Annotated in this window: 36 protein-coding genes and 1 tRNA gene (1 of these 37 running past the window's edge); 18 read left to right on the plus strand and 19 right to left on the minus strand. The window is 68.0% G+C overall.

Annotated features, from left to right (window positions below; translation table 11 throughout):
- Both F3H57_RS19155 and xylA read left to right on the plus strand, forming a co-directional pair.
- Nucleotides 1–152: the end of an ABC transporter ATP-binding protein gene (locus F3H57_RS19155; RefSeq protein ID WP_149758049.1), read on the plus strand. 856 nt of this gene lie to the left of the window's left edge; only the last 152 of its 1,008 coding nucleotides appear in the window; its start codon lies beyond the left edge, outside the window; it ends in the stop codon at nt 150–152.
- Between the two features lie 44 nt (nt 153–196).
- Entirely contained in the window at nt 197–1,498 is a 1,302-nt protein-coding gene (xylA, locus tag F3H57_RS19160) for a xylose isomerase (RefSeq protein ID WP_149758051.1), read from the plus strand.
- Between the two features lie 348 nt (nt 1,499–1,846).
- Here xylA and F3H57_RS19165 read toward each other — a convergent pair whose 3' ends face one another.
- Nucleotides 1,847–5,473: a hydantoinase B/oxoprolinase family protein gene (locus F3H57_RS19165; protein WP_149758053.1), complete on the minus strand. Its 3,627-nt coding sequence runs from the start codon at nt 5,471–5,473 to the stop codon at nt 1,847–1,849.
- A 135-nt stretch (nt 5,474–5,608) separates the two neighbouring features.
- On the opposite strand from F3H57_RS19165, the gene F3H57_RS19170 reads away from it, so the two are divergent.
- The 5 genes from F3H57_RS19170 to F3H57_RS19190 are packed head-to-tail and all read left to right on the plus strand — an operon-like array spanning nt 5,609 to nt 9,941.
- Nucleotides 5,609–6,589, plus strand: coding sequence for a TRAP transporter substrate-binding protein (locus F3H57_RS19170; RefSeq protein WP_223163153.1), 981 nt, complete (start codon nt 5,609–5,611; stop codon nt 6,587–6,589).
- Nucleotides 6,590–6,647: 58 nt separating this feature from the next.
- Complete coding sequence (locus F3H57_RS19175; RefSeq protein ID WP_149758055.1) at nt 6,648–7,199, plus strand: TRAP transporter small permease; 552 nt, start codon at nt 6,648–6,650, stop codon at nt 7,197–7,199.
- Entirely contained in the window at nt 7,199–8,503 is a 1,305-nt protein-coding gene (locus F3H57_RS19180) for a TRAP transporter large permease (RefSeq protein ID WP_149758057.1), read from the plus strand. The genes F3H57_RS19175 and F3H57_RS19180 overlap by 1 nt, the downstream gene beginning before the upstream one ends.
- The gene (locus tag F3H57_RS19185; protein WP_149758059.1) at nt 8,500–9,021 is read left to right on the plus strand and encodes a winged helix DNA-binding protein; all 522 of its coding nucleotides are present in this window, start codon (nt 8,500–8,502) and stop codon (nt 9,019–9,021) included. The genes F3H57_RS19180 and F3H57_RS19185 overlap by 4 nt, the downstream gene beginning before the upstream one ends.
- A complete protein-coding gene (locus F3H57_RS19190; RefSeq protein WP_149758061.1) occupies nt 9,018–9,941 on the plus strand; it encodes a hypothetical protein in 924 nt (307 codons plus the stop codon). Before F3H57_RS19185 ends, F3H57_RS19190 begins: the two co-directional genes overlap by 4 nt.
- On the opposite strand, the gene F3H57_RS19195 is transcribed toward F3H57_RS19190, so the two are convergent.
- The 12 genes from F3H57_RS19195 to F3H57_RS19245 all read right to left on the minus strand — a co-directional run bounded on the left by F3H57_RS19195 (nt 9,938) and on the right by F3H57_RS19245 (nt 25,138).
- A complete protein-coding gene (locus F3H57_RS19195; RefSeq protein WP_149758063.1) occupies nt 9,938–11,041 on the minus strand; it encodes an NAD(P)/FAD-dependent oxidoreductase in 1,104 nt (367 codons plus the stop codon). The genes F3H57_RS19190 and F3H57_RS19195 overlap by 4 nt on opposite strands.
- Nucleotides 11,038–11,886 (minus strand): SMP-30/gluconolactonase/LRE family protein, encoded by an 849-nt coding sequence (locus F3H57_RS19200; protein WP_149758065.1) that lies wholly within the window; start codon nt 11,884–11,886, stop codon nt 11,038–11,040. The genes F3H57_RS19195 and F3H57_RS19200 overlap by 4 nt, the downstream gene beginning before the upstream one ends.
- A gap of 73 nt (nt 11,887–11,959) precedes the next feature.
- Nucleotides 11,960–12,841 (minus strand): transglutaminase family protein, encoded by an 882-nt coding sequence (locus tag F3H57_RS19205; protein ID WP_149758067.1) that lies wholly within the window; start codon nt 12,839–12,841, stop codon nt 11,960–11,962.
- Nucleotides 12,842–12,845: 4 nt separating this feature from the next.
- Nucleotides 12,846–15,242 carry a circularly permuted type 2 ATP-grasp protein gene (locus tag F3H57_RS19210; RefSeq protein WP_149758069.1) on the minus strand — a complete coding sequence of 799 codons (2,397 nt, stop codon included), beginning with the start codon at nt 15,240–15,242 and terminating at the stop codon, nt 12,846–12,848.
- Nucleotides 15,243–15,300: 58 nt separating this feature from the next.
- The gene (locus F3H57_RS19215; RefSeq protein WP_149758071.1) at nt 15,301–18,636 is read right to left on the minus strand and encodes a transglutaminase family protein; all 3,336 of its coding nucleotides are present in this window, start codon (nt 18,634–18,636) and stop codon (nt 15,301–15,303) included.
- A gap of 137 nt (nt 18,637–18,773) precedes the next feature.
- On the minus strand, nt 18,774–18,941 hold the full coding sequence (locus F3H57_RS22350) for a hypothetical protein (protein WP_188129752.1): 168 nt from the start codon (nt 18,939–18,941) through the stop codon (nt 18,774–18,776).
- A gap of 123 nt (nt 18,942–19,064) precedes the next feature.
- Nucleotides 19,065–19,982: a methylenetetrahydrofolate reductase gene (locus F3H57_RS19220; RefSeq protein ID WP_149758073.1), complete on the minus strand. Its 918-nt coding sequence runs from the start codon at nt 19,980–19,982 to the stop codon at nt 19,065–19,067.
- Nucleotides 19,983–20,029: 47 nt separating this feature from the next.
- The gene (locus tag F3H57_RS19225; RefSeq protein WP_149758075.1) at nt 20,030–21,334 is read right to left on the minus strand and encodes a TRAP transporter large permease; all 1,305 of its coding nucleotides are present in this window, start codon (nt 21,332–21,334) and stop codon (nt 20,030–20,032) included.
- On the minus strand, nt 21,331–21,861 hold the full coding sequence (locus F3H57_RS19230; protein ID WP_149758077.1) for a TRAP transporter small permease: 531 nt from the start codon (nt 21,859–21,861) through the stop codon (nt 21,331–21,333). Before F3H57_RS19230 ends, F3H57_RS19225 begins: the two co-directional genes overlap by 4 nt.
- 1 nt (nt 21,862) lies before the next feature.
- Entirely contained in the window at nt 21,863–22,852 is a 990-nt protein-coding gene (locus F3H57_RS19235) for a TRAP transporter substrate-binding protein (RefSeq protein ID WP_149758079.1), read from the minus strand.
- Nucleotides 22,853–22,977: 125 nt separating this feature from the next.
- Complete coding sequence (gene ligM, locus F3H57_RS19240; protein WP_149758081.1) at nt 22,978–24,384, minus strand: vanillate/3-O-methylgallate O-demethylase; 1,407 nt, start codon at nt 24,382–24,384, stop codon at nt 22,978–22,980.
- Nucleotides 24,385–24,409: 25 nt separating this feature from the next.
- Nucleotides 24,410–25,138, minus strand: coding sequence for a GntR family transcriptional regulator (locus F3H57_RS19245; protein WP_149758083.1), 729 nt, complete (start codon nt 25,136–25,138; stop codon nt 24,410–24,412).
- Nucleotides 25,139–25,361: 223 nt separating this feature from the next.
- Between F3H57_RS19245 and F3H57_RS19250 the strand changes: the two genes are divergently transcribed.
- Nucleotides 25,362–25,435, plus strand: a tRNA-Gly gene (locus tag F3H57_RS19250).
- Between the two features lie 17 nt (nt 25,436–25,452).
- Here F3H57_RS19250 and F3H57_RS19255 read toward each other — a convergent pair.
- Nucleotides 25,453–26,550, minus strand: a complete 1,098-nt coding sequence (locus F3H57_RS19255; protein ID WP_149758085.1) for an acetoin utilization protein AcuC — start codon at nt 26,548–26,550, stop codon at nt 25,453–25,455.
- 214 nt (nt 26,551–26,764) lie between these two features.
- Between F3H57_RS19255 and F3H57_RS19260 the strand changes: the two genes are divergently transcribed.
- Nucleotides 26,765–27,844, plus strand: coding sequence for an AbrB family transcriptional regulator (locus F3H57_RS19260; protein ID WP_149758087.1), 1,080 nt, complete (start codon nt 26,765–26,767; stop codon nt 27,842–27,844).
- A 3-nt stretch (nt 27,845–27,847) separates the two neighbouring features.
- Here F3H57_RS19260 and lipA read toward each other — a convergent pair whose 3' ends face one another.
- Together lipA and F3H57_RS19270 are read right to left on the minus strand one after the other, a co-directional pair.
- Nucleotides 27,848–28,798, minus strand: a complete 951-nt coding sequence (gene lipA / locus F3H57_RS19265; RefSeq protein WP_149758089.1) for a lipoyl synthase — start codon at nt 28,796–28,798, stop codon at nt 27,848–27,850.
- A gap of 137 nt (nt 28,799–28,935) precedes the next feature.
- Nucleotides 28,936–29,865, minus strand: coding sequence for a hydrogen peroxide-inducible genes activator (locus F3H57_RS19270; protein WP_149758091.1), 930 nt, complete (start codon nt 29,863–29,865; stop codon nt 28,936–28,938).
- Nucleotides 29,866–29,965: 100 nt separating this feature from the next.
- On the opposite strand from F3H57_RS19270, the gene F3H57_RS19275 reads away from it, so the two are divergent.
- The gene (locus F3H57_RS19275; protein WP_149758092.1) at nt 29,966–31,456 is read left to right on the plus strand and encodes a catalase; all 1,491 of its coding nucleotides are present in this window, start codon (nt 29,966–29,968) and stop codon (nt 31,454–31,456) included.
- Between the two features lie 59 nt (nt 31,457–31,515).
- Here F3H57_RS19275 and F3H57_RS19280 read toward each other — a convergent pair whose 3' ends face one another.
- On the minus strand, nt 31,516–32,613 hold the full coding sequence (locus tag F3H57_RS19280) for a DUF6456 domain-containing protein (RefSeq protein ID WP_149758094.1): 1,098 nt from the start codon (nt 32,611–32,613) through the stop codon (nt 31,516–31,518).
- 232 nt (nt 32,614–32,845) lie between these two features.
- Between F3H57_RS19280 and F3H57_RS19285 the strand changes: the two genes are divergently transcribed.
- A complete protein-coding gene (locus tag F3H57_RS19285) occupies nt 32,846–33,250 on the plus strand; it encodes a DUF6477 family protein (RefSeq protein ID WP_188129753.1) in 405 nt (134 codons plus the stop codon).
- Here F3H57_RS19285 and F3H57_RS19290 read toward each other — a convergent pair.
- Complete coding sequence (locus tag F3H57_RS19290) at nt 33,157–34,704, minus strand: trimethylamine methyltransferase family protein (protein ID WP_149758096.1); 1,548 nt, start codon at nt 34,702–34,704, stop codon at nt 33,157–33,159. The genes F3H57_RS19285 and F3H57_RS19290 overlap by 94 nt on opposite strands.
- Nucleotides 34,705–34,880: 176 nt before the next feature.
- Between F3H57_RS19290 and F3H57_RS19295 the strand changes: the two genes are divergently transcribed.
- From F3H57_RS19295 to F3H57_RS19315, 5 genes are all read left to right on the plus strand, one after another.
- Nucleotides 34,881–35,663: a delta-class carbonic anhydrase gene (locus tag F3H57_RS19295; protein ID WP_149758097.1), complete on the plus strand. Its 783-nt coding sequence runs from the start codon at nt 34,881–34,883 to the stop codon at nt 35,661–35,663.
- Between the two features lie 47 nt (nt 35,664–35,710).
- A complete protein-coding gene (locus F3H57_RS19300; protein WP_394349846.1) occupies nt 35,711–36,418 on the plus strand; it encodes a DUF2270 domain-containing protein in 708 nt (235 codons plus the stop codon).
- 47 nt (nt 36,419–36,465) lie between these two features.
- Entirely contained in the window at nt 36,466–38,028 is a 1,563-nt protein-coding gene (gene guaA / locus F3H57_RS19305) for a glutamine-hydrolyzing GMP synthase (RefSeq protein WP_149758099.1), read from the plus strand.
- A gap of 149 nt (nt 38,029–38,177) precedes the next feature.
- The gene (locus F3H57_RS19310; protein ID WP_149758101.1) at nt 38,178–39,074 is read left to right on the plus strand and encodes a DMT family transporter; all 897 of its coding nucleotides are present in this window, start codon (nt 38,178–38,180) and stop codon (nt 39,072–39,074) included.
- A 109-nt stretch (nt 39,075–39,183) separates the two neighbouring features.
- Nucleotides 39,184–40,497, plus strand: coding sequence for an outer membrane protein transport protein (locus F3H57_RS19315; protein ID WP_188129754.1), 1,314 nt, complete (start codon nt 39,184–39,186; stop codon nt 40,495–40,497).
- A 464-nt stretch (nt 40,498–40,961) separates the two neighbouring features.
- Here F3H57_RS19315 and F3H57_RS19320 read toward each other — a convergent pair whose 3' ends face one another.
- Entirely contained in the window at nt 40,962–41,519 is a 558-nt protein-coding gene (locus F3H57_RS19320; protein WP_149758120.1) for a TetR/AcrR family transcriptional regulator, read from the minus strand.
- A gap of 208 nt (nt 41,520–41,727) precedes the next feature.
- Here F3H57_RS19320 and F3H57_RS19325 point away from each other — a divergent pair, with 208 nt between their 5' ends.
- Both F3H57_RS19325 and F3H57_RS19330 read left to right on the plus strand, forming a co-directional pair.
- The gene (locus tag F3H57_RS19325; RefSeq protein WP_149758105.1) at nt 41,728–42,804 is read left to right on the plus strand and encodes an efflux RND transporter periplasmic adaptor subunit; all 1,077 of its coding nucleotides are present in this window, start codon (nt 41,728–41,730) and stop codon (nt 42,802–42,804) included.
- Between the two features lie 2 nt (nt 42,805–42,806).
- The gene (locus tag F3H57_RS19330) at nt 42,807–45,863 is read left to right on the plus strand and encodes an efflux RND transporter permease subunit (RefSeq protein WP_149758107.1); all 3,057 of its coding nucleotides are present in this window, start codon (nt 42,807–42,809) and stop codon (nt 45,861–45,863) included.
- Nucleotides 45,864–46,162 lie beyond the last annotated feature (299 nt).

Genomic DNA, 46,162 nt, shown 5'->3' on the forward strand with positions numbered 1-46,162 from the left:
TCCTCTACGCCAAGGCGGAACGCATCGGCGACGTGACCGTGCGCCTGCCGGGGCACATGCGCCTTTCTGCGGGGGAGCCGCTGTTCCTGACGCCCGATCCCGACTACCTGCACCTTTTCGACGAAGGCGGACGGCGCGTGAACGCTGCCTGACCCGCCTGCCGGCCCTTCCAACCAAAAAAGACAGAGACACAGACATGACCGACTTCTTCCGCGACATCCCGACGATCGAGTACCGCGGCCCGGGCGCGGACACCGAATTCGCCTACCGCCACTACGATCCGGACGAGACGGTGATGGGCAAGCGGCTGGAGGATCACCTGCGGTTCGCCGTGGCGTACTGGCACAGCTTTGCCTGGGAAGGTGGCGATCCGTTTGGCGGGCAGACCTTCGACCGGCCGTGGTTCGGCGGCACGATGGAAGACGCCAAGCTCAAGGCCGACGCCGCCTTCGAGCTGTTCGCTTTGCTCGGCCAGCCGTTCTTCTGCTTCCACGACGCCGACGTGCGCCCCGAAGGGGACAGCTTTGCCGAAAGCCGCCGCAACCTCGAAGAGATCACCGACTATTTCGGCACCAAGATGGAGGAGACGGGCACCCGGCTCCTCTGGGGCACCGCCAACATGTTCTCGCACCGCCGGTTCATGTCGGGTGCGGCGACGAACCCCGATCCTGAGGTCTTTGCCTGGTCGGCGGCCTCGGTGAAGGCATGCATGGACGCGACCCAGAAGCTTGGCGGCGCGAACTACGTGCTCTGGGGCGGGCGCGAAGGCTACGAGACGCTGCTCAACACCGACATGGGGCGCGAGCGCCAGCAGGCCGGCCGGTTCCTGACCATGGTCGTTGACTACGCCAAGAAGATCGGCTTCGACGGCACCATCCTGATCGAGCCCAAGCCACAGGAGCCGACGAAGCATCAATACGATTACGACGTCGCGACGATCTACGGCTTCCTCAAGGATTTCGGGCTGGAGAACGAGGTCAAGCTGAACATCGAACAGGGCCACGCGATCCTCGCCGGACACAGCTTCGAGCACGAGCTGGCACTGGCGCGCGAGCTGGGGATCCTCGGTTCCATCGACATGAACCGCAACGATTACCAGTCCGGCTGGGACACCGACCAGTTTCCCAACAACGTGCCCGAGGTCGCGCTGGCCTATTACGAGGTGCTGCGCGCGGGCGGCTTCGGCACCGGCGGGACGAACTTCGACGCGAAGCTGCGGCGCCAGTCGCTCGACCCCGAGGATCTGGTGCTGGCGCATGTCGGCGCCATGGACATCTGCGCGCGCGGGCTCAAGGCCGCGGCGGCGATGCTGGAGGATGGCGGGCTCGAAGCCGCGCGGGCCGAACGCTATGCCGGCTGGGACCGGCCCGAGAACGCGGCGATGCTGACCTCGGACCTGTCCACCATCGCCGCGCGTGTGGAATCGGACGCACTGAATCCCGAGCCGCGCTCGGGCAAGCAGGAGCGTCTGGAGAACTGGGTCAGCCGGTTCGTGTGATCCCGAGGATCGGGCGCGCGACGGCGCGCCCGATCACGCCCGCAAATTCCCGGTGGTCGGAGCAACCGCAGGTGACGGGCGCGCGCTGGACCGGGGTCTGGCGCCGCGCCCTCCGAAGTCTGCGCTTTATGCCGGTCACGCTCCTCCGCAATACGAGCGGACCGCGCGCGCGTCACCTGCGGTGCTATTCGGGCGGGTGGTGCGTGGCCAGACCGTAGCGGGACCAATGCGAGACGGAACTACACGCGACGACAGGCCGAACCGCGTTTGTCACGGCGCAGCGCCTCACTGGACCGGTGCAAATCATCTTCCTGAGCATCGAGGCTCATGCGGCAAAGGCCTTCGCCGCTACCCCTCCCCGTATCCTCCCGCCGTCGGCGTCACCACGACCACCGAGTCGCCGGCCTTCAGGCTCTGCTGATCAGCGGCCCGCAGTTCCTCGACCGTGCCGCCCGCGCGGTGGATCTCCGTCCGGCCGACGCGGCCCGCGCCGCCGCCGGAAAGGCCCTGCGGCGGGCGCTCGCGATGCGACGAGAGGATCGCCATGTCCATGTCTTCGAGGAACCGCATCCGCCGGGTCGTGCCGTCGCCGGCCGAATACCGCCCGGCCCCGCCCGACCCCTCGTCGATGCGGAAATCTTCCAGCAGCACCGGGTAGCGCAGCTCCAGCACCTCGGGATCGGTCAGGCGAGAGTTGGTCATGTGGACATGCACCCCGCTCGTCCCCGCAAATCCGGAGCCGTCGTTGCGCACGCCCGCCGGGCTGCCGGAGCACAGCGTCTCGTAATACTGGTGCCGGTCGTTGCCGAAGGTGAGGTTGTTCATCGTCCCCTGACTGTTGGCCATCGCCCCCAGCGCGCCAAAGAGCGCGTTGGTGACGTGCTGGCTCGTCTCCACATTGCCGGCGACCACCGCCGCGGGATAGCGCGGCGACAGCATGGAGCCTTCGGGGATCACGATTTTCACCGGCCGAAGACAGCCGGCGTTCATCGGGATGGGCGATTCGACCATCACCCGGAAGACGTAGAGGACGGCTGCCCGCGTCACCGGCTCCGGCGCGTTGAAGTTGTTCTTCGCTGCTTCCGAGGTGCCGGTGAAATCGACCGTCGCGGTGCCCGCGTCGCGGTCCACCGTCACCTTCACGCGGATCGTCTGGCCGGTATCGGTGGGGTATTCGTATTCCCCGTCCGAAAGGCGCCCGATGACGCGCGCGACCTCTGCCGCGGCGTTGTCCTGCACGTGGTCCATGTAGGCCTGCACGACCTCGAGCCCGAACTGATCGATCATCGACCGAAGCTCTGCCGCGCCGCGGGCGTTGGCGGCAACCTGCGCCTTGAGATCGGCGATGTTCTGGTCCGGGTTGCGCGCCGGATAGGCGTGATCGGTCAGCACCTTGCGGATCTCCGCGTCGCGGAATCGCCCGCCGGCCACCAGCCGGAAGTTGTCGATCAGCACACCCTCTTCGTCCACCGAGGTGGCAAGCGGCGTCATCGAGCCCGGCGCGACGCCGCCGACATCCGCGTGGTGCCCGCGCGAGGCGACCCAGAACAGGATCTGCCGCTCGGCATCGTCGAAGACGGGCGTGACCACGGTGATGTCCGGCAGATGCGTGCCGCCGTTATAGGGCGCGTTCAGCGCGAAGACGTCGCCTGGGCGCACGTCGCCTTCGTTCAGGCGGATGATCGTCTCGACCGAGCGGTCCATGGAGCCGAGGTGCACCGGCATGTGCGGCGCGTTCGCCACCAGCGCACCGGACGCGTCGAAGACCGCGCAGGAAAAATCGAGCCGTTCCTTGATGTTCACCGAGCGCGAGGTCTTCTGCAGCGCCACGCCCATCTGCTCGGCGATGTTCATGAAGAGGTTGTTGAAGACCTCCAGAAGGACCGGATCGGCCTGTGTCCCGATCGCGCCCGCGCGCTCGGCCTTCTGCCGGCGGGTCATCATCACGTGGTCGCGCGCGGTGACCTCCGCGCGCCAGCCAGGCTCGACGACGATGGTCTGGTTCGGCTCGATGATGAGCGCGGGGCCGTCGACATGGCGGCCGGGTGTTAGCGCCTCGCGGCGGACGACGTTCGCATCGTGCGCGGCGCCGCCGGAATGGATGGCCACGGTCGCCTCGATGCCGGCCGCGCCGGGCGCGGGCGCTTCGTGCGGCTCGGGGTCGGCGGCGGGTTCGGCCGCCTGGCCCTCGATCTCCGCGGCCTCGACCACGAGCGCGGCGTCCGGATCGATAAACCCGAACTCGGTCTCGTGCGCCGTCTCGAACGCGGCGCGGGCGCTGGCGATGTCGCCTTCCCAGACCACCGGGATCGCGGTGTCGGTGCCGGCATAACGCAGGTGCAGGCGCGGGATCAGCGTGGTCCCGTCCTCGGGTACGCCCTGTGCCGCCAGCTCTGTGCGCACCTCGCCCGAAAGCGACTCCAGGGTCGTGTCGATCTCTGCGCGCTCGTCGTCCGTCAGCTCCGTCTCCAACGCGCGCTGGCGCGATTCTGTCACGCGGGCAAGGCCGATGCCGTAGGCCGACAGAAGCCCCGAGAGCGGATGCACCAGCACCTTGGTCATCCCCAGCGCGTCCGCGACAAGGCAGGCGTGCTGCCCGCCGGCGCCGCCGAAGGCGTTCAGAAGATAGCCGGTCACGTCGTAGCCGCGCTGCACGCTGATCTTCTTGATCGCGTTTGCCATGTTTTCCACGGCAATGCGCAGGAAGCCCTCGGCCACGTCCTCGGGGGCCTTGCCCTCCGCCTTCGCGATGTCCGCGAATTTCGCGGCGACGACTTCGCGGTCAAGCGGCTGGTCCTGGCCGTCCCCGAAGATCGCCGGGAAATAGTCGGGGTTGAGCTTGCCGAGCATGACGTTCGCGTCCGTCACGGTCAGCGGCCCGCCCCGGCGATAGCAGGCCGGGCCGGGATCGGCGCCGGCGCTGTCCGGCCCGACGCGGAAGCGGCCGGGATCGGCGTGCAGGATCGACCCGCCTCCCGCGGCGACGGTGTGGACCCGCAGCATCGGCGCGCGCATCCTGACGCCCGCCACCTGCGTCTCGAACGCGCGCTCGAACGACCCGTCGAAATGCGCGACGTCGGTGGAGGTGCCCCCCATGTCGAAGCCGATCACCCGGTCCTCGCCGGCGATCTGCCCGGTGCGCGCCATGCCGACGACACCGCCCGCCGGGCCCGAGAGGATCGCGTCGCGCCCCTTGAAGCGGTCCGCGGCGGTCAGCCCGCCCGAGGACATCATGAATTGCAACGTCGGGCCGTCCCGGTCGGGCGGCGTCGCGCCGAGCGCGTTCGCCACCTTCTCCACGTAGCGCGACAGGATCGGCGTGAGGTAGGCGTCGACCACCGTCGTGTCGCCGCGCCCCACCAGCTTGATGAGGGGGGAGACCTCGTGGCTCACCGACACCTGGCCGAAGCCGGCGTCGCGCGCGGCCTTCGCAAGTTCGGCCTCGTGTTCGGGCGCCATCCAGGCGTGCATGAGCGCGATGGCCACGGCATCGATGCCGTCCGCCTTGGCCTCTTCCAAAGCCGCTTTCGCCGCATCGATGTCGAGCTTGCGCTCTATCGCCCCGTCCGCACGCACCCGTTCGTCCACCTCGACGACGCGGTCGTAGAGCATTTCGGGCAGCACGATTTCCTTGGCGAAGATGTCGGGGCGGTCCTGGTAACCTATGCGCAGCGCGTCGCGGAAGCCGCGGGTGATGAGCAGCAGCGTCCGGTCGCCCTTGCGTTCCAGCAGGGCGTTGGTCGCGACCGTCGTGCCCATGCGCACGGTGCCGATGCGCTCCGGCGGGATGGCGCCGGGCGCGACGTCGAGGAACCGGCGGATCCCTTCGATCGCGGCGTCGTCGTAGGCGCCGGGGTTCTCCGACAGCAGCTTCAGCGCCGACAGCTCGCCCGAGGGCGCACGCCCGATCACGTCGGTGAAGGTGCCGCCGCGGTCGATCCAGAAATCCCACCTGGATTGTTCGTTCTTAGCCATCGCCGCACCCTTCCCTGACTTTTCGCTTACAAATCGTTGACAAATTGTCGACGTCTGGTCAAGCTTTCCCTGTCCGGGGCGACGGCGGCCGGCCCGGACGGTCGGAAAAACGCCGTCGAGACAGGGATATTCGCCATGACCATGACTTCGTTCCGCGGTCTTTCCGCGGCCCTCGCCGCTGCCATGTTCGCGCTGCCCGCCGCGGCGGCAAGCTGGGACATGCCCACGCCCTACGGCGACAGCGTCTTTCACACGCAGAACATCCAGACCTTCGCGGAAGACGTGGCATCGGCCACTGACGGCGAGGTCGAGATCACCGTGCATTCGGCCGGCTCGCTCTTTGCGCATCCCGAGATCAAGGATTCCGTGCGCCGCGGCCTCGCGCCCATCGGCGAGGTGCTGATGTCGCGCCTCGCGAACGAGGATCCGGTCTTCGCGATCGATTCGATCCCCTTCCTCGCGTCGAGCTACGAAGAGGCCCAGGCCCTTTGGGAGGCCTCCCGCCCGGTCGTGGAGGAACGGCTCGCCGAACAGGGGCTGACGCTCCTCTTCGCGGTGCCGTGGCCGGGCCAGAGCCTTTATACACAGGCCGAGGTGGCGCAAGCCTCTGACCTCGAAGGCGCGTCCTTCCGCGCCTACAACGCCGCGACCGAGCGACTCGCGCAGTTGATGGGCGCGGTGCCGACGCAGATCGAGACCGGCGACATTCCCACCGCCTTCGCAACCGGAAGGGTCGATGCGATGATCACCTCGCCCTCGACAGGCGTGTCGAGCCAGGCTTGGGACTTCACCTCGCACTACACCGACACGCAGGCTTGGCTTCCCAAGAACATGGTGATCGTGAACACCCAGGCCTTCGAGGGGCTGCCCGAAGAGCAGCGGACCGCCATCATGGACGCCGCCGCAGAGGCCGAGACCCGCGGCTGGGAGATGTCCCGCGAAGAGACCGAAAGCGGCATCGCGACGCTGGAAGAGAACGGCATGGCGATCAATGAGCCCTCCGAGGCGCTGTCGCAGGAAATGGCCGAGATCGGTGAGACCATGACCGAGGAATGGCTCGAAGAGGCCGGCGAGGCCGGCCAGGAGATCGTCGACACCTATCAGGGCGCCGAGTGATCCAATCGGGCGGGGCGCGCCGCGCGCCCTGCCCCCCTTCCACGTCCGGAGGTGCGGCATGCGCCGTTTTCTCGACCGTCTCTACGACACCGCGCTGTGGCTGTCGGCGATCACCTTCGGGCTGATCGCGGTGCTGGTGCTCTTGCAGATCCTGGGGCGGCTGGCCGACCGGATCGCGCGTCTAATGTCGCTGCCGCCTCCGGGGCTGACGATCCCGTCGCTGGCCGAATTCGGAGGGTTCCTCTTCGCTGGCGCGGTCTTTCTTGGCCTCGCCGGTACGCTGCAAGCCGGCGGGCATGTGCGGGTCAAGCTGGTCACGCGGTCCCTGCCCGACGGCGCGGCACGGTGGCTCGGCGTATTCGTGGCGCTCGCCGCCGCGGCGCTGGCCGGTTTCGCGACGTGGTCGAGCGGACTTCAAATGGCCGACAGCCTGCGCTTCGGCGCGGTGAGCTACGGCGTCGTCCCGATCCCGCTGGCGATCCCGCAGGGGGCAATGACGCTGGGCCTCGCGCTCATGTGCGTCGCGCTCCTCGACGCGGCCGCGACTGCGGCCCGCGGCGGCACGCCCGCCCACGACGCCGCCGAGGCGCGCACCGGAGGACCGGACTGATGGAGATCGCAACGCTTGCCCCGCTTCTTGTCGTCGTGCTCTTCGGCGCGCTGGCGCTCGGCCTCTGGGTCGGGTTCGCGCTGATCGCGGTGGGCATGGTGGCGATGTTCGCCGCCGCGTCCGCGCCGCCGAGCCTCGTCTTCGCCACCAAGGTCTGGGGGTCGATGACGGTCTGGGACCTCACCGCGCTGCCGATGTTCATCTGGATGGGCGAGATCCTCGTCCGCTCGCGCCTGTCCTCGGACATGTTTTCGGGCCTCGCGCCGTTCACCGCGCGGCTGCCGGGGCGCCTTCTGCACGTCAACGTCATGGGCTGCGCGCTCTTCGCCGCGGTCTCGGGCTCCTCCGCGGCGACGACGGCGACCATCGGGCGGATGTCCCTGCCCGAGCTGAAATCCCGCGGCTACGACGAGCGCATGGCCATCGGCACGCTCGCAGGATCGGGCACGTTCGGCTTCCTGATCCCGCCGTCGATCATCCTCATCGTCTACGGCGCGGCGACGGAGCAATCCATCGCGCGGCTGTTCCTCGCCGGCGTGGTGCCGGGCTTCATGCTGGCGGCGCTCTTCGGCGGCTACATCATGCTGTGGTCGCTCACGCACCGCGACCGCACGCCGCCGCCGGAACCGCCGGTGGACCGGTCCGAAACGCTGCGCGCGGCCGCACGCCTTCTGCCGGTGATCGGCCTGATCGTGGCGGTGATCGGGTCCATCTACCTCGGTCTCGCCAGCCCGACAGAGGCCGCCGTGATCGGCGTCGCCGGCGCGCTGATTCTCGCTGCCGCGACCGGCGCACTCAGCCGCGCGGGCGCACTCGACTCGCTGAAGGCCGCGACGATCACCACCTGCATGATCGCCTTCATCCTCGCCGGCGCATCGTTCCTGACCGTCGCCATGGGCTATACCGGCATCCCGCGCGAACTCGCCCGGCTGATCGGAGAGATGGGGCTGTCGCCCTACGCGCTTCTTGCGATGCTGACGGTGTTCTTCATTGTCATGGGCATGTTCCTCGACGGCATTTCCATCGTCGTTCTGACCGTGTCGATCATCCTGCCGATGGTCACGGCGGCGGGGATCGACCCGATCTGGTTCGGCATCTTCCTCGTCCTCGTGGTGGAGATGAGCCAGATCACCCCGCCGGTCGGCTTCAACCTCTTCGTGATCCAGACGATCACCGGGCGCGACATCTTCTGGGTCGCCCGCGCCGCGCTGCCGTTCTTCGGCCTGCTGGTCCTCGCGGTGGCGCTCCTGTCGCTGTTTCCCGGCCTCGCCCTCTGGCTGCCCGGCACGATGCTGTCGCGATGAGTGACGGTAACGCCCGCATCGGCCCGGTCGTCAGTTCGGCGCATCTCGCGGCCTCCGCCCTGCCCGAACTGTCAGAGCTGGAATACGCGCTGACCATGGCCAACCATGCCTTCCAGCGCTGGATCGTGCGCTGCATGGACGCTGCCGGCGCGCCGGGCATGTCGCCGCTCGAGGTGTTGATCGTGCATCTCGTCAACCACCGTGACCGCGCCAAGACGCAGAGCGACATCCGCCTCGTCCTGCATGTCGAGGACGCGCACCTCGTCACCTACGCGGTGCGCAAGCTGTCTGAACGCGGGCTGGTGACGACCGCGCGCAAGGGCAAGGACAAGACCGTGGAGATCACCGAGGAGGGCACGGCGGTGTGCACCCGCTACCGCGAGGTGCGCGAGAGCCTGCTGATCGAGCTGGCACGCGAGACCGGCTGGAAACCCGAGGAGATGTCGCGCCTCGCCGCGCTGCTGCGGGCGATGTCGGGCAATTACGACCACGCCGCGCGGGCGGCCACGACGCTGTGAGGCCTCTGGCTGCCTGCGCGCGGCACGGGCGCTGGCTGCTGGTCGCGGGGCTCTTGGCCGGCATCGCGGTGCCGGGGCTCGCGGACGCGATGGCGCCGTGGATCGTGCCGATGCTGGGCGCGATGCTCTGCCTTGCCGTCCTGCGCGAGGGTCCCTCGGCGCTGCGCCCACGGGGGCCGGAGGCACGCACCGCCCTGGTCGCCGCGCTGGCGCTGCAACTGGCGCTGCCGCTCTGCCTCGGCGGGGCGCTCTGGGCCGCGGGGCTGCTTGCCCATCCGCTCGCGGCGGCATTGGTGCTGGCCTCGGCAGCGGCGCCGATCACCGGCCTGCCCGGCCTCGCGGCGATGTCGGGCGCGGATGTGAGCGTGGCGCTGCGGCAGGTGACGCTGGGCACCGCGCTTCTGCCGCTGACGGCGCTGCCGGCCTTCGCGCTGGTGCCCGCCTTCGCCGATCTCGGCGCGGTGAGCGGCGGGGCGCTGCGGCTTCTCGCGCTCATCGCGCTCGCCGCCCTGACGGCTTTGCTGCTGCGCCGGATCTTTCCGACGCTCGCGCGGCCCGAGGCGCGTCCGGCCTATGACGGGGCGATGGCGCTGGCCATGGCGCTCGTGGTCGTGGGGCTGATGTCCGCCATCGCCCCGGCGGCGCGCGAGGCGCCGGGCGCGCTCGCCATCGCCTTCGTCCTGGCCTGCACGCTCTATGCCGCGCAGATCACGGGGGCATGGCGGGTGGCGAAGCACGCGGTCCCGCGGCACGCCGCACTCAGCCTCGCCATCGCCGCGGGCAACCGCAATCTCGCGCTGTTCCTCGCCGCGCTGCCGCCCGAGACGGCCGCACCGCTGATGGTCTTCGTCGGCTGCTATCAGGTGCCGATGTACCTTACGCCGGTGCTGCTGCCCCGGCTGACCTGCGGGCGGGCCTAAGCGCGCAGCCGCTCGGGCGCGAGCGCCGCGACAACAGCCTCCGGCAATTCCGGCGCCCGCCCCGTCAAGAGCGCACTGGCGTGCCGCGACAGGGCCGGCGAGGTCTGGATGCCGTAGCCGCCCTGCCCGGCGAGCCAGAAGAACCCCTCGGCGCTGGGATCGAAGCCGACGACCGGCGTGCGGTCGGGCGCAAAGGTGCGCATCCCGGCCCAGCTGCGTTCCACCCGCGTCACCGGCTCCGTCACCGCGCGGGCGTAGCGGTCGAGCCCCTCGGCCAGCACCATGTCCTCGGGCCAGACATCGTGCGGCGTCACAGGGTCTTGGTCGGCGGGCGAGACCATCAGCTTGCCCGCGTCGGGCTTGGCGTACCACGTCTCGGTCACCGTGCCGAAGAGCGGCCAGCGCGACACGTCGTGCCCGCCCGGCGCCGGCAGGAGCGCGGCCGAGCGGCGGTGCGGCACGAGGCCGAGCGGTGCCACGCCCGCGAGCCCCGCCAGTTCATCCGCCCAGCCGCCGGCGGCATCGACGATCACCGGCGCCTCGTAGACCGCCTTCTGCGTCTCGATCCGCCAGACACCGCCTTCGCGCGCGATCGCGGTCACGCGCGCACCTGCATCGACGCGACCGCCGCGCGCCTTCAGCCGCCGTTGGAAGCCCTGCAGCAGCCGGTCGACATCGATGTCCTGCGCGTCCGGTTCGTGCAGCGCGGCGGCGATGCGCTCGGGCCGCAGGATCGGCACGATCTTCGCCGCCTCAGCCCCGGTCATGCGCGTGAGCCCCGCCGCGCCGTCCGCATAGGCGTCGAGCGCCGCCAGCTCGTCCTCTCCGGCGATCTGCAGGACGCCGCGCGGGCCGAGGACCGGGCCGTCGCAGAACTCCGCCGCCGCCTCGAAGATCGGCGCGGAGGCGGCGTTGAGCGCGCGCAACGTGGCGTTGCCGTAATTGCGGATGAAGAGCGCGGCGGAGCGGCCCGTGGCGTGCATGCCGGCGCGCGGCTCGCTCTCCAGCACGATCACGCTTGCGTCGGCCGCGGCCTCCGACCCCGCTCCGATGCCGGCGATGCCGGCGCCGACGATGAGGATATCCGCCGTCTCGGTCACAGCTTGACCTGGTGCTCGCGCTGGCCGGTGAAGCCCATGGGCACGCAGAACGTCACGCCGCCCAGCGGATCGTCTGGCCCCGCGCCGTCCGCTGCCGACGTGGCGAAGAGCGTCGAGTAATCGGCGCCTCCAAAGGCCGGGCAGGTGATCTGTCCGGCGGCGAGGCCCGCGGCGGTCATGAACTTGCCCTCGGGATTGTAGCAAGCCACCCGCCCGGCGCCGTATTGCGCGTTCCACAGGTTGCCTTGCGTGTCGACGACGGCGCCGTCGGGGCGCTTGCGCTCCTGGCTGAGGTCGATGAACACGGACGGATCGCCCGCCGGCCAGCCCTCGTCGTCGAGCGGCACGCGCTTGATCTGGAAGGTATCGGTGTCGCCGAAATATCCGTAGGCCCCGCCCGGCGCGAAGCAGATCGCGTTCGAGATGGTGATCCGGTCGTAAAGCTGGCGCAGCTCGCCCTTGTAGTAACGGTAGATCGCGCCGGCCTCTTGCTCCTTCGCCTTGCCCATGGTGCCGATCCAGAAGCCGCCCCAGGGGTCGGCCCGGCCGTCGTTGGAGCGCGTGACCGGGTTGTCGGCCTCGAGCGGCACCACGCTCTCTTCGCTTTCGGCCTCGGTGTCGAAGACGAAGAGGTCGGTCTCGGAGGCGACCAGCAACTTGCCCTTGTCGATCCAGCCGCCGGCGGAGACGTGGCGATCGAACTGCCAGTGCCGCTCGCCGTACGCGTCGCGGCGGTAGAGCCGCTTGCCGAGGATGTCGAACCAGTAGAGCGCCTCTTCCCACGGATGCCAGAGCGGGCCCTCGCCCAGCTCGCACACAGTATCGCTGTAGATGAGATGTGACATCGCGCGCTCCCATTCGCTTTCGGCGCCACTCTGTCGCATCGCGGGTGGCTTGGCCAGAGCGCGGCTGTCTGGCTCAGGCGCCGAGCGGCACCAGGTCGACGCTGTGGCGCGAGGCCTGACGTCCGGCCGTCCGCACTGTGCCCTTGATCGGCGCGACGTCCGAATAGTCGCGCCCGACGGCGACGACGATGTGATCACTACCCACCATGACATCGTTGGTCGGATCGTATTCGATCCAGCCGATCTCCGCCCCGCACCAGGCGCGCAGCCAGGCATGCATCGCGTCCGCCCCGGCCAGCCGCTTTCGGCCCGGCGGCGGATCGGTGCGCAGAAAGCCCGAGACGTAGCCGGCCGGAATGCCGACCGAGCGCAGGCCCGCGATCATCACGTGGGTAAAGTCCTGGCAGACGCCGTGGCGTGCGGCGAAGGCCGCGCCGGGCGGCGTGTTCACGTCCGTCGCCTTGGCGTCGAAGGTCATGTGACCGTGCAGTGCCCGGCCCACAGCCCGGACCGCCGCCAGCACCGTCATGCCGGGATCGAGGCACTGGCGCGCGAATTCGGTGATCAGCATGTCCGGCGCCACGCGCGGCGAGGGCGACAGGAAATGGTGCGGCTGCTCCGGCGACAGCGCCCGGCGGGCCGCGATCTCCGCCCCGAGCCGGGGCAGCGGAGGCGAGAGGTCCAGAAGCTCCGGCCGGGTCAGCCGCTCGAGCTGTGCACGTACCTGCATCTCGAGCCGCGTGACGGGCGCATGAAAGCCCATCTCGGTCACCGGGTTTCCCCAGAAATCGGCGCGGTGCGCAATCTCTCCTGGCTCGGGGTCGACCCTGAGCCGGACATCCTCGACGATCTGCTCCTCGGCGATCTGCCTTGGCATGATCCGCATGACGTGCCGGGCGGTCGGCGCCGGCCCGCCGTAATCGTAGACAATGCGCAGGGTCAGATCGTAGCGCATCACGTCACACCAGGTAGGCGGCGGTGATCCGCTCGCCGAGATCGGTCAGATCGCGCGCAAGGCTGCGCAGGGCGGCCGCATCCATGTCCGTGGGCTCCGCTGTGGCGAGGCGGGTGTCGATGCGCATCGCCGCGCGCATCACGTCCGACAGGGTGCCGCTCACCTCCGCGCCCGGCAGTTCGGCGGCGAGCGCATGGATCCGCGCCACCTGGAACCGGACGGAGCGCGGATTGCGGTGATCAAGCGCCAGAAGGTCGATGACCGAGGTGCGGCTGCTGTCAATCTGGTAGCGGCGGCGATGGGTCATCACGCTGTCGCCGACCTCGATGGCGATGTCGAAGGCGCCATCGGGCGCGTCCTCCGCGGCGAAATCCGAGAGCGTCGACACCATGTTCTGCGCCCGTTCCAGCGCCCGGCCGATGGACAGGAAGCGCCATCCGACAAAGCGGTACATGTTGTCGTGGACGAGCCCGGCGAAACCGGCCGTGCCGCGCAGGAACTGCCCCAGCGCACGCGCCGCCTCGTCGCCCGGCTGGACGTGCCGCATATGATCGGCGACCTCGTCCTTCAGCGTCTGAAGCGCCACCCAGCCGTCGACCGAGAACCGGTCGCGCACCTTGGAGGCGGAGCGGATCGCGGCCTCGAGCGCGGCGGTCACGGCCCCCGGTTCGGCGGCCTCGCGCGGCACGCCGAGCGCGCGCAGATGCGCGGCAAGGCGGGCGACACGCGGGTCGTCCTCGCGTCCGGTCTCGGCCAGACGCAGGTGGTAGGCGCGCAAGAGGCGCACCATCGTCTCGGCCCGCTCGACGTAGCGACCGAGCCACATAAGGTTGTCGGCGGCGCGCGACGGCAGCAGGCTGTCGGCGGCGCGCTGGAACGGTGCGCCGGCGTCGTGCATCGTCTCGGGCGCAACGTCGCGGTCCGACACGACCCAGACATCGGCCACCCGGCCCCCGCGCCGCAGCGCCAGCGCGGTGGCATCCGCCGACCCGCCGATCCGGGCATAGCCCCCCGGCATCACCTTCCAGCCCGACGCCGTACGGGCGGCGAAGACCCGCAGCATCACCGGCCGCGCCTGCAGGGCGCCGTCCTCGTAGACCGGAGTGGTCGACAGGCTCACCGCCTCCTGCCCAACCAGCGCGCCTTTCTGCGCGCGCACCCAGGCCGCCGGATCGGCATCGCGTCCGTCCTGGAAACGCCCGGCTATAAGCTGCGCGCCGTCCGCCTCGAACGGCAGATCCTGGCTGAGCGCGTCTCCCACCATCATCCGGCCGAGATTCGCAGCGACGTATTCGCGCTCCCGCTCCTGCCCGCACCACCAGGTCGCGAGGTTGGGCAGCTTGAGCCGCTCGCCGGTCAGGTATTCGGCCATGCGCGGCAGGAAGGCGAGGAAGGCGCGGCTCTGCACCAGCCCGGCGCCGAGCGCGTTGGCCATGCAGACATTGCCCTCGCGCAGCGCCCTGACCAGCCCCGGCGTGCCGAGCGCGGAGCGGTCGTCAAGCTCCAACGGATCGGCAAACGCGGAATCGAGCCGCCGCCAGAGCACCGAGATCGGCTTCAGCCCGGCGACGGTGCGCACCATGACCCGGCCGCCCACCACGGTCAGGTCCTCGCCCTCCAGCAGCATCAGGCCGAGATATCGGGCGATGTAGGCGTGTTCGAAATAGGTTTCCGTCCCCAGCCCCGGCGTCAGGATCGCCATGCGCCCGTCCAGCGTCTCGGCCGAGCGTTGCAGCGCGCTGCGGAACGCCCGGAAGAACCCGGCGAGGCGGTGGATCGTACCATGCTCGAACGGGTCCGAGAAAGCGCGCATGGTCGCCACCCGGTTTTCCAGCGCGAAGCCCGCGCCCGAGGGCGCCTCGGTCCGGTCGCCGAGGACGAACCACGACCCGTCGGGCGCGCGGCCCAGTTCGAACGCGACGAAGTGCAGGTAGTGGCCCGAAGGCGGCCGCAGGCCGACCATCGGTCGCAGCCATGCGGGGTTGCCGGCGACAAGCTCGGGCGGCAGCACACCCTCGCGCACCAGCCAGCCGGCGCCGTAGAGGTCTGCCAGAACGCTTTCGAGCACCTCGGCGCGTTGTGCCACGCCGTCCGCGATCTTCAGCCACTCGGCTTCTTCCAGCAGCATCGGCACGTGGCTGAGCGGCCAGTCCCGTTCGGCCGGCCCGTCCCCGGTGGACTGGCGGAAGAACACGCCGGCATCCCGCAGGTATTGCTCGCCGCGGGCGAAGCGGCGCGAGACGTCCTCGGCCGAGAGGTGGGCGAAACGCTCCAGGAAGGGTCGCCAGACCGGGCGCACATGCCCGTCCGGTCCGAACATCTCGTCCGCCACGCCCTCCGGCACCCGATAGTCGCCGATCAGAGACGCCAGGGCGTGCCCCGCCTGCGCGTTCTGGTCCATCCGTCGTCCTTCCGCCTGATCCGCCGCCAAGCCGCAACGGGGGAATCAGAGGGGTGTATCACACCGCGGCGGGGCGGCGCAGATCCAGCGTGAAGGGAAATTCCGGGTGCGGCACCTCTGCCGCCGCGACGTATGGCCCCGGCGTATGACCCAAGGGTTCGAACCGGGCGAGCCGGCGCGCCTCCGCCTCGTTGCCGTTCACCGGGAAGGTGTCGTAGTTGCGCCCGCCCGGATGCGCGACGTGGTATGTGCAGCCGCCGAGCGCCCGTCCCGTCCAGGTGTCGTAGACATCGAAGGTCAGCGGCGCGTGCACCGGCACCGTCGGGTGCAGCGCCTCGGCCGGCTGCCACGCTTTGAAGCGCACGCCGGCGACGGACATGCCCGACGTCACCGTCCTCGTCAGCGGCACCCGCCGGCCGTTGCAGGTCACCGCGTAGCGGTCTGGATTGGCGGTGGTCAGCTGCACCTGCAGGCGCTCGACCGAGCTGTCGGTGTAGCGCACCGTCCCGCCGATGGCGCCGCGTTCGCCAAGGACGTGCCAGGGCTCCAGCGCCTGCCGGATCTCCAGATGCGTGCCCTCGTAGTCCACCTGCCCGCAGAACGGGAAGCGGAACTCGGCCTGCGCCTCGAACCACGCGGGGTCGAGCGCGAAGCCGTGGTCGCCAAGGTCGCGCAGAAGGTCGAGGAAATCCTGCCAGAGGAAATAGGGCAGCATGAAGCGGTCGTGCAGCTCCGTCCCCCAGCGCACCGGCCGGCCCGAGATCGGCGCCTGCCAGCAGCGCGCGATGATCGCCCGCAGAAGCACCTGCTGGGCCAGGCTCATCTTCGGGTCGGGCGGCATCTCGAAGCCGCGGAATTCCACGAGGCCGAGCCGGCCGGTCGGCCCGTCGGGCGAGAACAACTTGTCGATGCAGATCTCGGCGCGGTGGGTGTTGCCGGTCACATCGATCAGGATGTTCCGCAGGAGCCGGTCCACGAGCCATGGCGGCGTGCCGCCCCAGTCGGGTGACGGAATGTTCGCCAGCGCGATCTCCAGCTCGTAGAGCGAATCGTGCCGCGCCTCGTCGATCCGGGGTGCCTGCGAGGTTGGTCCGATGAAGAGACCCGAGAACAGATAGCTCAGCGACGGGTGCCGCTGCCACGTGAGGATCAGCGATTTCAGAAGGTCGGGCCGGCGCAGGAACGGCGAGTCGTTCGGCGTCGCGCCCCCCACGACGACATGGTTGCCGCCCCCGGTGCCGGTGTGGCGCCCGTCGATCATGAACTTGTCGGCGCCGAGCCGGCATTGCCGGGCCTCCTCGTAGATCGCTTCCGTCGTCGCGACGCACTCGTCCCAGCTATGGGCGGGGTGGATGTTCACCTCGATCACGCCGGGATCGGGCGCAACGCGGATCACGTTCATGCGCGGGTCGTGCGGCGGCGCATAGCCCTCGATATGGACCGGCATGCCGAGACGCCGCGCCGCCCGCTCTGCCGCCGCGACGAGATCGAGGTAATCCTCCAGGCTCTCCACCGGCGGCATGAAGACGCAAAGCTTGCCGGCTCGCGGCTCCACCGACAGCGCGGTGCGCACCGCGCCCTCGACCGGGGAGAGCTGCTGCTCGATCACGGCCTGAACCTCGGCCTGCGGCGCGGGGGCGGAGACGGGCTGCGCCCGGTCGCCCTCAACGTCCGGCCCATGGTCGTAATCGGGCAGATCGCCACGCGGCACGGTCGGATCGGTGATGTAGGTGTAGGGGTATTGCGCCGGCGGCACGTAGGGCAGCGCGCCCAGCGGGATGCGGTAGCCAACGGGGCTGTCGCCCGGCACCAGGAACACCTTGCCGCGCCGCAGTTTCCACTTCTCCGACCGCCACTTGCGCCCCGCCGCCTTCGACTGCCACGCTTGGATCGGCAGCACGTAGCCGGTGGGCTGCGTCAGCCCGCGCTCGAACACCTTCGCCATGCGGTGACGTTCCTCGGCGTCCTTGAGGCGGTTGTTCTCGGGCGTGACGTTCTCGGGCAGGTTCGCTTCCTTCAGGAGCCATTCCGCCGGGTCCTCGTAGGCCGGAACGACATAATCGGGCGTCACCGCCAGCTCCTCGGCCATGGTCGCAAGGAAGCTGCCTGCCGCCTCGGGATCGGCGGCGCCGCCCGCGCTTTCGGAGGCGACGAGGGACGCATCCTCCCAGATCGGCTTGCCGTCGCGGCGCCAGTAAAGCGAGAAGGTCCAGCGCGGCAGCGTCTCGCCGGGATACCACTTGCCCTGCCCGTAATGCAGAAAGCCCCCGGGCGCGAAGCGGGTGCGCAGACGGCGGATCAGCGTGTCGGCGAGGCCGCGCTTCATCGGGCCGACGGCGGCGGTGTTCCACTCGGCGCTCTCGTAGTCGTCGATCGACACGAAAGTCGGCTCGCCGCCCATGGTCAGGCGCACGTCACCAGCCTCCAGCGCCGCGTCGACCTTGTGGCCGAGCGCGTTCAGCGCCTGCCAGGCGTCGTCCGAGAACGGCTTGGTGATGCGCGGATGTTCCGCCACGCGCGCCACGGTCATGTCGAAATGAAAATCGGTCTTCACCTGCCCGATTGCCTGGAAACCGCCGGCGATCGGCGCGGCGTTGGCGAAATGCGGCGTCGCGGCGAGCGGGATGTGGCTTTCCCCGGCAAAAAGCCCGCTGGTCGGATCGAGCCCGATCCAGCCCGCGCCCGGCAGGAACACCTCTACCCAGGCGTGCAGGTCGGTGAAGTCGTGGTCGGTGCCCGACGGACCGTCGAGCGCCTCCAGATCCGGCTTGAGCTGGATGAGGTAACCCGACACGAAGCGCGCCGCGAAACCCAGATGCCGCAGGAGGTTCACCAGCAGCCAGGAGCTGTCCCGGCAGGAGCCCGAGCCGCGCTCCAGCGTCTCCTCCGGGGTCTGCACGCCCGGCTCCATGCGGATGAGGTACTCCACGTCGCCCGACAGCTTGGCATTGAGACCGACCAGCATGTCGACGGTGCGCGCCTCCTCACGTGGAATGCTGGCGAGGTAGTCGGCGAAACGCGGCCCCGTCGCCACAGGCTTGCGGTAGATCGACAGATCCTCGGTCAGCTCGGCCGGGTACTCGAAGGGCCATGTCTCGGCCGCTTCCTCCACGAAGAAGTCGAACGGATTGTAGACCGACATGTCCGCGACGAGGTCGACCTCGATCCGGAACTCGCGCACCGGTTCGGGGAAGACGAAGCGCGCCAGCCAGTTGCCGTAGGGGTCCTGCTGGTGGTTCACGAAATGCGGTGTCGGACCGACCTTCAGCGAATGCGAGATGACCCGCGTGCGCGAATGCGGCGCCGGGCGCAGCCGCACGATCTGCGGGCCGAGCGTGACGTTGCGATCATAGGTGTAATGGGTGAGGTGGTGGATGCTTGCGTAAATCGCCATGAGGGTCCGGGCCTGGGAAATCGTGTCGCAGTCAGCTTCTCAGGCCCCGGCGCCCTTTGCACGCCTCAATCGTGTTCGGACCGCCCGGTCCGGCGGCGAACTGCCCGCCAATTGGGCAACGGACGCGCTGCCGTGGCTCAGACGCTGCGCGATGACCCGCAATCGAACATGGTCTTGAGCGAAAAAGCGGTCTCGGACATCTCGCCGCGCGCCTCGAGGGCGAGCGACAGGTGCCCGATCCCGATGAGCGCGGCCAGCAGCACCGCCTTGCAGAGCGTGAAATCGCGAACGGTATGAGAGCGCATAATGTGTCCTCCGGCATATCTGAACCGAACGGTTCAATCATGCCCGAGACGCGTGTTTCAGTCCACTCACAAGCAGGTCACGTTCGGTGCGCTGGCGCGCACCCATCGGTGCGCCACGGCCGATCAGTCGCTTTCGGCGGCCGGACGCGAGCGCGACATCCTGTTGGCGTAGTCCGTCGCCGCATGTAGCCCGCCGAGCGGAAAGATATGCGCGCCCGCGATCTGCGTCTCGGGGTTGTCGGCGCAGTAATCTGCGAGGTCCGACAGCACCTCGGTCGGCTCGAACGGTTTGACCAGCCGGGTGACGTCCTTCGCGCGTTTCTGCAGCACCGACAGCGACGGGCCGACACCGCAGGCGATGGCGTATTTCAGCAGCGTCTGCAGCTTCGCCGGGCCGGCGACGCCGACATGGATCGGCAACGTCACGCCGCTCTGCCGCATCCGTTCGGCCCAGTCTATCACCGGCTCGGCGGCAAAGACGAACTGCGTGACCAGCCCCATCTCGGCCTCCGTGCGCTCCGAGAAGTCCTGCTTCCAGCGCGCCGCCGCGTCGATACCGCTTGTGCCGCCGTCCGGGTCGATGTCGCGGTTGCCCTCGGGATGGCCTGCGACGTGCAGCCGGTTGAAGCCGTGCTTGTCGAACAGCCCGGTCTCGAGCATCGCCATGGAACTCTCGAAGGCGCCGCCCTCGTGCAGCCGGTCGCCCGACAGGACCAGCGCCTGGCGCGCGCCCGCCTCTTCGGCGTAGCGCCGCAGCCGGGTCTCGAGCGCCTCGCGGCTGTCCAGCGTGGCGGCGGGCACGTGCGGCATCGGGGTGAAACCCTCGTCGGTCAGGCGCCGCGCGCAGGCCACCATGTCGTCCTCGGGCGTGCCCTTGATGTGGGTGATGTAGACCCGGGTGCCGGCGGGCAGGATCGTGCGCAGATCGTCGATCTCGGCGGCCGTCTTCGGCATCACCTCGATCGAGTAGCCGGACAGGAACGCCGGGACCGCGGCGCTGCGGCGGGCCGCGGCCGACTTGAAGAAATTCAGGATCGTCATGGTGTCTCCTCCTCACCACCGCACCGCTGCGGCACGGGGCCTTGCGCTCATCCGAACATGGTGTCGGGCAGGATCAGCGAAATCTGCGGCACCGCGATCAATATGGCCAGCGTGACAAGCATCGCCAACCAGAACGGCAGCACGCCGCGGAAGATCTGGCCCAGCGGCACGTCGGGTGCAACCGACTTGACGATGAACACGTTGATTCCGACCGGCGGCGAGATAAGCCCCATCTCCAAAGTCAGCACCACCAGAACGCCGAACCAGATCGGGTCTATGCCAAGCTCCGTCACCACCGGAAAGAAGATCGGCAATGTCAGCACCAGCATCGCGAAACCTTCGAGAAAGCAGCCGAGGACGAGATAGACCAGCAGGATCGCCGCAAGGGTGCCGAGGGTGCCGAGCTCCAGCGCGCTGAGGCCCGCGCCGACCGCAGACGGAATGTGGCTGAGCGCCAGGAACGGGTTGATCAGGTGCGCTGCGATCAGGATCAGCATGACCGTGGCCGTGGTCACGATGCTTTCGCGCGCCGCCTGCCAGAGCGTCGCGGGGCCGAGCGCGCGGGTGACGACACCGTAGAGGATCACCAGCGCGGCCCCCACACCCGCCGCCTCCACCGGGGAGAACATGCCGGTATAGATGCCGCCGATGGTCATCAGGATCACCCCGAGGATCGGCAGCGCCCCGCGCATTGCCCGCGCCTTTTCCGATGCGGTGGTCGACGGGCCGGCGGGCCCCATGTCCGCCCGCCACCAGCACATCAGGGCGATGGTCGTCAGGAACGCGGTCAACAGCAGGATCCCCGGCAGCACACCCGCCAGGAAGAGTCGCCCGATCGATTGCTCGGTCAGGATCGCGTAGATCACGAAGCCGGTGGAGGGAGGGATGAGGATGCCCAGCGTGCCGCCCGCCGCGACGACGCCGGTCGCCAGCCTGGGGTCGTAGTCGAACCGCTCCATTTGCGCGAGCGACACCTTGCCCATGGTGAGCGCCGAGGCGACGGACGATCCCGAGAGCGCCGCGAAGCCGCCGCAGCCGATCACCGTGGCCGACGCGAGCCCGCCACGGACCTGCCCGATGCTGGCATAGGCGGCATCGTAGAGTTGCCTGCTCATCCCCGTCGCGGTGGCCACGTTGCCCATCAGGATGAACAGCGGGATGATCACCAGTTCGGGATTGGAGGCGAGCGTGAACGTCTCGGAGGCCAGAAGCCCCGTCGCCGCGCTCCAGCCGTTGAGCATCCAGATTCCGATGAAGCCGACAAGGAACATCGCGAAGGCCACCGGGATCCGCAGGATCAACAGGACCAGCAGGACGACGATGCCGATCGTGCCGAGCGCCGCACCACTCATGCGGCCTCCTGCGCGACGTCGCTGGCGCGGCGCTCGCGGGTCACGTCGCGCCCCGACAGCGCCAGTTCCGTGGCGCGCAAGAGCATCCCCAGCGCGGTGATGACCGACAATGCGCACAGCGCGTACTGGAACCACGCTTTCGGCAGGCCGAGGAGGTTCGTGGACAGGTTCAGCATACGGCTGAGGCCCGCGCTTTCGACCACGGCCCCGGCGATGAAGGCAAAGATCACCGCGCCAAGCAGGGCCGAGACGATGTTGATCCAGCGGTTCATCGCGGGCGGATAGCTCTTTTCCAGCACGTCGACAGAGATGTGGCCGCCCACCCGGTCGCAGGCCGCCATGCCGCCGAAGACCACGATCACCAGCGTCATGGTGATGAGATCCTGGCTGCCGAAGAGCGGGGCGCCGAAGGCGCGGCCGATCACGTCGATGACGATGACCCCGACCTCGATCAGCGCCCCCACGGCGCCGAGAAAGGCGGACAGACCGATCAGCCCGTCCGCCGCCCTGCGCAGGTGCAGCAGCACGTCAGCTGCCCTCGCCGCCCGCGTTCTGCATCGCGTCGTAGGCCGCCTGGCCGCCGACCCGCTCGACATAGGCCTCGGTCACCTCGGCCACGGCGTCGTTGAAGGCCTGCGCCTCGTCTTCGGAGAGCTCCACGATGGTGTTGTCGCCCGCCTCGCGCGCCGCCTGCAGGGCCGCGTCGGCAGTGGCGTTCCACGCATCCTCCGCCGATTGCGACAACGGCATGCCCGAGGCCTCCTCGATCGCGGCCCGATGCTCTTCGGGCAGGTTGTCGAAGGTCGACTGCGTCATCACCGTGTAGAACACCAGCCGCCCGAGGTTGGCGCCCAGCGTATAGCTGTTGGCGACCTCGTCGAGCTTGAAGTCCGACAGCGTCGAGGCGCCGGTGATCACGCCGTCGATCAGCCCGGTCTGCATGGCGTTGTAGACCTGGTTGATCGGCATCTGCACCGGCGTCGCGCCGAGCGCTTCGGCCACGTCGGCCGAAGTCGAGCCGGCGACGCGGACCTTGAGTCCCGAAAGGTCTTCGGGCGTGCGGATCTCGTGGTCCTTCATGATGAAGATGTTCGGCTCGGAGGTCCAAAGCGCCAGCGGCTTGGTGCGCGGAAACTCCGATTCCAGTTCGGAGTAAGCGTTCCACAGCGCCTCGTAGCCGGGCTGATCCAGCGTCAGGGTCGTCGGCAGTTCCGCGATCATGGTCTTGGGAAACTGCGAGGAGGTGTAGCCCGGCAGACCCCAGGCCATGTCGGCGACGCCCTGCACGACGCGCACGTACTGCTCGGCCGGGCCGGCGCCGAGCTCGCCGCCGTGATAGCCGCGCACGGTCAGCTCCCCGCCCGTGGCAGAGGACACGGCCTCGTTCAGCGTCTCGATGACGCTGGCATTGATCGTGTGGAACGGCGGCGTGAAATTGGCGAACTTGAGCTCCGCCGCCTGCGCCGACATCGCCGTAACGGCGAGCGCGGTCCCGGTCAGAAAACGCTTCAGCAACATGTCTCTCTCCTCCCAGAGTGGTGAGCCGCGACGGAGCGCGGCGTCCCGCGGAACCATACCCCCTATGATCCCGCGGGCTGCATTCTTTCTGACCATGGCGCCATAAGATCGGGCGCCCGGCCGGATCACTCGGCCGCCTGTGCGCGCCACCCGCCGCCGTAATTCTCGCGCGCATCGCGACTGTAGGGCGTGGGCGACACGCGCACGCGGATGTCGGCCTGCCTGTGCTTCTCGGCCGAAGTCTTCTGCGTGTCGTCTGGCTCGCCCCATTTCAGCGTCAGCAAGTCGCCGACATTCACGCTCTGGTCGACGACGCCGAGCGACAGCACGCAGCGTTCGTTGAAGCTGTAGCCGTTGAACATCGACATGCCGACCATCTTGTCGCCGTTCATCACCGTGTCGGCCGAGGACGAGGCGTAGTTCGGCTGCGGGAAGTCGATCCACTTGTACGGCACGCCGTCCTCGAACCCCGAGGCCAGCACTTTCAGCACGTCGTCCTTGTTCCACTCGAAGGTGACCTTCTTGCGGTTGCCAGGCGCGTCCTTGAGCTTCTCCAGCGCCGCCTTGCCGACGAAATCGTCCTTCTTCCAGCCGATGTAGAAGCCGTAGCCCAGTTCGAACGGATTGACGTAGTAATCCTCGATGTCATCCGACACGAAGCTGCCGCCGATGGTGCCGTTCGCCTCGTAGCTGTCCGCGCCGAGCCAGTCGCGGTATTCCGCCAGCATTCCGTCACCTGTGTAGATCCCCGGCAGCGGCGATGGAATCCAGCCCGATTCCAGCGTGTTGGTGGAATAGGCGCGGCTGCCGACCTGGTGCAGATCGACCCCGAGGTCGCGGGCCGCCTGCAGGATCGTCGACTCGATGTAATGCTTGTCGGCATAAGGCCCCCAGATCTCCAGCCCCGGGGCGCCGGCCATGCCGTGACGCAGCGCCGGCACGCGGCGCGAGCCGACATTGATCTCGCCGACATGGAAGAACTTCACTTCCGGCACCGGGCCGCCGTTGATCTTCTCGAAGATCTTCGGCGCGTCCGGCCCCTGGATCTGGTAGCGGTAATGGGTCCTCAGAACCCGCTCCCCGTCCGGGCGCGAGGGCGAGCGCGGGTCGTGGTGCAGGCGCACCTTCCACTTGCCGATCGCGGCCTGGAACTTGGTCCAGTTGGCGGTGGGCGCGCGGCCCACCAGGATGAACTTGTCGTCACGCTCGCGGAAGATGATCATGTCGCCGACGACATGTCCGTTCGGAGTGACTGGAACGAAATGCTTGGCGCGGTTGGTGTCGAAGTTATGGAAGGCGTTGACCCCGACATGCGCGAGGAACGCCTCCGCATCCGGGCCCTCGACGATCAGCTCGTCCATGTGGTGCGACTGGTCGTAGAGCACCGCGCTTTCGCGCCACGCGCGCTGTTCGTCGCGCCAGTTGGTGAACTCCGGTGCCACCACCGGGTAGACGTAGATTCCCATGCGCGAATTGCGCAGCATCTCGACCGTGTTGGGATGTTTTTTCATTACGTCGCTGAGGCTTGCCATCTGTCGTCTCCTCCGTTGACAGCGTTCATTCGGCGACAAGCGCGAGTCCGGGGACGCGCTCGGCCAGGTTGGGATGTTCGGTCATCACGTATTCGAGGTTGGTCCGCGCCAGCCGCGCATGTTCGCGCGCCAGCGCTTCGGCACGCGCGCCCTCCCGCGCCATGATCGCCTCGAAGATGCGACGATGCTGGTGCTGCGCCCGCCCCAGGCTGACCCGAAAATCCGGGATCAGCTCCTGCCCCTGCATGAAGGCCACTGGCGAGGCGGCGGGCAGCCGGGCCGACCGCGCGACTTCCCGCGCCACGAGGTCCGAACCGGCCAGGCGCGCGAGGAGGTCGTGGAACTCCTCGTTGTGGGTGACATAGGCGCGGAAATCGAACCGGTCCGGATCGACCGCACGGTCGAGGGCCTCCAGCGTCGTCTTCATGGCCTCGCCCAGCTCGGGCACCACGCCGCGTTCGGCGGCCAGGCGCGCGGCCGTGCCTTCCAGCACTCCGCGCAGCTCGATCGCGTCGATCAGGTCATCCATCTGGAACCGCGCCACCCGGCAGCCGCCGGTGTCGATGCGCTCCAACAGGCCTTCGTCCACGAGCCGGTCCATCGCCTGCCGCAGCGGCGTGCGCGACAGATCGAGGCGCGCCGCCATGGCGGTCTCGGTCAACCGCTCGCCCGCGGGCAGCGCCCCGTGAATGATGAGCGAGCGCAACTCGATCAGGGCTCGGTTGAACTGTGCCTTGCGATCCCTCCGGGTCATGGCGAGCAGCCCTCCTCCTCTTTGTAGGAGAGCCTAGCTGTATACAAGAATCTTTCAAGAGGGCGATATCGGCGATCACTTTCAGGAGTTTTGACCAGTTCTGTATACGGGGAGATCCCCGCACGCAGATCGTGAAACGAAATCTACAGCGCGCCGCATCCCGGCGCGCGGATCCACCTTCTTGACGGCGGAGCGCGCATCCCCTAGCTAGATCGTCGACCATGCGGGTATGGTGAAAAGGTATCACACGAGCTTCCCAAGCTCTTGTTACGGGTTCGATTCCCGTTACCCGCTCCAGACTTCCCTCTACCTCATCACGCCACGCGCGCCCGTCGGGCAAGGTCGCGCACCTCGTCGCGCACGGGCCCCTCGCGCGGCGCATCGGCCAGCGTGCAGAGCAGCGCTTCCGTCGGCCGCCCGTTGCGGCTCCAGCGCAACCCGCGCAGCACCGAGGCTCCGGCGTCTGGCAACCGGTCCGGTATCTCCTCTCCCGCCAACGTGGCCCAGACCCCTGTCCATAGCCGCGCCACGCTCCACGGATTGTAGCCGCCGCCGCCCGACACGATCAGCCGCGGCGCCAGCGCGCGCAGTGCGGTCACCGTGCGCCAATGGCAAAGGTTCGACAGCGCCAGGCGCGACAGCGGATCCTCCGCCACGGCGTCCGCACCGCATTGCAGGAAGATCGCGTCGGGCCGGAAGGTCGCAACCGCGGGCAGGATCACGTCTTCCAGCAGCAGCGCGTATTCGCTGTCGTTGAAGTCGCGCGGCACCGGGAGATTCAGCGCCGCGCCGCCCGCGTCGTCCCCGGCAGCGCCGGTGAAGGGCCAGCGCCCGGCCTCGTGGACGGAGATCATGCACACCTGCTCCGACCCGCGGAACGCGTCCGCAACGCCGTCGCAGTGATGCGCGTCGATATCCACGTAGGCCACGCGCGTCAGCCCCAGGTCGAGCAGCCTCCGGATCGTCAGCACCGGCTCGTTGACGTAGCAAAAGCCCGCCGCGCGGTCGGGAAAGCCATGATGCGTACCGCCGCCGGGATTGTAGACGGCGCCGCCTCGCGCCACCAGTTCGGCCGCCAGGAGCCCGCCGCCGGCCGCGGTTGCAGGCCGGCGGTACATCTCCGGAAAGACCGGATTCGACAGCGTGCCGAGGCCGTGCCGCTCCCGCACCTCCGGCGACACCACCTGCGCGGCCTCGGCCGCCTGCAACGCGGCGACGTAATCGGCGGTGTGAAACGCCCTCAGGGCGGCCGGCTTGGCGCGCGGCGAGGTCCGGTACCGCTCCCCCGGCAGCCACCCCAGCGACCTGGCAAGATCGATCACCGCCGGCACCCGCTCGATCGACAAGGGATGCAGCCGCCCGTAGCGCGAGCCGCGATAGATGGTCGATCCGATGAAAAGCGGCCCGCTCATGACGCCGCCACCTAGGCGCTCCCGCCTGCGGAACAAGCCGCCGCGAACGCGCCCGCCCCGTCTTGACCGAGACCCTCCCGTGCGCGTGACCCTGGCTTTCATCTGCCCACAAATATCCCGGGGAGTGCGAGGGGCTGGCCCCTCGCTCCCGTCCTGGACACCATCCGGACGGCCGGCCATTGCCCCCCGGGCGCCGCCGGCCTAAACCCCCACCATGACCACACTTTTCCGACGGATCGACCTGACTGCGCTGATGCTTGCCATCGGCGGGGCCGGCGGAGCGCTGGCGCATCTCGCCGGGGCGCCGATGCCCTGGATGCTGGGGTCGCTGGCGGCGACGGCGCTGGCCGTTTCGGTGCTCGAGACGCCGCTGCTCGGGGACTACGCCTTTCCGATGTCGCTGCGCACCGCCTTCGTCGCGCTCATCGGCGTGATGATCGGCACGCAGGTCGATTCCGCGCTTTTCGACGAGCTGGTGGCGTTGCCATACCTGCTGGCGGGCCTCGTCTGCTTCGTGCTCCTCGCGCATGGCGGCAACACGCTGATCTTCCGGCGCATCGGCGGGATGGACCGGGCCACCGCTTTCTATTCCGGCACGCCCGGCGGGCTGATGGAATCGATCGCCATGGGCGAAGGCGCCGGCGCGGACATCCGGGTGCTGACCATGCAGCAATTCCTGCGCATCATCCTCGTGGTGACGCTGGTGCCGACGGCGCTGTCGATCTGGACGGGCGGGCCGGTGGGCAGCGCGGCGGGCGTCGCGCCGGGTGGCGGGGCCGATCCGGTGGGGCCTGTCGACCTCGTCATGATCGCGGCCGCGGCAGCCGTCGGGCTCGGCCTCGCCAACTTCATCCATCTGCCCGCGGCGCAGATCGTCGGGCCGCTACTGCTGTCGGCGGCGCTGACGCTCTCGGGCGGGGTCGATCTGCATCTGCCGTTCTGGCTGATCGCGTTGGCGCAGGCGGTTGTCGGTGTCGGACTCGGCATGCGCTTTCGCGGCGTGACCGGCCGGCTGATCCGCCGCTCGCTCGGGTTGTCGTTGCTGTCGGTGGCCTACATGCTGGCGATCGGCGGCGTTCTGGCGCTGGTACTGAACCGCCTGACCGGCCTTGACGTGCTGCAGCTGCTGCTCAGCTTCGCGCCGGGCGGCGTTACCGAGATGTCGCTGATCGCGCTCAGCCTCTCGGTCAATCCCGCGCTGGTGAGCGTCATGCACGTCATTCGCATCCTGATGACGGTGATCGCCCTGATCGGCGCGGCACGGCTCTTCGACCTGCGCGGTCCGGCGCCCTGACCGTCAGGCGGTGGCGAGCCGGGCCTCACGCGCATCCCGCAGCCGCGCGAAATCGTCGCCCGCATGATAGGACGACCGCGTCAGCGGCGTGGCAGAGACCATCAGGAAGCCCTTGCCGTAGGCCGATTTCTCGTATCCTGCGAACTCCTCGGGCGTGACGAACTTGCGCACCGCGTGGTGCTTGGGTGTCGGCTGCAGGTACTGGCCTATGGTCATGAAATCCACGTCGGCGGCGCGCAGATCGTCCATCACCTGAAGCACCTGGGGGCGCTCCTCGCCGAGGCCGACCATGATGCCGGACTTGGTGAAGACCGACGGGTCGATCTCCTTCACGCGCTGCAGAAGGCGCAGGGAATGGAAGTAACGCGCGCCGGGCCGCACCTCGGTGTAAAGGCCGGGCACGGTTTCGAGGTTGTGGTTGAACACGTCCGGTTTCGCGGCGACCACTGTCTCGAGCACGGAAGGGTCGCATTTCAGGAAATCCGGCGTCAGGATCTCGATCGTCGTGCCGGGGGCGCGGTGGCGCACGGCGCGGATGGTCTGGGCGAAATGCTCCGCCCCGCCATCCTCGAGGTCGTCGCGATCGACCGAGGTGATCACGACATGGTTGAGCCCCAGCTTTTGCACAGCGTCAGCCACGCGGCCCGGCTCGAACACGTCGAGCGTGTCGGGCCGGCCGGTGGCGACGTTGCAGAAGGTGCAGCCGCGCGTGCAGACCTCGCCCATGATCATCATCGTGGCATGGCCCGCGCTCCAGCATTCACCGACATTGGGGCAGCCGGCCTCTTCGCACACCGTGGTCAGGTTGTGCTCTCGCATGATCTTGCGGGTGTCGGCATAGCCCTTGCCGCCGGGCGCGCGCACGCGGATCCAGTCGGGTTTCTTCGGCTGGGCATTGTCGGGGCGGTGCGCCTTCTCGGGATGACGCTCGCCGGGGATCTTGAGATCGCGCATGAGATAGGCCCCTGAATCTTAAGAGTTGACGACAATACTAAGGCGTCGCGGAAGGGTCTGCCAGTCCTGTGATCCGGCGCATGGCAGACATGCACGGGAAACGGGGTGTACCCCAGTGGCAGATCCTTCCGCACCCGTCACGGGCAGATGCGCCGCGCCTCTGCCAGGAGCGGCTCCGCCGCCTCGCGAAAGAGTGCGGCGAGGTCGGCCATCCAGCCGTCATCGGTGGACGATGCGCGCCGCACCAGCGCAAGACGCCGCGACGGCTCTGGCGCGGCAAAGCGCATCAGCGACAGCTGGTCCGACGCCGCCGTCTCCAACCGCAGCGCAAGCTCGGGCAAGAGCGTCAGCCCGAAGCCCTCGCTCACCAGGCCCGCCAGCGTCGACAGCGACGAGGCCCCGAGATCCACCTGCCCGCGTCCCGACAGCCCGCAAACCTCGAGCGCCTGATCGGCAAGGCAATGCCCCTCTTCCAGCAACAGCAGCTGGTCGGCCTCCAGCGCGGTCGGCCGCAGCCGTTCCACGTCCGCCGCCCAGGCCTGCAGGCGCCGCGCGGAGCCGGCGAGCACGAAGCGATCCTCGAAAAGCGCGTCGACCACGACACCGTCGCCCGGCACCGGCAGCGCCACCAGCGCCGCATCGAGCTGCCCGGCGCGCAACGACTCGAGCAGCGGTTCGGTCTGCGCCTCGCGGACCCGCAGCTCCAGCGTGAGGTCGCGCGCGCGGATTCGCGTCAGCGCGGCGGGCAGAAGATAGGGCGCCACCGTCGGTATGACGCCGAGATGCAGCCGCCCCGACAGCCCCTCGCGCCAACGGATCGCCTGGGCGAGGTCGTCGACCTCGGCGAGGATCCGCCGCGCCCGCGCCAGCACCTCGTGCCCGGCCCGCGTGAGCCGGATCTCGCGCGGCAGCCGCTCCACCAGCGTCACGCCGAGCTGCGCCTCGAACTCCTTGATCTGGAGAGACAAAGCGGGCTGCGAGACATGCGCCCGCGCCGCGGCCCGGCCGAAATGGCCCGCCTCCGCCAGCGCGATGAAGTAGCTCAATTGGCGCAGCGTGACATTCATTAGGATGACTTATCAGCGCGCGCAGAAATTTCAATCTATGCCAATTGGATCGTCCTGCCCGGCTGCGCGTTGCTTCGATATCTGCGAGAGAGGATACGGCATGGCCAAGACACTCACGACGACGGCAGGCGCGCCTTACGCCAGCAACGAGACCTCCAAGACCGCCGGCCCGCGTGGCCCGGTGCTGCTGGAGGATTACCAGCTGATCGAGAAGCTGGCCCACCAGAACCGCGAACGCATTCCCGAGCGCGTTGTCCACGCCAAAGGCTGGGGTGCTCAGGGCACCTTCACCGTGACGCAGGACATCACAAAATACACCCGCGCCAAGCTCTTCGGCGAGGTCGGCAAGAAAACCGAGGTGCTCGCCCGCTGGTCGACGGTGGCCGGCGAGCAGGGCGCGGCCGACACAGAACGCGACGTTCGGGGCTTTTCGCTGAAGTTCTACACCGAGGAAGGCAACTGGGACATGGTGGGCAACAACACGCCCATCTTCTTTGTCCGCGACGCCTACAAGTTCCCCGACTTCATTCGCACGCAGAAGCGTCACCCCAAGACCAATCTACGGTCGCCCGAGGCGATGTTCGACTTCTGGGCCGGGCAACCGGAATCGGTGCACCAGGTGACGATCCTGATGTCCGACCGCGGCATCCCGAAATCGCCCTTCCACCAGAACGGCTATGGCAGCCACACGTTCTCGCTCTGGAATGATGCCGGCGAACGGTTCTGGGTGAAGTTCCACTTCCGCACGCACCAGGGTCACGAGACCTATTCGAACGAGGAAGCCGAGAGGATCATCGGCTCCACGCGCGAGCAATACCAGGAGTACCTGTACAACGAGCTCGAGGCCGGTCGCTCGGCCAAGTGGACGATGTTCATCCAGGTGATGAACGAGGAGGACGCGGCCAAGCAGCCGTTCAATCCGTTCGATCTCACGAAAGTATGGCCACACGCGGACTTTCCGCTGATCGAGGTGGGCGAGCTGGAGATCGACCGCAACGTCGAGAACTACTTCCAGATGGTCGAAAACGTCGCCTTCGCGCCGTCGAACGTGGTGCCGGGGATCGGGTTCTCGCCCGACAAGATGCTGCAGGCACGTGTGTGGTCCTATGCCGACGCGCACCGTTACCGGCTGGGCACGCATTACGAGATGCTGCCGCCGAACGCGGCGAAGAATTCGGACGTCCGGCACTACCACAAGGACGGCTCGATGCGCTTCTTCAGCAACGATTTCGGCAATCCGGACGCCTATTACGAGCCCAACCAGTGGGACGGGCCGGTGGCCGATCCGTCGACCATGGAGCCGCCGCTGAAGATCGACCCCGAGGCCTACCGCTATCCGCAGGAGGTCACGGACGACGATTTCGTGCAGCCCCGCAAGCTCTACGCCGAGGTGCTGTCGGATGAGGAACGTCAGCGGCTGCACCAGAACATGGCCGGAGCCATGGCACCGTGCTCGGACAGCGTGAAGGAACGCTGGCTGGCGGTGCTGGAACGCGTTCACCCCGACTACGCCAAGGGTGTGCGCGAAGCTGCGCCCAGCCAGCCGGCGATACCGGTCACCGACAACACGCCGGTGCAGGCGGCGGAATGACCGCGACCTGACATCAGGCGGCGCCTGCCCCGACCCTGGCGGGCGCCGCTTCGCGCGGATCAGCCGATGAGACCGCGTCCCGACCGGCCCAGGCGTTCGTAGTGCCGGGCCAGCCGCTGCAGGGCGATCCGCAGGACGATCTTGCCCGAGCGCGCGGACCAGCCAAGGTTCTGCTCGGCCGTCTCCAGGCCCTCCAGCCGGCAGCAGCAACGCATCGCCATGTCGCCGAGACCGGGGCCGAGTTCTCTCAGCGCGGCGGCAAGCCTTCGCCGTGCTTCTGCCGGGCGATCCGTCGCAGACGACGCTGCCGCGGCCTCCCCCCGCATCATCGCGTCGATGTCCGGCTCGCCGCCCTCGCCCAGCCGCGCGATCTCGTAATCCTCGCGAAGGCGCTCCGCGGCATCGAGCGCTGCGCGGTCGAGAAACGGCACACCTGCCTTGTCGCGCCGCCGGGCGAGCGCTGCCACCGGAGACTCGATCTGCAGCGTGCGAACCTGCGGCGGTCTGCGCCTTGGATCTGGCGGCATGTCGAATCCGGCCTGCGCCTCGGCGAAGCCGGCATGGGCCACGCGGTCGGCCTCGGCCACCATGCGCTGGTAGACGCCCCGGCCCGCTGCGGTGATCCGGTAGCGCGACACCCGTCCCGGATTGTCGCAGGCGATCCAGCCCTTGAGGGCCATGGCTTGCGCGATTGCGGCGTCGATCACCAACTGGCGCGCTGCGGCGCCACCCCCGCCGTCGTCGTCCTTGACCACCACCGCCTTGTCCATGTCCTGCGCCACCGCGAGCAGCGTGCCTGGCCGCCCCATCAGACGCAGGACGCGCGCAGCTTCGCGCTTCAGGGTTTCTCCGTCAATCGGTTCGGGGGCGGTTCTCTGGCTCGACACATCGACCTCCTTGGCTGCCGCAAGCGTGTCCCCCCTGTGGCCGGCGACGCCGGCGACCTCCGCACCGAGCCGCTTGAGCGCGGCGTCGACCAGTGGATCCTCTCTCCGGATCTCGATTCTTCTGACCTGGCGCATGACGGTCGAGGCATGACAGCCCGACGCTTTCGCCAGCGCCCTGAGTGACCGGCCGCTTTCGGTGTGTTCGAGATAGCGCCGCGCATCGTCCGGAACCCAGTCCGGAAGCGCGGAATCGCCGTCTGTCGTCTTCATCCTCAGCATTGTCGTGTCCCAATCTGTCCCGGACTTGTCCCCAGCATTTTCCACAAGCCCGGCGACAAGCTTTCGCCGCTATCGTTACCCATTGATTAACAAAGCGCGCACATTTTGAATTTTGTGGGGATTATGGCCACAATCCATAACTGAGCGTTCGCCTGCAGTTTCACCGCCGCAACACACGCAAAAGCTGTGGAATTATCCCGTCACACACGACGGAGATGCGATCATGCACGACCTTGCCGACACACTTCTGCAGCTGCGCCGCCCACGTCTTCTTGTCCGGGCGGCGCGGATCGGTGCGCAGGACTACCGGCGCGACCGGCATCTGGCGCGTCTCGTGGGCGGCGGCAGCGCTGGCGACGCCACGGCCCGCCCGCTGGAGCGGCTGATGGCCGCCGAGGCGCCGCTCGACCTGGCGCGGCGCGAGGGGACCGCGGGCTATTCACCCGCGCGTCACGTGGCGCTGCTCTCGGCGATCATCGCAGAACAGCGGCTTGCCCGTCTGGCATTTCAGGGCCCCGAACGGACCTGCACGCGTCAGGAAAATGCGTCCGGCTCTGAAGCGCGCTTCCCGGCGATGTACGCGCCGAGCGCCTCCGAAATCGCCGGGTCGATCGCCGGCGGCACGTAGGTGTCGAGCAGCCGCCGCGCCCGGATCTGCGCCAGCGTCGCGGTGTCGCGCGCGCCCTCTTCCGACCAGGTCTCGTAGGGCTTGTAGTCGAAGACTTCCGAGCGCCAGAACGCGGTCTTGAAGTGTTCCTGGGTGTGCGCGCAGCCAAGGTAGTGGCCGCCCGGCCCGACCTCGCGGATCGCGTCCATCGCCTGCGCCGCCTCGCCGCTATCGACGCCGGCCGCCATCCGGTGCAGCGCGCCGAGCTGGTCGGCGTCCATCACGAACTTTTCGTAGGATGCAACCAGCCCGCCCTCGAGCCAGCCGCAGGCGTGCAGCATGAAGTTGACGCCGGACAACAGCCCCATGTTGAGCGTGTTCGCGGTTTCGTAGGCGGCCTGCGCATCCGGCAGCTTGGAGCCGCAGAACGACCCTGCCGAGCGGAACGGCAGACCCAGCCGCCGCGCAAGCTGCCCCGCGCCGTAGGTGACCTGCGACGCCTCGGGCGTGCCGAAGGTCGGCGCCCCCGAATTCATGTCGATGGAGGTCACGAAGGCGCCCATGATCACCGGGGCGCCGGGCCGGATGAGCTGCGAATAGGCCACGCCCGCCATCGTCTCGGCCAGAACCTGCGTCAGCGTGCCCGCGACCGACACCGGCGCCATCGCCCCGCCGACGATGAAGGGCGAGATGATGCAGGCCTGCCCGGCGGCGGCATAGACCTCGAGCGCGCCCATCATCGTGTCGTCGAAGGTCAGCGGCGAGTTGATGTTGATCAGCGAGGTCAGCACGCAATTGTCGGCCACGAAGTCCTTGCCGAAGACGATCTCGCACATCTCCACGCTGTCGCGGGCGCGGCTGGGTTCGGTCACGGCCCCCATGAACGGCTTGTCGGTCAGCGTCACGTGCGCCTCGATCATGTCGAGGTGGCGCTTGTTGACCGGCACGTCCGTCGGCTCGCAGACCGTGCCGCCGGAATGGTGCAGCCACTTCGACATGTGGCCGAGCTTCACGAAGTTGCGGAAATCGTCGATGGTGGCATAGCGTCGCCCGCCCGTCAGATCGCGCACGAACGGAGGCCCGTAGACCGGGGCGAGCACGAGGTTGCGCCCGCCGATCGTCACCGACTTCTCCGGGTTGCGCGCATGCTGCACGAAGGAGCCCGGCGCCGTTTGGATGAGCTTGCGCGCCAGGCCGCGCGGCAGGCGCACCCGCTCTCCGGAGACGTCGGCGCCGGCGTCGCGCCAGCGCTGCAAGGCGGCGGGATTGTTGACGAAGTTGACGCCGACCTCTTCCAGCACGGTTTCCGCGTTCCACTCGATGATCTCGAGCGCCTCTTCGGTCAGCACCTCGAAATCGGGGATGTTGCGAGTGATGACCGCGGCGGTCTCGACCGCGGTGGCGCTGCGGGCGGCCCGCCGGGCGGCGCCGCCGCCTCCGCGTCCACGGCGTCTGTCGGCGCTGGTGTCCTGCATCGAAGAGCTCCGGAATTGCATTTCTCGCCGGTCTAGCGGCCCGGCAGCGGCCGTCGCCGTCCGTTTACGCCGTCTTGCGCCTGAATGCGACATGTTCGCGGGGCGATGCGACGTTAACCGGTTTTTCGCGGCGACCTGGTTTGCTACGCCCGTCGCCACCTGCCCTAGGATCGCCCATGACCCGCCTGCCCCTTCTTCTCGGCCTCCTCGCCATGATCGCGCTGCCCGCGGCGGCGTCAGAGGAGCTCTGTCGCGGCTATGGCCCGCAGGCGCCGCGCGACATCTCGGACCGTGCCGGCCGCAACCGGCAGGTCTGGTCGCCGGCGCCGCCGCCGCAGGATCTGCGGCTGTGCAACATGCACGTACACGCGCAGGCCGAACACAAGGGTCCGGGCTTCTCCGTGCCGGCGGGCGAGGACGCGGCCAACGGCTGGGCCTGCGGCGACACCTGGCGGCTGTCGCCGACCGACCTCGCACCGGCGGCCCAAAGGCATTTCGACGGCGTCGCCCCCGGCAACACCATCGAGGTTCACTGGGTCTACACCTCGTGCCAGGTGCCGCCGGGCGCGGGGCTCGGCGCCTGCATGTCGGAGGCCTGCGCCAATCCGCAGCTTCGGGTCGAATCGCAGGTCTTCCTGCTGGTCAACGACCCCGCGGCCCGCGACTTCAACGACTACGCCTATCGCGGCCACGCCGTCGCCGGCCGCGCGCAGCCGCGGACCCTGCCCGCGGATACCGGCACACCGGTCGTCTTCGCCGGCTCCACCACCGGGCCGGCCTATGACCAGTCCACCTGCTCGCCCATGCAGGTGACCTGGAGCGTGCGGCCCGAATGCGCCCGGCTCGACATAAATTCGCTGCACGACTGGGCGGCGGGCGGCAACGTGTTCGAGGAACACGAAGCCCACGGCGTGCGCCCGCTGGTCACCGCGCCTGACCTGCTGGCGCCGATTCCCTGACGCGCCGGCAGGAGGCGAATTGACCGCCCGCGCACCGCCGGGCATCTTTGCCCCGAACACGGGGAGGAACCGCCATCGACGACAGAGCGGAACCGCGGGGCAAGCTCGACGCGGCCGAGATCGGCGCGCTTGCCCATCTCTATCGCGGAGAGGTCTACCGCAGCACGATCTGGCGCACCCGGCTCGACACCACGACGAACTGGGCGGTGGTCACGCTGGGCGTTGCGCTGTCGATCGCCTTCGCCTCGCCGCAGGCCTCGCCGCTGCCGCTGATCCTCGTCGGCGTGCTGATCGTTCTGTTTCTCGTGCTGGAGGCGCGGCGCTACCGCTACTTCAACGTCTGGCGCGCCCGCGCGCGCTGGATGGAGACGCATTTCTACGCACCCATGCTGACCGAGGGCGACCTGCACCTCGAAGAAAACTGGCAATCGGTGCTGGCCGAGGATTACCTGCGCCCGCGCTACCATGTCAGTTTCCTCGTCGCGGTCGGCCGGCGGATCCGGCGCAATTACCTGTGGATCCTGCTGATCCAGGCGCTGGCCTTCGCCGGCAAGATCACCGTCCATCCCGAGCCTGCGCCATCGCTCGCCGCCGCCATCGAGCGCGCCGATATCGGCCCGGTGCCCGGCGTGGTGATCCTCGCGCTCGGCGCGCTCTATGTCGCCAGTTGGAGCGCCATCGCCCTCTGGAGCTGGCTGCGCGACCGCGCGGCGGGCCGGCGGTCGGGCAAGTCCAAGGCGGCCTCCATGGGCTGAGACGCGTCGCGCTTGCGCAGCGCACGGCTTGACGCTATCGCGCGGCCATGACCCAGCACGACCGCCTCCTTATCGTCGATTTCGGATCCCAGGTGACCCAGCTCATCGCCCGCCGCCTGCGCGAGCTGAACGTCTATTGCGAGATCCACCCCTTCCAGCAGGTGACCGAGGACTTCCTCGACAGCTTCGCGCCCAAGGCCGTGATCCTGTCGGGCGGCCCCGCCTCCGTCGTCGACGAAGGCTCCCCGCGCCCGCCGCAGAAGGTGTTCGAGCTTGGCGTGCCGGTCCTCGGCATCTGCTACGGCCAGCAGGTGATGACACATATGCTCGGCGGCGAGGTGCACCGCGGCGACGGCACCGCCGAGTTCGGCCGCGCCTGGGTCACGCCCGCAGAAGAGCGTATCGACCTGCTGACCGGCTGGTTCATGGACGGCACCGGGCGCGAACAGGTGTGGATGAGCCACGGCGACCACGTCGCCCGCCTCGCCCCCGGTTTCGCGGTCTACGGCACCTCGCCCGGCGCGCCCTTCGCGGTGACCGCCGACCTCGAACGGCGGTTCTACGCGGTGCAGTTCCACCCCGAAGTGCATCACACCCCGAACGGCCGGACGCTCTACGAGAACTTCGTGAAGGACGCCGGATTTGCCGGAGACTGGACGATGGGCGCCTACCGCGAGGAGGCGATCCAGAAGATCCGCGACCAGGTGGGCGACGCCAAGGTGATCTGCGGCCTTTCGGGCGGGGTCGACAGCTCCGTCGCGGCGGTGCTGATCCACGAAGCGATCGGCGACAACCTGACCTGCGTCTTCGTGGACCACGGCCTCCTGCGCCAGGGCGAGGCGGACGAGGTCGTGACGATGTTCCGCGACCATTACAACATCCCGCTGATCCACGCCGACGAGCGCGATCTGTTCCTCGGCGAGCTCGACGGCGTCTCCGACCCCGAGGTCAAGCGCAAGACCATCGGCCGGCTGTTCATCGACGTCTTCCAGAAACACGCCAACGACATCGAGGGCGCGGCCTACCTAGCGCAAGGCACGCTTTATCCCGACGTGATCGAAAGCGTCAGCTTCTCGGGCGGCCCGTCGGTGACGATCAAGTCGCACCACAATGTCGGCGGCCTGCCCGAGAAGATGGGCCTGAAGCTGGTCGAGCCGCTGCGCGAGCTCTTCAAGGACGAGGTGCGCGCGCTCGGCCGCGAACTGGGCCTGCCCGAAAGCTTCATCGGCCGCCATCCTTTCCCCGGCCCGGGCCTCGCCATCCGCTGCCCCGGAGAGATCACGCCCGAGAAGCTGGAGATCCTGCGCAAGGCCGACGCGATCTTCATCGACCAGATCCGCAAGCACGGCCTCTACGACGAGATCTGGCAGGCCTTCGTGGCGCTTCTGCCGGTGCGCACGGTGGGCGTGATGGGCGACGGGCGGACCTACGATTACGCCTGCGCGATGCGCGCGGTGACCTCCGTCGACGGGATGACGGCCGATTACTACCCGTTCAGCCACGATTTCCTTGGCGAGACGGCGACGCGCATCATCAACGAGGTGCGCGGCATCAATCGCGTGACCTACGACGTGACCTCGAAGCCTCCGGGCACCATCGAGTGGGAGTGATCGGGCCGCACTGGCGCGCTGGGCTGTCTTCGGTGTCGCATTCCCATCGCCGGTGCGCAGCCGGGTAGAGTCGCTCCCGGCCTGCGGCGCCAGCCGCGACCGAGGCGCATCCCCCTTGCCTTCCGGCCGGGCCGTGGCGCAAATGCCCCATGACCACCGTCTCGCCCACCCTGCACACCAGCGAAACCCTGCGCGCCTGCCTCTGGATGACCGGCGCGATCGTGTCGTTCAGTTCCATGGCCGTCGCCGGGCGCGAACTGAGCGTCGATCTCGACACGTTCGAGATCATGCTCTACCGCAGCCTGATCGGCATCATGATCGTGCTTGCCGTGACACAGGCCACTCGCACAAGGGGCGAGATCCGAGCGCGCCGCATGGGCCTGCACACGGTCCGTAACCTCAGTCATTTTGCCGGGCAGAACTTCTGGTTCTATGCCGTCGCAACGGTGCCGCTGGCGCAGGTTTTCGCGGTGGAATTCACCTCGCCGATCTGGGTGATGCTTCTGTCCCCCTTCGTCCTGGGCGAGCGGCTGACGCGGTTCCGGGTCGGCGCGGGGCTCGTCGGCTTTCTCGGCATACTGATCGTTGCGCGACCGGCTCCCGACAGCTTCGATCCCAACCTGCTGGCGGCAGCATTCGCGGCGATCGGCTTTGCCGGATCTGCGGTATTCACGCGGCGCCTGACGCGGACCGAGCATATCGCCTCCATCCTCTTCTGGCTGACGGTAATGCAGGCCCTGTTCGGGCTGCTCTGCGCCGGCGCGGACGGAGACATCGCCCTGCCCGAGGCGGCGGCCTGGCCGCTCCTGGCGGTGATCGGCACCGCCGGGCTCATCGCGCATTTCTGCCTGACCACGGCGCTGAAACTCGCGCCGGCAACGGTGGTCATGCCCATCGACTTCACCCGGCTGCCACTCATCGCGCTCGTCGGGATGGCGCTCTATGCCGAGCCGCTCGACCCGTTCGTATTTCTCGGCGCCGCGGTGATTTTCGCCGCGAACTACGCCAATATCTGGCGGGAGACACGGCCTGTGACAAAAGAGTGACGCTGCGTTCACCCCCCGTGCCGTGACGCTGGGTCAAAATTGACCGTTCAACGAGCCTCTTAGTAACTTTCCCGTCAGAGGAGACATCTGCGGGATGAGGGAGACGTCCATGAAAACGCTGCACACCGGGGCCTCGGCTCTCGCGCTCGTGCTCGCCGCCACCGGCGGAGCACAGGCGGCCGGGCTCGACCGGTCGGGCCAGAGCATCCTGCCGATTTTCGCTGACGACAACACCGCGGGCCTGTCCTTCGGTTTCGTCAGCCCGCATGTCTCGGGCGAGGACACCGGCAACGTCGGTGGCGACGGCGACTACGAGGTCGGCGAGAGCTACACCCAGACCGGTATGTTCTACACCAACGCGATCAATCCGAAACTCAACTACTCGTTGATTTTCGACGAACCTTACGGCGCCGATGTCGACTACGACGACAACCCGCTGACCTCCAATCTCGGCGGCACCTTCGCGGATCTCGACAGCCAGGCGTTGACCTTCGTGATGCGCTACAAGATCAACGACCGCTTCAGCGTGTTCGGCGGCGTCAAGGCCGAGCGGGTGAACTCCGACGTCGGGCTGAACGGCCTGGCCTACAATCAGGCGATTTCGGGCAACGCGACGGTGAACGGCTTCAACCAGCAGGTCCAGGCCGCCGCGCCCGGCGCGCCCCTCTTGACCACCGATCAGCTCTCCGGCGCGCTCGCCGGCGACGACGCGACCCGGGAGAGGCTCGATCAGACCTACGGCGCCGGCACGGTCGCTTCGCTCGGGCAGGCCTACCAGAACACCACGGCGTCCTTCGCGGCCAATGGCGGCTACGATTTCGAGATGGAGCAGGACACCAAGGCCGGCTACGTCCTCGGCTTCGCCTACGAGATCCCGGATATCGCGCTGCGCTTCGTCCTGGCCTATTCGCCCGAGATCGAGCACGAGGCCGACACCACCGAGAAGCTGCTCGGCATGACGGTCCGCGACGAGGTCGAATACAAGACGCCGCAATCGCTGAACCTCGACTTCCAGACCGGCATCGCGCCCGGCACGCTCTTGACCGCCAGCTACCGCTGGACCGAGTTCTCGGAGGTCAATGTGGTGCCGACGCTGCTGGACGCGGACCTCGTGAACCTCGAGGACGGGCACCGATACACGCTCGGCCTCGGGCGGGCGTTCACCAAGAATTTCGCCGGATCGATGACCGTGCTCTTCGAACCCGAGGGCGACAACGACACGGTCTCGCCGCTCGGCCCGACCGACGGGCTCTGGGGCGTGACGCTGGGCGGACGGTACACCCACGAGAACTTCAACGTCTCGGGCGGGGTGAACTATTCCTGGCTCGGCGACGCCGACGCCGGGGTGGCCGACCGCGCCGTGACCACCTTCGAGGACAACCACTCCGTCGGCGTCGGCCTCCGCGCCGAGATGACCTTCTGAGGTCACGCCGGCACGGCGATCTGCGAAGGGGCGTCGCTTGCGGCCAGCCCCTAACGTAAATGTTGATATATCGATCCCGGGCGCAGCAATGCGCCCGGGCTTCAGTTTGCAGTGAGTTCGATTGACCAGGTCGAATTCACCGCCTCCTCCGAAATCAGTCGAATGGCGGCTACGAGCCCAAACTACCAAGTGCTGAGTTGTTCGCGAGCGGCAGCAATGCGCGGTTTCCGGCTGGTCGCAAACAGGCACCGCAAAGCCAGGGTTCGCCGCGCCGCTCGCCAGTTCGGTCATTCAAGATCCTGCGCCGCAGCACTTCGGCCACCCTTGAAGTAGATGCTCGGTCCGGCCCGCAGCACTCTCGGTATACTGGCCAACGGAGAAGCGCACAGAACGGACCCTCGCCGAGCGGCGGCCAACTGGCATGGTCGACCCCTGCTACTTTCGCCCAGCCAAACAGACCGCTCCTACAGGAAGCCTTTGAGGAAAATTTCCACGGCGCGCACCAGAAAGGCATCAGCGTCGGCCAGCTCGGTGCCGGGGCTCATCATGGACCTGTGAAGCGTCGGAATGACGGTCATCGACAGGAAGACCAACGCGTCCCGCTCCAGTTGTTGCTGGGTCGCGTCCGCATCCGGGCGAATGCGGACGAGGCGTCGCACCACGACGTCGACCGTGCGCCGCGACTGCGAGCGGCGCAAATCCCACAGTTCGGGAAACGACCGCGCCATATCCAGCGTCATGCGCTCCATCGCGACGATATCCTTGTCGCTGGCGAAGGCCGTCAGCTGCTCGGCGAGCGCATGCATCACCTCGAACGGCGTGCCCTGAGGGATTTCGGCGGCCTCCAGCGCTGACATGGTCGTGTCGCCAAGCTGCTGCGCAACCAGAGAAAACAGGTCCGCCTTGGAGCCGTAGCGGCTGTAGATCGTCCGCTTCGATACGCCGGACTGTGTCGCGATCTCGTCCATGGAGGTGCGGTCATAGCCGTTGGCGACGAAAAGCGACCGGGCCTCATTTAGCACGGCCTGGCCTATGCGTTCGGCTTCTTGGAGGCTGGGCCGTCCGGGGCGCGGGGGCGTCCTCACAGAATTGTCACCCGACTTCTGACCGTTTCCCACCACTTTACCCTTCATAAACTTCACCGATCAGTTTCATTTAAAGCCATAGCCGCCCGTCGGGAATTGCAAAGGCAAATGCTCGTGAACGGACGGACACCACCGGAGGTAAGACATGCCCGATCTCTCATCCAGTTCCCGACGCACGGGTATCCTGCACTGTATCTTCCTTGTGTCGATGCTGCTGCTGGCCGGTCCCGGTCTTGCGCAGGATTCGATCCGACCGGTGAAGCTGGTGGAACTGGTGCCGCAGAGAGCCGTCGAACAGCGCAGCCTGCCGGGCCGGGTGCGGGCCCGGCAGACCGTTGACCTTGCCTTTCAGGTCGCGGGACAGATCGTCGACTTCCCGGCGATGGAGGGCGGTGTCATCGCCGAGGGAGAGACGGTAGCCGCGCTTGACCGGGACAAGTTCGAGCGCGCGCTCATGCAGGCACAGGCCACCTTCGCGCAGGACGAGCAGGATCAGGCGCGGCTTTCGCGACTGTCGGGCAATGCCGTGCCGCGCGCCGAAGTCGAGGCGGCGAATACCCAGCTGGAACTGTCGCGGCTTGCGGTGGAAGAGGCCGAGGCCAACCTCGCCGATGCCACGCTCACGTCGCCTTTCGACGCGCTGGTGTCCAGCCGCCTTGTTGCGCCATTCACCACGGTTCAGGCCGGCGAGCCCGTCGTGCGGCTGCATGACATGTCCGAGACGCTGATCGACATCCACGTGCCCGAGGTGCTGGCCGGCGACACGGGAGACGGTAACGTATCCTTCACTGCGACTTTTCCCGGGCGCGACCAGACCTTTCCGCTGTCGATCTGGGAATACGAAGCCGAAAGCGCCGATACGGACCAGACCTTTCGCCTGACCCTGCGGCTGGAGGAGGGGGCGAATGCCGGCATTCTGCCCGGCACCTCGTCCATGGTGATCATCCGGCGCGAATCCGAGACCGCAGGAACGATCCTGCTGCCGCATGAATCTCTGGTCTACGGCGCCGACGGCGAACCACATGTACTGGTCTTCTCGGCCTCCGGGGAGGACGTAGAGAGCGGGACGGTGGCCCTGCGTCCGGTGGGAATCCGGCAAAGGGACGACGGGCGCATCGCGCTTGTCGACGGTGTCGAGGCGGGGGTCGAGATCGTCGCTGCCGGGGCGGCGCTGGTCGAAGACGGCCAGACCGTCCGCCGCTTTGCCGGGCTCGGGGAGTGACCATGTTTTCCATCGCGCGTGCCTCGATCGACAGATCGCTGATCACTTGGGTCCTGATGCTGGGCTGCCTGCTGGGGGGCCTCTGGGGCTTTGCCACCGTCGGACGGCTGGAAGACCCAGCCTTCTCGATCAAGAGCGCTGTGGTCATCACCCACTATCCCGGCGCCTCGGCCGAGCAGGTCGCCCGAGAGGTTTCCGAGCCCTTGGAGTCCGCCATCCAGCAGATGGGAGAACTGGACAGCATCTCGTCGGTGAACACCCGTGGCATGAGCCGGATCACCGTCGATGTGCAGTCGACCTACGGGCCCGACGAGCTGCCGCAGATCTGGGAGACCCTGCGCAACCGGGTGAACGGCGCGCGCGGCGACCTGCCTCAGAACGCCAGCGCGCCCTTCGTCAACGACGCCTTCGGCGATGTCTACGGCCTGTTCTACGCGGTGACCGCTCCCGGCTATACCGATGCCGAAATCCATGACTTCGCCACCCACATCCGCCGCGAGTTGCTGGTGGTCGAGGGGGTCGCGGACGTCGCGCTGGACGGGTTGCCGCAAGAGGCGATCTATGTCGAACCCTACCCCTCGATCCTGAACAGCCTCGGCCTTCCGCTCTCTGCGGTCAGCGGGGCCGTCTCCACGGCGGATGCCGTGAATTCCACAGGGTCGGTCTCGCAAGACGGCCAGCGCTTGGCGATCACGCCGCCGGCAGGGGCCGGAACGGTCGAGAACATCAGCACGCTGACCATCGGCCTTGGCGGCGAGGTGGTCTCGCTGCAGGATTTCGCAACCGTGACTCGCGAAAGGGCGAGCGCGCCCAGCAAGCTCATCCGACTGAGCGGGCAAGAAGCCTTCACCGTCGGTGTCTCGGCGCTCACGACGGAAAACGTGGTCGATGTGGGCGAACGCGTCGACGCAAGGCTTGCGGAGATCTTCGAGGATCTGCCCTTCGGGGTCGAACTGCAGCCGATCTATCAGCAGCACGTGGTCGTGGACGAGGCGTCGAGCGATTTCCTCGTCAGCCTCGCGTTGTCGGTCGGTATTGTGGTGGTGGTGCTGGGTCTCTTCATGGGCTGGCGGTCCGCCGTGGTGGTGGGCACCACGCTGCTGCTGACGGTGGTGGGCACGCTGTTCTTCATGGCGATCTTCGACATCAACATGCAGCGCATCAGCCTGGGCGCGCTTATCATCGCCATGGGCATGCTGGTCGACAACGCCATCGTGGTGGCGGACGGGATGCAGGTGGACATGGCGCGGGGCACCTCGTCCCGCGATGCCGCAGAAGAGGTCGCACGCAAGACGCAGGTGCCGTTGCTGGGCGCCACGATCATCGGCATCCTCGCCTTTTCGGGCATCGGGCTCAGCCCCGATTCTACCGGGGAGTTCCTGTTCTCGCTCTTCGCGGTCGTGGGCATCTCGTTGCTGCTGTCGTGGTTGCTGGCGGTCACCGTCACGCCGCTGCTGGGGCATTACCTGTTCAAGCAGGGCAATGCCGATGCGCCCGAGCCCGCCGTGGGACGGATGCTGAGCGCCTACCAGTTGCTGCTGCGCGGCGCGCTGCGCTTTCGCTGGCTGGTGGTGGGCGGCCTGGTGGCGACCACCGTGCTGTGTGTCATCGGCTTCGGCCAGGTGAAGCAGCAGTTCTTCCCCAACTCCAACACGCCGATCTTCTTCGTCCACTACAAGAAGCCTCAGGGCACCGACCTCGAATCCACCGCCGCCGATCTTGCGCTGGTCGAGGAGTGGCTGGCCGAGCGCCCCGAGGTCGTCTCCACCGCGACCTTCGTGGGTGGCGGCGCATCGCGCTTCATGCTGACCTACCAGTCCGAGGATCCGGCCCCGTCCTATGGGCAATTGATCATCCGGGCACGATCGCTCGAGGATATCGTGCCGCTGCGCAACGCGCTGGACGATTTCGGAGCCGGGGCCCTGCCGGGGGGTGAATTCCGCACCGAGCAGCTGGTCTTCGGGCCCGGCGGTGGCACGCCGATCCAGGCGCGGTTCTCCGGGCCGGACCCGGTGGTGCTCCGGGCACTGGCCGGCGAGGCGATGGAGATCATGCAGACCCACGGGCAGGACCTGCGCAATATCCGCACGAACTGGTTCGAACAGGAGCTGGTGATGCGCCCGCTCTATGCCTCGGAACGGGCACAGGCGGCTGGGATCACCCGCGAGGATGTCTCCGAAGTGCTGCTGATGGGCAGCGAGGGTCTTCAGGCCGGCCTCTATCAGGAAGGCTCGCGGCAGATCCCGCTGATCCTGCGCAGCAAGGTGCGGTATGGCGACCGCAGCGAGACGCTGATGGACGGGATCGTATATTCCGATCCCTACAACGCCTATGTGCCGATTTCGCAGGTGGTCGACGGCTTTGCGCCGCAGGTCGAGAACTCGGTGGTCGAGCGGCGCGACCGGGTGCTGACGATCACCGTGCAGTCTGGCGTAACCACCGGCGCCAACGCCGCCAATGTTCTCGAGCAGGTGAAGGCTCCGCTCGAGGCGATGGAGCTTCCGCCCGGCTATCGTTTCGCATGGGGCGGCGAATACGAAAGCCAGCAGGACGCGCAGGGCAACCTCGGCAAGGTGCTGCCGGTCTCGCTGCTAGCGATGATCGTCACCTCGATCCTGCTGTTCGGCAAGCTGCGGCAGCCGCTGCTGATCTGGCTGCTGGTGCCCATGGCGATCAACGGCGCGGCCATCGCGCTGCTGGCGACGGGCATGCCGTTCTCCTTCACCGCGCTGTTGGGCCTGCTGAGCCTGTCGGGGATGCTGATCAAGAACGGCATTGTCCTGGTCGAAGAAATCGACATCGTGCGCGGCGAGGGAGGCAGGATGGAGGACGCCATCGTGCGCGCGTCCAGCAGCCGGGTCCGTCCGGTGATCCTTGCCGCCGCCACAACAATCCTGGGGATGATCCCGCTACTGTGGGATGCGTTCTTCGCCTCGATGGCGGTGACCATCATGGGCGGTCTCGGCTTCGCGTCGATCCTGACGCTCATTGCCGCGCCGGTGTTCTACTACATGTTCTTCTACAGGGAACGCAACACGGAGGCAGCCATCGGCAGTTGACCGAAAGTCGGCGAGGCCGACAAGAAAACATAGCAGTTTCGAGCGGAGGCCCTGCGCCATTACCGGCTTCGCACGCCGGGCGCAGGGCCCGCTTCCTGCGCTCTTGGCCAGTACGGCAAATGAAGCTGAGCGGCTGGACGTGGGCAGGCCTGGCAGCGGCGGCGCTCGTCTCCTCATCATCGTCGCGACCGGCCGGAAAGGGCCGATGGTGTTGAAAAACTCCCCAACCGGGCAATCACCGGGCTCCGACCAGAATTTCGTTCTGGTGAAAGTCAGATCTCCCTCTCTGACGCGGCATT

Source organism: Roseivivax sediminis (genome assembly GCF_900112685.1).
In the GTDB taxonomy this organism is placed as follows: Bacteria; Pseudomonadota; Alphaproteobacteria; order Rhodobacterales; family Rhodobacteraceae; genus Roseivivax; species Roseivivax sediminis.

What these genes read in the sequence shown, in the direction of transcription:
- xylA (WP_149758051.1), top strand. Translation starts at nt 197, where the DNA reads ATGACCGACTTCTTCCGCGACATCCCGACGATCGAGTACCGCGGCCCG.
- F3H57_RS19165 (WP_149758053.1), bottom strand. Translation starts at nt 5,473, where the DNA reads ATGGCTAAGAACGAACAATCCAGGTGGGATTTCTGGATCGACCGCGGC.
- F3H57_RS19170 (WP_223163153.1), top strand. Translation starts at nt 5,609, where the DNA reads ATGACCATGACTTCGTTCCGCGGTCTTTCCGCGGCCCTCGCCGCTGCC.
- F3H57_RS19175 (WP_149758055.1), top strand. Translation starts at nt 6,648, where the DNA reads ATGCGCCGTTTTCTCGACCGTCTCTACGACACCGCGCTGTGGCTGTCG.
- F3H57_RS19180 (WP_149758057.1), top strand. Translation starts at nt 7,199, where the DNA reads ATGGAGATCGCAACGCTTGCCCCGCTTCTTGTCGTCGTGCTCTTCGGC.
- F3H57_RS19185 (WP_149758059.1), top strand. Translation starts at nt 8,500, where the DNA reads ATGAGTGACGGTAACGCCCGCATCGGCCCGGTCGTCAGTTCGGCGCAT.
- F3H57_RS19200 (WP_149758065.1), bottom strand. Translation starts at nt 11,886, where the DNA reads ATGTCACATCTCATCTACAGCGATACTGTGTGCGAGCTGGGCGAGGGC.
- F3H57_RS19205 (WP_149758067.1), bottom strand. Translation starts at nt 12,841, where the DNA reads ATGCGCTACGATCTGACCCTGCGCATTGTCTACGATTACGGCGGGCCG.
- F3H57_RS19210 (WP_149758069.1), bottom strand. Translation starts at nt 15,242, where the DNA reads ATGGACCAGAACGCGCAGGCGGGGCACGCCCTGGCGTCTCTGATCGGC.
- F3H57_RS19215 (WP_149758071.1), bottom strand. Translation starts at nt 18,636, where the DNA reads ATGGCGATTTACGCAAGCATCCACCACCTCACCCATTACACCTATGAT.
- F3H57_RS22350 (WP_188129752.1), bottom strand. Translation starts at nt 18,941, where the DNA reads ATGCGCTCTCATACCGTTCGCGATTTCACGCTCTGCAAGGCGGTGCTG.
- F3H57_RS19220 (WP_149758073.1), bottom strand. Translation starts at nt 19,982, where the DNA reads ATGACGATCCTGAATTTCTTCAAGTCGGCCGCGGCCCGCCGCAGCGCC.
- F3H57_RS19225 (WP_149758075.1), bottom strand. Translation starts at nt 21,334, where the DNA reads ATGAGTGGTGCGGCGCTCGGCACGATCGGCATCGTCGTCCTGCTGGTC.
- F3H57_RS19235 (WP_149758079.1), bottom strand. Translation starts at nt 22,852, where the DNA reads ATGTTGCTGAAGCGTTTTCTGACCGGGACCGCGCTCGCCGTTACGGCG.
- ligM (WP_149758081.1), bottom strand. Translation starts at nt 24,384, where the DNA reads ATGGCAAGCCTCAGCGACGTAATGAAAAAACATCCCAACACGGTCGAG.
- F3H57_RS19245 (WP_149758083.1), bottom strand. Translation starts at nt 25,138, where the DNA reads ATGACCCGGAGGGATCGCAAGGCACAGTTCAACCGAGCCCTGATCGAG.
- F3H57_RS19255 (WP_149758085.1), bottom strand. Translation starts at nt 26,550, where the DNA reads ATGAGCGGGCCGCTTTTCATCGGATCGACCATCTATCGCGGCTCGCGC.
- F3H57_RS19260 (WP_149758087.1), top strand. Translation starts at nt 26,765, where the DNA reads ATGACCACACTTTTCCGACGGATCGACCTGACTGCGCTGATGCTTGCC.
- lipA (WP_149758089.1), bottom strand. Translation starts at nt 28,798, where the DNA reads ATGCGCGATCTCAAGATCCCCGGCGAGCGTCATCCCGAGAAGGCGCAC.
- F3H57_RS19270 (WP_149758091.1), bottom strand. Translation starts at nt 29,865, where the DNA reads ATGAATGTCACGCTGCGCCAATTGAGCTACTTCATCGCGCTGGCGGAG.
- F3H57_RS19275 (WP_149758092.1), top strand. Translation starts at nt 29,966, where the DNA reads ATGGCCAAGACACTCACGACGACGGCAGGCGCGCCTTACGCCAGCAAC.
- F3H57_RS19280 (WP_149758094.1), bottom strand. Translation starts at nt 32,613, where the DNA reads ATGAAGACGACAGACGGCGATTCCGCGCTTCCGGACTGGGTTCCGGAC.
- F3H57_RS19285 (WP_188129753.1), top strand. Translation starts at nt 32,846, where the DNA reads ATGCACGACCTTGCCGACACACTTCTGCAGCTGCGCCGCCCACGTCTT.
- F3H57_RS19290 (WP_149758096.1), bottom strand. Translation starts at nt 34,704, where the DNA reads ATGCAGGACACCAGCGCCGACAGACGCCGTGGACGCGGAGGCGGCGGC.
- F3H57_RS19295 (WP_149758097.1), top strand. Translation starts at nt 34,881, where the DNA reads ATGACCCGCCTGCCCCTTCTTCTCGGCCTCCTCGCCATGATCGCGCTG.
- guaA (WP_149758099.1), top strand. Translation starts at nt 36,466, where the DNA reads ATGACCCAGCACGACCGCCTCCTTATCGTCGATTTCGGATCCCAGGTG.
- F3H57_RS19310 (WP_149758101.1), top strand. Translation starts at nt 38,178, where the DNA reads ATGACCACCGTCTCGCCCACCCTGCACACCAGCGAAACCCTGCGCGCC.
- F3H57_RS19315 (WP_188129754.1), top strand. Translation starts at nt 39,184, where the DNA reads ATGAAAACGCTGCACACCGGGGCCTCGGCTCTCGCGCTCGTGCTCGCC.
- F3H57_RS19325 (WP_149758105.1), top strand. Translation starts at nt 41,728, where the DNA reads ATGCCCGATCTCTCATCCAGTTCCCGACGCACGGGTATCCTGCACTGT.
- F3H57_RS19330 (WP_149758107.1), top strand. Translation starts at nt 42,807, where the DNA reads ATGTTTTCCATCGCGCGTGCCTCGATCGACAGATCGCTGATCACTTGG.